The sequence below is a fragment of the Empedobacter sp. UBA6305 genome (assembly GCF_002440405.1).
Classification (GTDB): domain Bacteria; phylum Bacteroidota; class Bacteroidia; order Flavobacteriales; family Weeksellaceae; genus Empedobacter; species Empedobacter falsenii_B.
Genome location: NZ_DJTP01000020.1, coordinates 1 through 57,671, shown reverse-complemented (window position 1 = coordinate 57,671; position 57,671 = coordinate 1). Strand labels below are relative to the sequence as shown.

Here is a 57,671-nt window from a genome sequence, read left to right as displayed (position 1 = left end):
ATTAAGAGACCAGAATTAGATGCAATCTTAGTAGGGGATAGTATCGCTCGTCAAATTGAGAATCGTATTTCTTACCGTCGTGCTATTAAAATGGCAATTCAATCAGCAATGAGAATGAACGCAGAAGGAATCAAAGTTCAAATCTCTGGTCGTTTAAACGGTGCAGAGATGGCACGTTCTGAAACTTATAAAGATGGACGTATTCCTTTGTCTACATTCCGTGCAGACATTGATTACCACATTTCAGAAGCTCATACAACTTATGGTCGTTTAGGGATCAAAGTATGGATCATGAAAGGTGAGGTATATGGTAAGAGAGAATTATCTCCTTTAGTTGGATTACAGAAAAAACAAAAAAAGTCTGACAACAACAGAAAGGGAGGTGAAAGATCTAATAATAGAAAGCGATAATTTAGTTTAACAACTAACATAAAGAATTAAGTAGATATGTTATCACCGAGAAGAGTAAAGTTTAGAAAAACCCAAAAAGGTAAGATGAAAGGTGTTTCTCACAGAGGAACTCAATTAGCTTACGGGACTTTCGGGATCAAATCTTTAGACGAAGCGTTTATTACAGCACGTCAAATCGAGGCAGCTCGTATTGCTGCAACTCGTTTCATGAAGAGAGAGGGTCAATTATGGATTAAAATATTTCCAGATAAACCAATTACTAAGAAACCAGCAGAGGTACGTATGGGTAAAGGTAAAGGTGCACCAGAATATTGGGTAGCTCCTGTACAACCAGGTCGTATCTTATTCGAAGTAGGAGGTGTGCCAGTAGAGGTTGCAACTGAAGCATTGCGTTTAGCAGCTCAGAAGTTACCTGTTAAGACTAAGTTTATCGTTGCACGTGATTTCCAAAATTAATAATTTCAAAAATTAAGAAAAAATGAAAGCAGCAGATATTAGAAATCTAAGTGTTGAGGAGTTACAAGCTAAAATAGCTGAAGAACAAGCGAACTACGATCAATTAAAATTGACAAACGCTGTTTCTCCTGTAGCAAATCCAATCGGTATTAGAGACTTACGCAGAACAATTGCTCGTTTGAATACCGTGTTAAACGAAAAACAATCATAACAGTAATCTGTAACTGATGGAAAGAAAATTAAGAAAAGAAAGAGTAGGTTTAGTTACATCAAACAAAATGGAAAAAACCATTGTTGTAGCTGAAACTAAGAAGCAAAAGCACCCATTCTATGGGAAATTCGTTTTAAAAACGAAGAAATATACAGCGCACGACGAAAATAACGAGTGTAACGAAGGTGACACAGTGCGTATCATGGAGACTCGTCCTTTGTCTAAAAACAAAAGATGGAGATTAGTAGAAATCATTGAAAGAGCTAAATAAGATAAGTTATGTTACAACAAGAATCTAGATTAAAAGTTGCAGATAACACAGGAGCTCGTGAAGCATTAGTAATCCGCGTTTTAGGTGGTACTAAAAGAAGATACGCATCAGTAGGTGACAAAATCGTAGTTGCGATCAAAGAAGCTACACCTTCAGGAAACGTTAAAAAAGGTGCTGTATCAAAAGCTGTTGTAGTTAGAACTAAAAAAGAAGTTCGTAGAAAAGACGGTTCATATATCCGTTTCGACGATAATGCATGTGTATTATTGAACACTCAAGGAGAAATGCGTGGTACTCGTGTATTCGGTCCAGTTGCTCGTGAGTTACGTGATAAAGAATATATGAAAATTGTATCATTAGCCCCAGAGGTATTATAATAGAACAACATGGCAAAGTTAAAAATTAAAAAAGGAGACAAAGTAGTCGTTTTATCAGGATCTAACAAAGGTCAAACTGGTACTGTGTTACGCGTATTCCCTGACAAAGCTAAAGCTATCGTTGAAGGGGTTAATATTGCAAAAAAACGTGTAAAGCCAAGCGCACAAAATCCACAAGGTGGAGTTGTTGAAAAAGAAGCTCAAATCTATTTATGTAAATTGGCTTTAGTAGATCCAGAAACTGGGAAAGCAACGAAAGTAGCGATCAAAGAAGAAGGAGGGAAAAAAGTAAGAATTGCTAAAAAATCAGGAAAAGCTATCTAAGATGAGTACAACAACATACACACCTCGTCCGCAGGTTAAATATAAAGAAGAGATTGTAGCTGCTCTTAAAGAAGAGTTCGGATACAAATCTATTATGCAAGTTCCTAAATTAGAGAAAATTGTTTTATCTCAAGGTTTAGGTGCGGCTACAGCTGACAAAAAAATCGTTGATTACGCTATCGAAGAGTTAGAATTAATCACTGGTCAAAAAGCAGTAGGAACAATTTCTAAGAAAGATGAAGCAGCTTTCAAATTACGTAAAGGAATGCCAATTGGTGCTAAAGTAACTTTACGTGGTGAGAAAATGTACGAATTCTTAGATCGTTTAGTATCTGCAGCTTTACCACGTGTACGTGACTTTAGCGGTATTTCTTCTACAGGTTTCGACGGTAGAGGTAACTATAACTTAGGTATCAAAGAGCAAATTATCTTCCCAGAAATTAATATTGATAAAATCAAGAAAATTCAAGGTTTAGATATTACCTTTGTAACTTCAGCGAACACAGATAAAGAAGCAAAAGCTTTATTATCTAAATTCGGATTACCATTTACTAAAGAAAAATAAGAAGTCATGGCTAAAGAATCAATGAAAGCGCGTGAGCGCAAAAGAGAAGCATTAGTTGCTAAATATGCTGCGAAACGTCAAGCTTTATTAGAAGCTGGTGACTACGAAGCATTACAAAAATTACCTAAAAACGCTTCTCCTGTACGTTTACACAACCGTTGTAAATTAACAGGTCGTCCAAGAGGATACATGAGAACTTTCGGGATCTCTCGTGTAACTTTCCGCGAAATGGCGAACGAAGGGTTAATCCCAGGTGTTAAAAAAGCGTCTTGGTAATTTACCAATAGCTTTAGAAATATTAAATCCTTACTCTTTATTGAGTAAGGATTTTTTTGTTTTTGTAAGGTTTATATTTCTTTGATCAATTCCCTAAAATCAGCTATGTAATTTGGCTGAAGACAAAAATCTGAATTGTTGTAAATTTTATAATTTAAACCAGCATCTTTTGCTGAATTAATTCCGGTGAGTGAATCTTCGATAACTAAAACTTCTTCCTTTTGCTTTTCGCATAATGATAAAGCTTTTAAATAAGGTTCTGCATTTGGTTTGCCTTTTGAAACATCATCTGCTGAAATAGTGTGATCAAAATAGGAATGAAGTTTTAATTGTTGAAAAGCATACTTAATTTGTCTTCTAGAGGAATTGGAAACAAGAACAATTTGAATTTGATAGGCTTTTAAATGTTCCAACATCTCAGCAACGTGGTCATTTAATTGTACAAACTGATGAAAGTTTTCGACATAAAATTTTTCTGTCCAATCGATTATTTCCTCGTACAAATGATTTGTAAAGCGTTGCTGATTTTCTAACATCAATTGGATTGCTTCATTTGTTGTGAAATTCATTCCGTCATTTTCTACCAAACATATCGTATCCAACCGATATATTTTAATGACTTCATCAAACATCAGCTCCCATAATTGTTGACTATTTACGATTACCCCATCAAAATCAAAAAAGATGGCATTTATTTTCTTTCCCATGTGATATTTTCATAAGATGCATTCCAAAACTGAAATTCTAATTCGCTTGCTTTGACAAAAGCTTCTAGCATTTGTTCTTTTATTTTTTCAGTTGCTCCTTCTGCAATCTTATCAACATAACTTTTCGCTTTTTTTACACCTTCACCAAATTCATCTCCACTATAGGTCTCAATCCATTTTTGATATGGATTATTTTCTTTTGTTTGATTTTTGATGATTTCATCACCAACTTCTTTATAAATCCAAAAGCAAGGCAAAACAGCAGCTAATGCAATTTCAATAGGTTCGAATGCAGCTGTACTTTTTAAGAAATGTGAATAATGGTGACAAACAGGTTGTGTTTCGATGATGATGTTTTGCGATAATCCAAAATCCTCAAAATAGGATTCGTGTAAAGCACGTTCAACAATTAATGCATTTTTTCCGAATTCGAAAAAGTCAATGGCTTGTTGATTGTCTTCAGATTTTGATCCAATGGCAGCTAATACTCGCCCAAAATGTTCCAAATATTTTGCATCTTGTAACATGTAAAACTGAAATTTCTCTATTGGTAATGACCCATTTTGCAATTCAATTATAAAAGGCATATTTAGAATATCATTGTAAATAGGCGCGATGGTTTCCCAAGCTTTAGTTGTGAATGTCATAGGTTTTTAATTTTTGTGGATTAAATAAATGATTAAGAGGTCCATTTCCTTTTCCAATTGTTAGGTCTTTACTTCCTAATATTGCTTGTTCAACATATTCTTGTGCTAGTTGTACACTTTGTGTGAGTGAAACCCCCAAAGCTAAATTACACGCAATTGCAGAAGATAGTGTGCAGCCTGAACCATGCGTATTTTTTGTCTCTATTTTTTGAGAGGTATAACTTTGTACAGGTTGTTCTTTTTGAAATAAATAACTGATAATTTTTTCTTGCTGAAGATGTCCGCCTTTTAATAAAAGATTCTGACAACCTAAATTTAAAATCGTTTCTCCATAAGAAAGCATCAATTCAGCAGAATCAATTTTATGATTTACCAAAATACTTGCTTCATCAAGATTTGGCGTGATAAGCGTGGCCAAAGGAAAAAGCTTTTCTATGCAAGCTTCAAGTGTTTCTTCTTTGATTAACCGATGTCCACTTGTCGCAACCATGACAGGGTCATAAACAATCGGTCTATTGTAATTTTTTAATTCCTCTGAAATGATATGAACCAATTCAACACTATGAACCATTCCAATTTTTATTGCATCAGGATAAATATCCTCTAATATGGATTGAATTTGTTCACGAATTGCTTGTGCAGGAATTTCGTAAATATTTTGTACGCCTTGTGTATTTTGAACAGGCAAGGCTGTCAATACATTTGTTGCATAACAGCCATGAGCGGAAATTGTTTTGGTATCAGCTTGTATGCCAGCGCCACCGCTTCCGTCAAATCCGGCAATTGTTAAGACACTATATGCTTTTTGGATGGTATTCATTTTCGTTAATAATTTGTTTTAAAATTTGGGCAGATTTTTTTGGATTTTTGCTTCCGCAAATTGCAGAAACAATTGCAACACTATCTGCACCGGCTTGTATGATTTTAGCAATATTACTTTCATTAATTCCGCCAATTGCAATCAATGGTTTTGATGTTTTAGTTTTCAAAAATTTTAATCCTTCAAAACCCCATTCAGTAATCGTATTGGTTTTTGTTGGAGTCGAAAATATTGGACTTACCCCTAAATGATGTACATATTTCATTTCATCATCATTCAACTGTTTGATAATTTCTAAAGACCAACCAATATTTTTTAGAGCTTGTGCATTTTTGTGAATTTCAGAAGGTAATATATCTGACTGCCCGACATGTATTCCCCAAGGATTAACAGCGGTTGCGACTTCTAATGAATCGTTAATAATCAAAGGGATATTGTAGTGGTCCGTAATTTTTTTTAATATTGTAGCTTTTGAAATATACTCGCTGACAGTGCAATTTTTTTCCCGAAGCTGAATGATATCAACCCCACCTATAATTGCTTGCTCTGCAACATCTAACCAATGAAGATGCGTACAATCTTTTTCAGAAATGACTAAATACAAAGGATAAGGAAAAGTTGGATTAATCTTCATAAACTGAGATTTTCAAATTTGTTTGAATTTCTTCTGCAGATATATGGTATAACGTGTCATACAAATTCATTTGTAAGGTTCCTGGGCCATTACTTTTTTTCTGTGCCAATTCACCTGCTAAACTAAATATGGCCATGCCGCTAACCGTTTCGAGGAAAGGATTTTTATTAAGGCCAATAAAAGCACCGATGCTAGCTGTTGCTGAACAACCTAAACCAGTAACTTTAGTCATCAATTCATGACCATTTTTAATTTCAATTATCGGATTGTTGGATACAATAAAATCTGAAGCACCTGAAATGCAAACAACAGATCCAATTTTCTGGTTTAAATTGTGTGCTGCTTTTATCGCTTGATTACTTTGATGTGTACTGTCGACTCCTTTTCCCTGAACAGCTTCGAAGGTATCTAAAGCTAAAATTTCTGAAGCATTTCCTCTTATGACAGTAGGATGATAGCGAAGCAGTTCTTTTATAAGTTCATTTCTGAAAGTTGAAATTCCAGCTCCAACAGGGTCTAATACCCAAGGTTTATTCAGTTGATCTGCTTTTTTTGCTGCAATTAGCATGCTTTCTGCCCAATAATCATCAAGAGTTCCGATATTGATGACTAATGCATTTGAGATTTTGACGATATTTTCCACTTCTTTGTGTGCATGTATCATAACAGGCGATGCTCCAATTGCCAAAAGAGCATTTGCAGTATTGTTCATCACCACAAAATTGGTGATGTTGTGAACAAGCGGATTTTTTGTCCGGACAGCATGTAAATTTTGAATAATTAGATTTTCCATTAATTGATAATTTTTTAGATGAAACAATTAATGGCTAAAGAGGATTTTCTTTGAAAATAAAGCGTTGCAAATATTAAATAATTGCATAGATATTGCTTTTCCCTACGTCGGTGTTAACCGTATCAGGTTCAAAGGGACTCTCTCAATTCTTTTCAGAATACCCCTAAAGCCAAATCAAATTTATATAAATTGTTTTGACTTTCAGCTATTTTTTAAGAATAAAAATAGAAGATTACATCAAGAATTAATTGTTGAGATCGATTAAAAAGATAAATAAATATAAAGATTGAGTTTCATGTTTTGTCTTAATCCCTAGTTATAAAACGATTAAAAATAAATTATTTAGATTAATAGTTTGTAATTAAAAAATATGCAATATATTTGCAACCCAAATGCATAGTGCATTTTGGTAAAAGTTTAATTTTAAAAGTAGTGCTTACGCGCTATACTATAGAATTATTTATGTATACAGATCCAATTTCAGATTTTCTAACTCGCGTTAGAAATGCAATGATGGCAGGACACAAAGTAGTGGAAATTCCTGCATCTAAAATTAAAAAAGAGATCACTAAGATCTTATTTGAACAAGGTTACATCTTGAACTACAAATTCGAAGGACAAGATCAACCTCAAGGAACAATTAAAATCGCTTTAAAGTACGACAAAGTTACTAAAGAGCCAGCTATCCGTAAAATCAAAAGAGCTTCAACTCCAGGTTTACGTCAATACGCAGGATCTAAAGAATTACCTCGTGTATTAAACGGTTTAGGTGTTGCTATCATCTCAACTTCTAAAGGTGTGATGACAGATAAACAAGCTCGTCAAGAGAATGTAGGTGGTGAAGTTTTATGTTTTGTTTATTAATCTTTTAAAAAATTAAGAAATTATGTCAAGAATAGGACACGCACATATCAACATCCCTGCAGCAGCAACTGTTGAATTTAAAGATAACGTAGTTACTGTAAAAGGTAACAACATTACAATGACAAGAGAGTTAAAAGAAGGATTTGATTTAACAATCGAAGACGGAGTTTTAACTGTAGTTCGTCCAAACGATTCTAAAGATAACAAAGCTTTACATGGTTTATACCGTTCATTAATCAATAACATGATTACTGGTGTAACAGAAGGTTTTAAAAAACAATTAGAATTAGTTGGTGTTGGTTATAGAGCATCTAACAACGGACAAAAATTAGATTTGTCATTAGGTTTCTCTCACAATATCGTTATTGAATTACCTGTTGAAATTAAAGTTGAAACTTTAACAGAAAAAGGTAAAAATCCTATTATTACATTATCATCTCATGATAATCAATTATTAGGAATGATTGTAGCGAAAATTCGTTCTTACCGTAAGCCAGAGCCTTACAAAGGAAAAGGAATTAAATTCGTAGGAGAAATTATTAGAAGAAAAGCAGGTAAATCTGCATAAAAATCATTGAAAAATGGCATTATCTAAAGTAGAAAAAAGACAAAAAATAAAAAGACGCGTGCGTCGAAATATTTTTGGAACAGAAACTAAACCTCGTTTATCAGTTTACCGTTCTAACAAAGAAATTTACGCTCAAATTATTGACGATAACAATGGAGTAACTTTAGCTTCTGCATCATCTCGTGAAAAAGGTGTTGCTGTAGAAGGTACAAAATCTGAAGTTTCTGTATCAGTTGGTAAAGCATTAGCTGCTAAAGCTATTGCAAAAGGAATTGAAACTGTAGTTTTTGATCGTAACGGTTTCGTATATCATGGTAGAATCAAAGCTTTAGCAGATGGTGCTAGAGAAGGTGGATTAAAATTCTAAAAAAGAGAAAGAAATTATGTTAGGATTTAAAAACGTAGAAAGAGTAAAACCAACAGGTTTAGATTTAAAAGATCGTTTAGTTGGAGTACAACGTGTTACTAAAGTAACAAAAGGAGGTAGAGCATTTGGTTTCTCTGCAATCGTAGTAGTAGGTGACGGAAACGGAGTAGTAGGTTACGGATTAGGGAAATCTAAAGACGTAGCTTCTGCAATCGCTAAAGCTATCGAAGACGCTAAGAAAAACTTAGTACGTATCCCGTTATTTAACAACACAATTCCTCACGAACAAGAAGCTCGTTTCGGTGGTGCGCAAGTATTCATCCGTCCAGCATCTAAAGGTACAGGGGTAATTGCAGGTGGTACAGTACGTGCGGTATTAGAATCAGTTGGTGTACATGATGTATTATCAAAATCAAAAGGTTCTTCTAACCCTCATAACGCAGTAAAAGCTACATTCCGCGCTTTATTAAGCTTACGTTCTGTAGAGACTATTGCTCGTCAAAGAGGTATTTCTGTAACTAAAGTATTCAACGGTTAAAAAAAAGTAAAATGAGCAAAGTAAGAGTAAAACAAACACGTAGTGCAATCAACCGTGATAAATCTCAAAAAGCTACATTAGTTGCTTTAGGTTTAAAAAAGTTGAATCAAGTTGTTGAGCACGAATCAACTCCTCAAATTGAAGGAATGATCCGTAAAATCTCACACTTAGTAGTAGTAGAAAGAGCTTAATCGCTTTTAACCTTTTAAAAATTATTAAAAATGAATTTAAGTAATTTAAAACCAGCTGCTGGTTCAGTACAAAATAAATTCCGTAAAGGTAGAGGTGAAGGTAGTGGAAACGGTTTGACAGCAGGTCGTGGACACAAAGGTGCTAAATCTCGTTCTGGTTATTCAAGAAAAATCGGTTTCGAAGGTGGACAAATGCCTTTACAAAGACGTTTACCTAAATTTGGTTTCAAAAACATCAACAGAGTTGAGTACACAGGAATCAATTTAGATACAATTCAACAATTAGTTGATAACAACAAAATTACAGATACTTTAAATAAAGAAACATTAGTTCAGTTAGGATTAGCTCACAAAAATGACTTAGTGAAAATTTTAGGTCGTGGAGAGTTAAAAGCAACTGTTAATGTTACTGCTGATAAATTCACTCAAACAGCTCAAGAAGCTATTGTGAATGCAGGAGGTAAAGTAGAATTAGTTAACGCTTAAGAATATATTTTATAGATGAAAGGGTTTATACAGACCATAAAAAATATCTGGAGCATAAAAGAATTGAAGGATAAGTTACTTGTAACTATCCTTCTATTGTTGGTTTATAGATTCGGTTCTCATATTCCACTTCCAGGTGTCGATATTAACGAGGTTAATCGTTTTGTTGCAGACCAAGAAAATGCAAATTCAGGAATTTTAGGATTATTAAACTCTTTTACCGGAGGTTCTTTTAAGAGAGCTTCCGTATTTGCGTTAGGAATTATGCCTTATATCTCTGCTTCGATTGTTATACAATTGATGGGATTAGCAGTACCTTACATCCAAAAACTACAAAAAGAAGGAGAAAGCGGACGTAACAAAGTAAACCAAATTACGAGATGGTTAACAATCGGGATTTGTTTGGTGCAAGCACCAGCATACCTTACATTAGTAACTTCTCAAATTTTACCTTACGATCCAACTTCATCATATGCTATCTATGTAATTCCTCCAACCAACTTTTGGTTCTGGTTCCCTTCAACAATCATTTTGATTACAGGGACAATCTTTGCCATGTGGATGGGAGAAAAAATTACTGACAAAGGTATAGGTAACGGTATTTCAATCTTAATTATGGTTGGTATCCTAGCCGACTTACCAAAAGCAATATTTAATGCATTTGAAGTTGACCCTTCAAACGGTATTTTCTTCTTGATAGAAATGTTAGGGTTAATCCTAGTTATTGCAATGTGTATTATGATTGTTGCAGCGGTGCGTAAAGTACCAGTACAATATGTAAGAAGAGCGCAAACTTCAAGTAGTTCATATATGAGATCAGTTACAGACTCTGTACGTTCATATATTCCACTTAAAGTAAATGCAGCAGGTGTAATGCCTATTATCTTCGCACAAGCAATTATGTTTTTACCAGGAACATTGGCAAACTATTTCTTAGACGAAGGAAGTCCAGTAAAAGCATTCTTCGCGAAAATGGCAGATCCATTTACGTGGGAATACAATTTGATCTTCGGATTACTAATTATTATCTTCACATATTTCTATACTGCAATCACAATCCCAGTAAACCAAATGGCAGAAGATCTTAAACGTAACGGAGGAATCATCCCTGGAATCCGTCCTGGAAAAGAAACTGCAAATTTTTTAGACGAAATTTTATCAAAAATTACGTTACCTGGAGCAATTTTACTAACTTTGCTTGCTGTTTTGCCAGCGATTGTAAAATTATTAGGTGTAGAACAGAGCTTAGCAATGTTCTTTGGAGGTACATCAATGTTAATTATGGTGGGAGTTATCTTAGATACTGTACAACAAATTAATACATATTTATTAAATCACCGTTACGATGGTTTAATGTCTTCAGGTAGAACTTCAAGAGATATCTAATAAGATTTTATTAAAAAGATTTATGGCTAAACAAAAACATATTGAACAAGACGGTACGATTACAGAAGCATTATCAAATGCAATGTTCCGTGTCGAATTAGAAAATGGACATGTTGTAACATGTAACATATCTGGTAAAATGCGTATGCACTATATCAAATTATTACCAGGTGATAGAGTTAAAATAGAGATGTCTCCTTACGATTTAACGAAAGGTAGAATATCTTACAGATACTAAAAGAAATAATAACGACTGGTGATAGAGTTAATGTAGATACGTTAACTCTATCGGATTATAAATAAATTTACAAAGATGAAAATTAGAGCATCCATTAAAAAGAGAAGTGCTGACTGTAAAATTGTGCGTCGTAAAGGACGTTTGTATGTGATCAACAAAAAGAATCCTAAGTTTAAACAAAGACAAGGTTAATTATTTAGAATTATGGCAAGAATTTCAGGTGTAGATTTACCTAAAAACAAAAGAGGGGTAATCGGACTTACATACATTTACGGGATCGGAAGAAGCAGTGCTTCTAAAATCTTAGCTGAAAATAATATTTCAGAAGATACAAAAGTTAGCGAATGGACTGATGAAGAAATCAACGCAATCCGTGCATCGATCAATGAAACTTTCAAAGTAGAAGGTGAATTAAGATCAGAAATCCAATTAAACATTAAACGTTTAATGGATATCGGATGTCAAAGAGGTATTCGTCACAGATTAGGTTTACCATTACGTGGTCAAAGAACAAAAAATAACTCACGTACAAGAAAAGGTAAAAAGAAAACAGTTGCTAACAAGAAAAAAGCCACTAAATAATAAATAGGATCATGGCAAAAAATCAGAAAGTAGTAAAGAAAAGAAAAGTAGTTATTGAAGCTACTGGACAAGCTCATATTCAAGCATCGTTTAACAATGTTATCGTTACTTTAACAAACAAAAACGGTGAAGTTATCTCTTGGTCTTCAGCAGGTAAAATGGGATTCCGTGGATCTAAAAAGAACACTCCTTACGCTGCTCAAGTAGCTGCTCAAGATGCAACAACAGTTGCATACGAAGCAGGATTAAGAAGAGTAAAAGTATTCGTGAAAGGACCAGGTCAAGGTCGTGAATCTGCTATTAGAACAATTCATAACGGTGGTATCGAGGTTTCTGAAATCGTTGATGTTACTCCATTACCACACAATGGATGTCGTCCACCTAAAAAGAGAAGAGTATAATCATTTTTCTCAATTTAATTATTTAATATATTTAATAGTAACAAATCATGGCAAGATATACAGGACCAAAAACTAAAATTGCAAGAAAATTTGGACAACCAATTTTCGGTGACGATAAATCTTTTGAGAAAAAGAAATATCCTCCAGGGCAACACGGACCTAACAAAAGAAGAGCTAAAAAATCAGAATACGCTATTCAGTTAACTGAAAAACAAAAAGCAAAATATACTTACGGTATTTTAGAGCGTCAATTTGCTAACTTATACAAAAAAGCAAATGCTTCTAAAGGAATTACAGGTGAAGTATTATTACAATTATGTGAATCTCGTTTAGATAACGTAGTTTACCGTTTAGGTATCGCAAACTCACGTAGTGCTGCACGTCAATTAGTATCTCACAAACACGTAACTGTAAACGGAGAAATCGTGAACATCCCTTCTTACCAATTAAAAGCTGGTGATGTAATCGCTGTTAGAGAAAAATCTAAATCTTTAGCTGCAATCACAAACTCTTTACACGCACGTAGCGAGTACGATTGGTTAATTTGGAACGACGAACAAAAATCAGGAACTTTCACAAAAGCTCCAGAAAGAGTTCAAATTCCAGAAGATATTAAAGAGCAATTAATCGTCGAGTTATATTCTAAATAAACCTTAAAATCAGACTAATAAAATGACTATTTTAAATTTCATCAAACCTGACAAAGTAATCTTAGTAGAGTCTGACTCTAAATTCGGACAATTTGAGTTCCGTCCATTAGAGCCAGGATACGGGATTACAGTTGGAAATGCTCTACGTAGAGTGTTACTTTCTTCATTAGAAGGATATGCGATCACTTCAATCAAAATTGAAGGAGTTGAGCACGAATTTTCAACTATTCCAGGAGTAGTGGAAGATGTTACAGAGATCATTTTAAATCTGAAAAAGGTTCGTTTTAAGAAACAAATTGATGAATCAGATGCTGAAACTGTAACTGCTACTATCTCAGGGCAAGATCAATTAACAGCAGGTGATTTAGGGAAATTTATTTCTGGATTCCAAGTTTTAAACCCTGAATTAGTTATCGCTAACTTAGACGCTAAAGTAAACGTAACAATTACATTTACAATCGAAAAAGGTAGAGGATACGTACCAGCTGATGAGAATAAAAAGGCTTCTGCGCCAATCGGTACTATAGCAATTGACTCAATTTACACTCCAATTAAGAATGTAAAATACGCAATTGAAAACTATCGTGTAGAACAAAAAACTGACTACGAAAAATTAGTTTTTGAAATTACAACAGATGGTTCTATAACACCTCAAGATGCTTTAACTGAAGCAGCTAAAATCTTAATTCACCACTTTATGTTATTCTCAGATGAGAGAATAACATTAGAAGCGGAAGAAGTTGCATCTGGTGAAACTTATGATGAAGAAGCATTACATATGCGCCAATTATTGAAAACAAAATTGGTAGATATGGATTTATCAGTAAGAGCATTAAATTGTTTAAAAGCAGCTGAAGTTGAAACATTAGGCGAATTAGTTTCTTTCGCTAAGTCTGACTTAATGAAATTCAGAAACTTTGGTAAGAAATCTCTTACAGAGTTAGAAGAATTGGTGGACAGCAAAGGTCTTAACTTTGGAATGGACATCGTAAAATATAAGTTAGACGTAGAATAATTTTATTAAAAAATGAGACACGGAAAAAAATTTAACCATTTAGGTAGAACTGCCTCTCATAGAAGAGCTTTATTATCTAATTTAGCTATAGCGTTGATTACTCACAAGAGAATTAACACAACAGTAGCAAAGGCTAAAGCATTACAAACATATGTTGAGCCTTTATTGACAAAGTCTAAAACAGACGATACTAACAACCGTCGCGTTGTATTTTCATACTTACAAGATAAAGAAGCTGTAACTGAATTATTCAGAACTGTAGCTCCTAAAATTGCAAATCGCCCAGGAGGATACACTCGTATCATCAAAACTGGATTCCGTTTAGGTGACGGTGCTGATACTGCAATGATCGAGTTAGTAGATTTCAATGATATCTACACTAACGCGAAAGTAGAGAAAAAAGCAACTACACGTCGTAGTAAAAAAAGTACTAAAACAGAAGAAGCTGCACCAGCTGCTGAAACTGAAAGTACAGAAGAAGCATAATCTATTCGATTATATAGTAAAAAGCCTCCCAAATTGGGAGGCTTTTTTTGTATTTATTAATTATGACAATTTGTAATACTTTATAATTTTCTAGATTGACAATAAATTCTTTTCAATCATCTAATTTTCTAGATATGATTGTTTTAAAATCTTAATGTTAAAAAATCAACTAAAATCCTTATTTTTGGATTGATTTTGGCAATAAACCAATTATCAAACATAAAATTGATATGAAAAAATTACTATTCATGATGGCTGTCGCAATGGCAGTTGTTTCATGTAAAAAAGATGATAAAGTCGTAGGAAAAGATAAAGATGGAAAAGAATTAATTGTGAACGAAAAAGGTGATACAGTTGCCAAAATAGAAACAACAGATTCTTTGAAAATCGCTGAAACGCCTGCTGAAACAGAAGTTGTTGCAATAACAAAAGGTGCAGATGACAAATATGCATACAAATACAATTTGGAGATAGGAAAGACTTATCCAATGACGTTGGGAATTAAAACAACTCACACGGCTTCGGACGGGAAACAATCTCAAAAAATGTCAAGTGAAAGTAAAAAACAAATTGATTATACGGTAAAAGATTTCAAAGATGGTGTGTATACATTAGAAGTGAAATCTAAACAATATAGCGAGAAAATGACAGATCCTTCGGGAAAATCAATTTCGTATGACACAAATGCTGCAAAACCAGCGAACAAAGATATTGCGGTTTCTTGGTCGATTTACAAAGCTATGACAGGAAAAACGTATACAATGAAAGTTGATCAGAAAGGAAAAGTTGTAAGCGTTGATGGATTAGAAGGAATCAAAACTTCAATTCTTAACTCTGTGAAGAAACAAGTTTCAGCAGAAGAGTTTAAATTCTTTACACAGATTATCGACAATTCATTAAACAAACAAGCAATTTCTTCTCAATTTGAAGAAACGATGAATATTTTCCCTAACAAAACTTTAGCGCTTAAAGAATCTTGGAGCGATAGTCAAAAAATTGATCAAGGTCCAATGAAAGGAAATATTTCGATGAAAAGAACTTTAGCAAGTGTTGAGCCTGCAAATACGACAATTACTGTAAATGGAACGCAAAGTTTGAAAGGTAATGAGTCGCAACAAGGTGTTACAATGTCTGCGAATAGTAGTGCGAATGTAGATGGAAAAATTTTGTTGGACACTAAATCTGGTTGGATCAACAAAGTTAATTTAACGAAAAAGGAAACATTAAAACGTACAGTAGAAGCGCAAGGTCAAAAACAAACGATGACTGAGTCGGTTACAACTGTCACAACAGTTAACTAAAATGAAAACAATTATTTGGATTATAATTTTAAGTATTATTTTCTTAACTATTTTTAGATTTTTAAGAAAAGTATTTGCAGTGAAAAAAGTTTTTCAAGAAGCAATTAATCAGCAAAGAAATGCTTATAATCAGAACCAAAACTCAAATGATTCGTACAACGAATCGAAACCAAACACATCTTTCGACAAACCGAAATATAATATAGACGCCGAAACGGTGGATTACGAAATAATCGAAGAAAAAAAGGATGAAAAATAAAAAGAATTTACTCTACGTTCTTATCTCATTGCTGCTTTTTGCAGTGATTGCATTGGTGTATTGTTCACCAGTTTTATCGGGAAAATCTGTTATTCAACCTGATATTATCAACTACAGGGGTAGTGCGCAAGAAATGTTGACGTATCAAGACAAAACAGGAGAAAATGTCTATTGGTCTGATGCGATGTTTGGTGGAATGCCAACCTATCAAACTGGAGCAAAATATGATTTTGATATTATCAAAACGATAGATGGTGTTTTCAGATTTTTACCACGTCCAGCAGATTATATTTTCTTGTTATTTACAGGATTTTTTATTCTTGGCTTAACGCTTTTCAAAAAATGGCAATATGCTTTAGTTGGTGCAATTTTCTTTGCTTTTAGTTCGTATTATTTTGAGCTGATTGCAGCAGGGCATAACGGAAAGCTCCATACAATTGGTTATTTCGCGCCTTTTGTTGCCGGAATTCTTTTATTGTATCGTAAAAAATACATTGCAGGTTTTGTACTTACAACCTTGTTTATGGGATTGCAATTACAAGCCAATCACATTCAAATGACGTTCTATTTGTTTTTAGCGATGTTGGTTTTTGCAATTGTTCAATTTATTGATAGTTTAAAGAAAAAAGAATTACCAGATTTCTTAAAATCATCTGCATTAGTAGTTGTCGCTTTAATTATTGCAGCAGGATTGAATGCAAATCGATTATTGTCAACTTACGAATACAGTAAAGAAACAACTCGTGGAAAATCTGAGATGACCTTGTTGAAAAAGAATTCGAACGGATTAGATCACGATTATATCACACAATGGAGTTATGGAAAATTAGAAACATTAAATCTTTTTATTCCAAATTTGATGGGTGGTGGTTCGCAAACGAATCCAGAAGATTTAAAGAATTATACATCAGAATTACAAAATACTCAATATAGCCTTGGTGAAGACGAGTTCAATCAGCAAGTTTTTCAAGCTGTGGCAAGTCAACCGAGAAGTGCATATTGGGGAGATCAGCCAGGAACTTCCGGACCTGCATATCAGGGAGCTGTAGTCGTTTTCTTGTTTATTATCGGAATGTTTATGGTACGTGGAAAATACGCGACCTATAAAAAATGGTTAGTTGGAGCAACGATTCTAAGTTTCATTTTGGCTTGGGGTAAAAATTTACCATTCGTTACCAACTTATTCATTGATTATTTCCCGATGTATGATAAGTTCCGCGCTGTATCATCAATCTTGGTAATTGCCGAATTTACAATGCCTTTCTTAGCAATTTTGACTTTATATTATTTCTTTAATTCTGACGAATCAGATGAATTCAAAAAGAAAGTACTTTATATAGCTGGTGGTTCTACAGTCGGAATTCTAATTATTTTCTTCTTATTCGGTGGAATGATTTTTCCATTTACATCAGAGAATGAAAAATTAATGACTGAACAATTAATCGGACAAATTCAGCAAGCAAATCCAAATGCAATCGGACTTTGGGATGGATTAATAAAACGATTAGATGAAGCATTAATTCAAGATAGAATTTCTATGTTTAAAGCGGATACAGTTCGCACATTGATTTTTGTTTTGTTCACAATGGCTTTGTTGTTGGCTTATTTATTCAAGTTTATCAAAAAACCAATTATCGTCATTTTAGCGATTGGTGCATTGGCTTTTATTGACGGATTTACGGTGAATAAAAGATATTTGAACGAAGATAATTTTGTATCTAAATACATTGTTGATAATCCTTTCCCAACTGAAATGTCGCCTCGTTTACAAACTGAAGCAGAGAACAACAATAATGTAGCGCAAATTGCTTACAAAGTTCCATTGAATAATTTATTATTAAATATTTCAAAACAAGATAAATCACATTTCCGTGTGTACAATACGGTTTTGAGTACATTTAATGAAGCTGGAACTTCATATTTTGTTCCTTCAATTGGTGGTTATCATGCGGCGAAATTAGGAAAATACCAAGATGTTGTGGATATCTATTTTTCTCAAGATCCGCAATTGAAAAAATATGGAATCAAAGATGAAACAGGTTTGATTAATGTATTGAATATGATGAATACGAAATACATTATTCATGGAAGTCCAACGGAGCCGCAAGTACAGCAAAATCCTACAGCTTTGGGAAGTGTTTGGTTAGCCTCAAATATCAAATGGACAGAAAATGCAAATGATGAAATTTTAGCGATAAATTCTACTCCAATTAATAACACGGTAATTTTACGTAAAGATTTGGTTGAGAATAAAAACATGAATGTTTCGGCAGATACTAATGCGAAAATTGAATTGGTTGATTATTCACTAATGAAGATGACGTATAAATCTTCTTCTAATACAGATCAAATTGCTGTTTTCTCAGAAGTTTATTATCCGCACGGTTGGATTGCAACGGTTGATGGAAAAGAAGTTCCGATCGAAAAAGCGAATTATGTTTTGCGTGCAGTTCCTGTACAAAAAGGAAATCATACAATCGTGATGGAATTTAAACCACAAGTTATTTCTACTGGAAATATGATTGTGATAGTTTCGAATATTTTACTTTTAATCGTTGTAGCTGGAGGTATTTATTTGGGATATAAAAAATGTTCTATAAAAGAGAATTTAAACTTAGTCGCTGAAAAGGCTTAATTTTGGAATGAAAAAAATATTAATCATCACCTATTACTGGCCTCCTGCGGGAGGTCCTGGTGTTCAAAGATGGTTGAAATTCACAAAATATCTTCCTGAATTTGGATATGAAACCTATGTTTATATTCCAGAAAATCCTTCTTATCCAATTCTCGATGAAACTTTAGCCAAGGACATTAATCCAAAAGTTAAAATCATCAAGAATAAAATTTGGGAACCTTATCAGTTAGCAGAAAAACTGAATCCAAAGAATAAAGCTTATAAAGGTGGACATTTCGAAAAGAAAGAAAATCAATCTTTCATGTCGAGATTGTCAGTTTTTGTGCGTGGAAATTTCTTTATTCCAGATGCGCGCAAGTTTTGGGTAAATCCTTCTGCAGAATATTTAAAAGACTTTTTACAGAAAGAAAATATAGATACGATTGTAACTTCTGGTCCGCCTCATAGCTTACATTTAATCGGTTTGAAATTGAAAAAACAATTACCAAATCTCAAATGGTTGGCAGATTTTCGTGATCCATGGACTCAAATTAGTTATCACAAAGAATTGAAATTAACTTTTTGGGCTGCAAAAAAACACGAAGATTTAGAGCGTGAAGTAATGCAAAAAGCAGATGTTGTTTTAGCAACAAGTTATGCTGATGGAGAAAATTTCAAGAAGATTGGTGCAAAACATGTAGAAGTAATTACAAATGGTTTTGAAGAAGTAAAACAACAAACAGAAAAAGATCAAAATCACTTTCATTTGACGTATTCTGGAGGTTTGGAAATGCTTCGAAATCCTGTTGCATTGTGGAAAGCTTTAGCTGAATTAACTTCCGAAAATCAATCATTCAAAGAAGATTTAAAACTTAATTTTTATGGTTCTTTAGCTGATGACGTCAAACAAACAGTGATTGATGCAGGTTTAGAGAAAAACTTGGTTGCACATGGTTACGTTTCACATCAAGAGTCATTGAACGCTATTAATACAGCAAATGTTTTGATTTTGACCAACTTTGATAATGTTGCATCTAAAGGAATTATTCCTGGAAAGTTATTTGAATATATGGCGACTGGAAATCCTATTTTAGCAATTGGACCAGCTGAGGCTGATGTTCAAAAAATACTGCATAAAACGAAAGCTGGCGATTATTTTAGCCATCAAGATGTTACTGAAATAAAATCTTTCATCCTTTCTATTTATAACCAATGGTTAAGAAATCCTCTTCAAAAATTTGAAACAAACGAAGACGAAGTTCAACAATTCAACCGTAAAAACTTAACTAAAAAGTTGGTTGACGTGGTAAATAATTTAAAAATAAATTAATACTATATTTGTAGAATAAAAATATTTATAGTAATTTCATCATAATTAACAACCTTATAATGAAATTACTATACTATTTTATCATTTTTATTGGTTGCATTGTATATGCACAGCCACAAATAAAAACTGACGCGACATTCAATTCTTCTAATTACTCCCAAACAAATTTCGAGTTATCTGATTACAATATAACTTACGATTACAAAGTTGTTCGTAATATAAAAAACCCGGAAAAAGCGAAAGCTGGTTTAGCACTTCTACAAATTGGTAAACGTTACAATAAATTCGTCGATTACAATAGAATAGGATCAGATTCTATAGACGAAAAACATAGTCATTTGGGAACAGTTAATGCAAATGATATTAATATTAGTATGGCTCAACGTTTCAAATCTGCCTTTAGATATCAAATTATTATCGATAAAGAAAAAGATCAATTGACTTTTGCAGATAAAATTTATCACGATTCATTTTTTTACAAAGAAACGTTACCAAAATTAGATTGGAAACTACTGAATGACACCAAACAAATCTTGAATTATACTGCAAAAAAAGCGACTGTAAACTACGGTGGTAGAAAATGGACGGCTTGGTACACTGACGAAATCCCAATGAATGCTGGTCCGTATAAATTTTATGGTTTGCCTGGTCTTATTTTAGAGATTTATGATGATAAAGAACATTATCATTTTACAGCAAACGCTAGCAACCAAAATCCTAAACAAATCTATTTAGCACAAGGTGAAAAAACACCTATAAAAGTTAAGAAAACAGAATTCTATAAAGCTGAAAAAGATTATCATGAAAATGCAGCTGAAAGGTTAAAAGGAGTTGCACTTGACGAAAATAAGAAACCTATAACCAATTTTGGTGGAATGCCTTATAACCCTATTGAATTAGAATAAACCAAATATTAAATTATTTGTTTTTATATACTTAAGTTGCAAAAAGATTTGTGTATTATTATTATTATTATTATTATTATTATTATTGATGTAATTAACGTTAATGAGGCAATTGTAGGTTGCAAACTATGATTGATTATTAAAAAACTAAATTACTTAAAAAATGAAGAAAATGTTATTAGCAAGTGCTTTTGCACTTATCGGAACTTTTGCAATGGCAAATGAAACAGAAACTGAAGATAAACAAGATGTAACTTCAGTAGAATGCTGGGATGTATCTGTTGAAAGATGTGGAGTTGGATTTGTATATGAAGATTGTGGTCCTTTAGGAGATGTTATAGATTTTGCTGTAGAACTTTATGAAGAAATGGAAGTTTATTGTAATTAAATAATAAGAGGTATAGCATTAAACTTAGTTAATGCTATACTTTATAAATAGAGTTATGAAAAAAATATTCATATTATTTATTTTATCCTCTTTTTTTATTCAAGCACAAACATATAAAGTTGTATATGACGTGAAATTTGTAACTGATTCTGTAAAAAAAGAAGTAAAATATGAAGAAATGGATTTGTATATTGCAAAAGATAGTACAATTTATATAAGTCCAAAAAAGGTAAACTACGATAATTATCTTCAAGGATTAAATGCTAAAAATACTCAAGAATTTATAACAAATAACACACTAAATATAGCTGCTATAAAAGAAAAATACCCATCCCCAATCATTAATCATACTATAATAAGAAATAATGGAACAAATAAAATATTAAGTAAAGTAAATAGAAATATTTACCTATTAAATCAGCCTATTGAGGAAATAAATTGGAAAATAGAAAATGAGCAAAAAACTCAGCTGGATTTAATTATAAAAAAAGCAACAACAACATATTTAGGGCGAAAATGGACAGCTTGGTACACAGAAGAAATACCAAACAGTGTTGGTCCATACAAATTTGGAGGATTACCAGGGCTTATTTTAGAAATCTATGATGACAATAATTATTTCCATTTTTCTGCAATTGAGATTAATCAAAATAATACAAAACCTGATTTAACAAAAGATTTTACAAAATCAAAAAAAGTGAATTTAGAGGATTACAAAAAAATATATGAAAATAGGGGAGTTGAAATTATACAAAACTTAAAAAGTCTTAATATAACAAGCTCTAATATTTCACCAGCTGAAATGGAAAAAAAGATAGATAATAAATTAAAAAGCGAAAATGTTTTTTTAGAAAAAAGTAATCATATTAATTTTTGAAAGCCCAATTAACACTATTATTTGCTTTATTTTTTCACTTTATTTTTGCACAACTTACCATTTCTGGTGTTGTAAAAAATGAGGAAGGAAAACCTATATCTGGTGCTAACGTTACCATTTCTCCAAGTACTTCGGAAGAAACCTTGGCGTATTTTATTACAAAATCGGACGGTAAATATTCGATAAAAATAGATAATTCATCGCACGAAACTTATGAAATAAAAGTTCGTGCGATGAATTATGCTTTTACTTCAGATTTGGTAAACGAATCTTCCACAAACTTTGATTTCACTTTACAAGAAAAAGCTATCGAGTTAAAAGAAGTTAAATTAAAAGAATCTCCAATTCGCAAAAAAGGGGATACAATTGCGTATGATGTCAGTAATTTTAAAGATATTCAAGATCGCTCTATAGCAGATGTGATCAAAAAAATGCCTGGAATAGAAATAGAAGCTTCAGGTAGAATTTTATATCAAGGCGAACCAATCAATAAATATTACATCGAAGGAATGGATTTGTTGGGCGGAAAATATGCCTTAGCTAACGAAAATCTCTCAGCAGATGCAGTAGATAAAGTACAAATTTTAGAAAATCATCAGCCTATCAAGATTTTAGACAGTTTGGTTTATAGCTCTAAAGCAGCGTTAAATATTAAACTAAAAAGCAAAATTACCTATTCTGGTAAAGCAGAAGTTGGTCTTGGCGCTTCACCATTGTTGTATCAGGCGAATATTACACCAATGTTGTTCACAAAAAAGCAACAAATGATAGGTTCTTATCAAGGAAATAATCGTGGAAATGATGTTTCTCGTCAATTAAAAACCTTAAGTCTTGAAGATTTTTTAAATGACTCTGAAAAATTTTCGAACGAAAGTTGGTTATCAATTGCAGGTGTACAAACTCCCAATTTTGATGGCGAACGTTGGTTAGATAATGCAATAAATATTGGTTCTTGGAATCATCTTTTTAAATTAAAAAAAGAGCTAGATTTACGAATTAACTTGTCTTATCACAACGATTTTCAAAAGCGATTCGGAGAAACAAACACACAATATTTTTTACCAACAGGTGATATATTTCTCAACGAAATCAAAAAAAATTATTTGCAAATAGAAAGTCTTAATCTAAAAGCAACATTATCTCAAAATAGTTCTAAAAATTATCTTGAAAATGTCTTGGAATTTAAAGGAGACTGGAACAGTTCGAGAGGAGATCTCAATCAAAATAATAATTTTATTACACAACGATTAACACAACCAAATCGGCAGTTTACCAATCAGTTTAATACAATCAAGAAAGTTGGTAAACAATTAATTACGTTGCGTTCTGTTATTGCATACAGAAATTATAACGAGAATTTAAGTGTTTCTCCTGGAGTTTTTACTGATTTTATAAACAACGGAAATGATTATCAAAATGTGTTTCAACAAATTAATTTTGAGAAATTTTCGACAAATAATTTCGCTGAATTTTCAAAAGGAATAAAAGCTTTAACGCTACAATCAAAAATTGGAATTAAGTACACCAATCATACAATGAAAAGTGATTTGTTAGCAGATAATCAACCAATAAATTCTACTTTTACTAACAATACACGCTGGTCAACTTTAAATCCGTATGTAGAAAATAACTTTTCGTACAGAAAGAATCGACTTAATTTTTCTTTTGGAATTCCTTTTCAGTGGTATAATTTAGAGAATAATTCTTTCGGAAATAAAACTTCATACAATCGTTTTTACATCGAACCAAAATTTAATATAGGTTTAGAATTTTCAAAATTCTGGAAAGTATCAACCTCGCATAATTTCTCTAATGATTTGGGGAGTTTAACACGTTTGCACGAAGGATTTATATTGTATCGATACAATTCTATTCAACAAAATGACGGAAATTTTAACGAAGTAAAAAAATGGATTTCTTCTTTACGTTTCGAGTATAAAAATCCGATAAAATCTAGGTTTATCAATTTTGGATATTCGTACAATTGGTCAGAAAATAACTTAATCTACAATTACAGCTATAATGCGGATGCAAGTACAGTTTTAGAAGCTTTGAACTTAAAAAATCATCAAAAAACACATTCTGTTAATGCTAAAATAAGTCAATATTTTTCTAAAATTAAGACAACATTTAATTTAGCTGGAGGTTATAATTTTACAACCTACGATCAATTATTAAATGATGATTTAATCGAAATTCACAATACCATTTTAACTTCTAATTTTGATGCATCTTTCAGATTATTAAGTTGGATGACTTTTGAATATAAATACGGTTTAACAAATTATAAAAATAAGTTTTCAAAGGAATCTGAATCACGTTCAATCACCAATCAAATCCACCAAATAGGATTACATTTTTTTCCTGCAGATCAGCATTATATAAAACTTAATTTTGATTTGTATGTTAATGATGATTCAAGATTAAATCCAAATTCAACTTTCGGAGATTTAATGTATCGTTATTCATTAAAAAAGAAGAAAATAGATTTTGAATTGTCTGCTTATAATCTTTTTAATGAAAAATATTTTTCTCAAAACAGTTTTTCTTCCAATTATGAACAACGATTTATCTATAAGTTGAGACCAACTCAAGTTATGTTTACCACTCGATTTAATTTTTAATTTATCAACCTCATAATTATTAACTTCAAAATTGTATAACTCGATAATTTATTTTAATAAAATATCAAAATCTAACATCTGTCATAAGTGGGTTGAATATATTTTGCCTAAATTTATTTTGAAAAAATATAAACCACAGAGAAATGAATGACAATCGTAAGAAAGATGCATTGAATTACCATTCGATGGGTCAACCAGGAAAGATTGCAGTAGTGCCTACAAAACCTACGAATACGCAACGTGATTTATCGCTTGCTTATTCACCAGGTGTTGCGGAGCCTTGTTTAGAGATTGAAAAAGATCCAGAAAATGCTTATAAGTACACAGCAAAAGGAAATTTGGTTGCTGTAATTAGTAACGGAACAGCCGTTTTAGGTTTGGGAGACATAGGTGCAGTAGCTTCAAAACCGGTGATGGAAGGTAAAGGTCTTTTGTTCAAAATTTTTGCTGATATTGATGTTTTCGATATCGAATTGGATACAAAAAATGTTGATGAATTTATCAATACGGTAAAAGCTTTAGAGCCGACTTTTGGTGGAATCAATTTAGAGGATATCAAAGCGCCTGAATGTTTCGAAATTGAGAAACGTTTGAAAGCTGAAATGAATATTCCAGTTATGCACGACGATCAACACGGAACAGCTATTATTTCTGGTGCAGCGTTAATTAATGCATGTGAATTACAAGGAAAAGATATTTCTAAAGTCAAAATTGTAGTGAACGGAGCTGGTGCTGCGGCGATTTCGTGTACAGGAATGTATATTTCTGTTGGAGCAACGAAAGAGAATATCGTGATGTTGGATAGTAAAGGTGTTATTCGTTCTGATAGAGATAATCTTGATCCTTCTAAAGCAGAATGGGCAACTGATCGTGATATTTCGACATTGGCAGATGCTGTGAAAGATGCAGATGTTTTTATCGGTTTATCGGCGGCAGATGTTTTGTCAGCAGATATGTTGAATACAATGGCAGAAAATCCGATTGTGTTGGCAATGGCAAATCCAAATCCAGAGATAGCATACGATTTAGCAGTTGCGACGCGTCAAGATATTATTATGGGAACTGGGCGTTCTGATTATCCAAATCAGGTGAACAATGTACTTGGATTTCCGTATATTTTTAGAGGAGCGTTAGATGTTCGTTCGACGACAATTAATGAGGAAATGAAAATTGCTGCTGTTCGTGCAATTGCAGAATTGGCAAAAGAACCAGTTCCAGAAGTGGTAACGCAAGCTTACAATAATCATTCAATCAAATTCGGGAAAGATTATATTATTCCAAAACCTAATGATCCACGTTTGTTACCAGAGGTTTCGGCTGCAGTAGCAAAAGCAGCAATCGAAACAGGAGTTGCAAAAAATGTGATTACAGATTTCGAAGCATATAAATTGTCTTTGATTAAGCGAATCGGAAAAGAAAGTACGATTATGCGTAATTTGACACAAACGGCGAAATCAAATCCAAAACGTGTTGTTTTTGCTGAAGGGGATCGTTTCGAAATTCTTCGTGCAGCTCAAATTGTAAAGGAAGAAAAAATCGCTATTCCAATTATTTTAGGAAAGAAAAATAAAATTCAACAAATGATTAAAGATTATATGTTGGATTTGGAAGATGTTGAAATTGTTGATACAAACGCCGAAGAAGATTCGGATAGATACAATCAATTCGTTGATTTTATTTACTCGAAACGTCAACGAAAAGGAATCTCAAAATCTGACGCGAAAAAACTATTAAGAGATCGTAATTATTTTGGATCATGTATGGTTGAGTTTGGTTATGCAGATGCAATGATTTCGGGAATGACGAAAAATTATTCGCAAGCTATTCGTCCAGCTTTAGAATTAATTGGAGCGGAACAAGGACAAAAAGTTGCGAGTATGTATATGATGTTGACAGAAAAAGGACCTGTTTTCTTAGGTGATACAACGGTTAATTTAGATCCGACTTCAGAGGATTTGGTCAACATTACATTGCAATTTAACGAAACGATTAAGAAGTTTAAAATTGAACCGAAAATTGCATTATTGTCTTATTCAAACTTTGGATCTAATAAAGGAGAAACGGTTTCTAAAGTTCAGAATGCGGTAAATTATTTACATAAAAATCATCCAGAAATTATTGTTGATGGTGATATTCAGGCAAATTTCGCAGTGAATAAAGAGAAATTACAAAGTAATTTTCCGTTTTCTAAATTAGCAGGAACGCATGCGAATACGTTAGTTTTTCCAAATCTTGAATCAGCGAATATTTCGTATAAATTATTACAAGAATTAGGAAATATAGAAGCGGTTGGACCAATTTTGATCGGAATGAAAAAACCAATTCATTTGTTACAATTGGATAGTACTGTTCGCGAAATTGTGAATATGGTTACCATTGCTGTAATTGATGCACAACAACATCAGTAAAATATAAAATTTATAATACAAAAAATCCACTTAAAATCATTTAAGTGGATTTTTTGTATTATATGAAACCGAGATGATTTAAAAAATAAACTATTTATATTAATAAACATAAAAAAGCCTCGCAATGCGAGGCTTTCCTATTGATAAATGAAATTCTATTATTTAACTTCTTCGAAGTCTACGTCTTCAACACCATCATTTTTTGCTTGACCTTGATCAGCTCCTGGTTGCGCTTGTGCACCACCTTCTTGACCTTCGTTCATTGCAGCATAAATTTCTTGTGAAGCAGCATTCCAAGCTGTATTTAATTTTTCCATAGAAGCATCAATTGCAGCAACGTCTTGAGCAGCGTGAGCAGATTTAACCTCAGCTAAAGCTTCTTCAATTGGTTGTTTTTTGTCAGCAGGAATTTTATCTCCGTACTCAGTCAATTGTTTTTCCGTTTGGAAAATTAACGCGTCAGCAGCATTTACTTTTTCAATTTTGTTTTTTGCTTCTTCGTCTTTTGCAGCATTTTCTTGTGCTTCTTTTTTCATTCTTTCAATATCAGCATCAGATAATCCAGATGAAGCTTCAATTTTGATTGATTGCTCTTTTCCTGTTCCTTTATCTTTTGCAGATACACTTAAGATACCATTCGCATCAATATCAAATGTTACTTCGATTTGAGGAACACCTCTTTGTGCTGGTGGAATATCTACTAAGTCAAAACGTCCGATTTCTTTGTTATCGTTGAATAATGGACGCTCTCCTTGACCAATTCTTAATGTTACTGCTGGTTGATTGTCAACTGCAGTTGAGAAAACTTCAGATTTTTTAGTTGGAATTGTTGTATTCGCTTCAATTAATTTTGTGAATACTCCTCCTAAAGTTTCGATACCTAAAGATAATGGTGTAACGTCTAATAATAATACGTCTTTTACATCACCTGTTAAAACACCTCCTTGGATAGCTGCACCAATTGCAACAACCTCGTCTGGGTTAACTCCTTTAGATGGTTTTTTACCGAAGAATTTTTCTACTTCTTCTTGGATTTTTGGCATACGTGTAGATCCACCAACTAAGATAACTTCGTCGATATCGTTGATTGATAAACCTGCATCAGATAACGCTTTTTTACAAGGCTCCATAGAACGACGTACTAAATCTTCTGTTAACTGATCAAATTTAGAACGAGTTAAAGTTTCTACTAAGTGTTTTGGTCCTGTTTCGTTAGCTGTAACGTATGGTAAATTAATTTCTGTTTGAGCAGAAGAAGATAATTCGATTTTAGCTTTTTCAGCAGCTTCACGTAAACGTTGTAAAGCCATTGCGTCTTTTTTCAAATCTACACCTTCTTTCGCTTGGAATTCAGAAGCTAACCAATTGATGATTGCATCATCAAAATCATCACCTCCTAAGTGTGTATCACCGTTTGTAGATAACACTTCGAATACACCGTCACCTAATTCTAGGATAGATACGTCAAAAGTACCACCACCTAAATCGTAAACAACGATTTTTTTATCTGAGTTTGCTTTGTCTAATCCGTAAGCTAATGCAGCAGCAGTAGGCTCGTTGATAATACGTTCTACTTTAAGACCTGCAATTTCACCAGCTTCTTTAGTTGCTTGACGTTGAGCATCGTTAAAATAAGCTGGTACAGTAATTACCGCTCTTGATACTTCTTGTCCTAAATAATCTTCAGCAGTTTTTTTCATTTTTTGTAAAATCATTGCTGAGATTTCTTGTGGAGTATAGTTACGTCCATCAATATCAACTGCTGGCGTATCATTGTTTCCTTTTACAACTGAATAAGGAACACGACCGATTTCATCTGCATCATTATTAAATTTAGTTCCCATGAAACGTTTAATAGAATAAATCGTTTTCTTTGGGTTTGTTACAGCTTGACGTTTTGCTGAATCACCAACTTTAATTTCTCCTCCTTCTACGAATGCTACGATAGATGGAGTAGTTCTTTTACCTTCTGCATTTGGAATTACAACTGGCTCGCTACCTTCCATTACAGAAACACAAGAGTTCGTTGTACCTAAGTCGATTCCGATTATTTTGCTCATATTGTTTAGTTATTTTTTATATTATTAATGATTTATTTTAAACTTTTACACATCATCAAAAATGATGCTACACCAGAATAGTCAATCTTTGTGCCAACATAAAAAAAATGACATCCAATAGATTTTAGATGTCAGGTTGTCAGATTATGATTAATGATTTGATTATTTATCGATAAAAAAGTCAGTTTATTGGTTGATAAAATGTCAGCGTTAAGTTATATACTTAAACTCAAACTTTATCTCAGTCTTAGTCTCAATCTCAATATTACCCAATCTTACTTCCGTTTTCAACTTTTCGTTCGGGATTCAAGAGAATAACATCATTATTATTTCCATAAACGCCCATCACGAGACATTCGCTCATAAAAGTGGCAATTTGTTTTTTCGGAAAGTTAACCACAGCCATTATTTGTTTTCCAATCAATTCTTCTTTGTTATAAAGCGATGTAATTTGTGCCGAACTTTTCTTGATTCCTAACGGACCAAAATCAATTTCTAACTGATAAGCAGGATTTCTTGCTTTCGGAAAATTATTTGCACTGATAATTGTCCCAATTCTCATATCAACTTTCTCGAAATCTTGCCAAGAAATTGTTTCAGTATTATTTTCAGGTTTTGGTTCTTCTTTTAGTTTATTCTCTTTATCGTAAATCGTTTGCAGAATTTTTTCTAAATCAGTTTTTTCATTCGCATATTTCGTTTTCATGTTATCTGGCATTCGGTTATAATACGTCAACGCTTTTTCGCCAAATTGTTTGATGTAAAAATTAGTCAATGGAGGAACGTTTGGAAATTGTTTATGAAAAATCATTTCTGTATACGCTTGCCATTCGCGTTCTTCTCGCAATTCAATTTGATTTTCGCCCGAACGCTGAAAAACATGTACCATTTCGTGCATCAAAACATTGGAAAGTAATACTAAATCAAAATCAAGAATATTACGCGGAACACGAATTGTAATTCCTGTTTTTTCTTCACCTTCTGCAGTCAATAAAAAACCTTTTGGATCGATTTCTTCTCGAAACGTAAAACCTGTAAAAGCATTATGTTTTAATTTCAATTCATCTAAAATTTCGTACAATGCTTCAACGATTAAGTGATTATTTTTTAAATAATTTATTCTTTCCTTAAATTTTTCTGTAATCATAGCTTTTTGGCTTATTTATCAAATATATAATCTTATTTTTGATATGTTTTAAAAATGACTATGAAGAAATTAGTACTATTACTTGGCTTGATCTCGATAACAACAAATGCACAAGTACTTAATAACAAACAAGAGTTTACGCGACAAGATTCGCTTCGCGGAACGAATAATGAATTCCGAAATTGGTGGGATGTTAAAAAATATAAAGTAAGTGTAGAACCAGATTATCAGTCAAAATCGATAAAAGGAAAAACGACAATTACGTTTGATAAAATTGCTCCTCAACAATCAGATTTATTGCAGATAGATTTACAAGATCCGATGATGGTTTCGGCTGTAAAATTGAATGGAAAGAAAATTTCTGATTTCAAACGTGATGGAAATGTTTATTTTATTAATGTCGGAAAAAATATCAAGAATACGTCGAATCAATTAGAATTAGAATACAATGGAAATCCTCGTGTTGCGGTGAGAGCACCTTGGGATGGTGGTTGGATTTTTGCGAAAGATGAAAAAGGTCGCGATTGGATGTCTGTTGCCGTGCAAGGTTTGGGTGCAAGTGCTTGGTTTCCGAACAAAGATTATTTAGGCGATGAACCAGATAATGGAATGGAATTGGAAATTATCACACCAAAAAATTTGGTAGGAGTTGGTAATGGACGATTAGTTTCTAAAAAAGAGAAAAATGGTAAAACAACTTCTACATGGAAAGTTGTTAATCCAATCAATAATTATAATATCATTCCTTATATCGGACATTATGTCAATTTCAAAGATACTTTCGAAGGCGAAAAAGGTAAATTGGATTTAGATTATTATGTGTTAGATTATAATATAGATAAAGCAAAATCGCAGTTTGAACAAGCAAAATTGATGTTGAAAAGTTTTGAATATTGGTTTGGACCTTATGCTTTTTACGAAGATTCTTTCAAGATTGTAGAAGCTCCGCATTTAGGAATGGAGCATCAATCTGGAATTGCGTACGGAAATAAATTCGAGAATGGTTATTTAGGTCGTGATTTATCAGGTTCTGGCTGGGGATTGAAATGGGATTTTATCATCGTTCATGAAGCTGGTCACGAATGGTTTGGGAATAATATTACCGAAAAGGATGTGGCAGATATGTGGATTCACGAAGCGTTTACGGCTTATTCGGAAACTTTGTTCACAGAAACTTATTATGGAAAAGATGCGGCAAGCGAATATGTGCGTGGAACGAGAAAGGCAATCCAAAATGATATTCCAATTATCGGCGTGTATGGCGTAAACCAAGAGGGTAGTGGTGATATGTACTATAAAGGTGCAAATATGATTCACACGTTGAGAACTTGGATGAATAATGATGAAAAATTCAGACAAATGTTGCGTGGATTAAACAAAGAATTTTATCATCAAACTGTAACTACAGAGCAAATCGAAAATTATATTGCGAAGTTTTCTGGTTTAAATCTGAACGCTTTTTTCAATCAATATTTAAGAACAGTTAAAGTACCGACTTTAGAACTTAAACAAAATGGAAACAAAGTTGAATATCGCTATACAAACGTTGTGGATGGATTTGCAATGCCTTTACGTTTGAAAGATTCTGATTTCACCATCAATCCAACGACTAATTGGCAAACAATCAATAATTTAACAATTACAAAAGCGATTGATGTAACAATTAATCCAAATTATTATATCGATACGCATATTATATATTAAAACTGAATGAGAACTTGAAACGAGTTCAACATGACAAGGAAAGTCAACCTGAACTTGTTTCAGGTTCTCATCCAAAATGATTTATAAAATATTCCAAACAAATATCATCGGTTATTGAATGATGAAATTATAAATTTGTGACATGAAAAAATACATTGCATACGCAATCTTATCAGGATTATTATTAACAGCAGGTTGGCCATCGCACGGCTTTCCATTGTTATTATTTATAGGATTTGTACCCTTGATGTTGGCAGAACATCAAATCACGCAACGCGCAGAATTCAAGAAAAAAGGACGCAAAATTTTCGGACTTTCGTTTTTAGCTTTCTTTATTTGGAATGCGATTGTAATTTGGTGGTTGCATTATGCACAAGAAACGGACGCGAATGGAGATTTGCACAATTCGTGGAGCGCTTATTTGATTCCAGTTGTGGCGAATTCCTTGTTTATGTCAATTGTTTTTCAGTTGTATCATTTCGTTAAAACCAAAGCTGGTAATCTATATGGATTGGTTTTTCTTCCTGCGATTTGGATGAGTTTTGACAAACTAACCTTGAATTGGGAACTAACTTGGCCTTGGTTTAACCTTGGAAATGGTTTTGCAAAATATTACGAATGGGTGCAATGGTACGAGTACACAGGAACTTTTGGAGGAGCACTTTGGATTTGGTTAGTTAATATTACAGTATTCTATTATTTGACGGCTTATATTAATAAGAAAGAAATGAGATATCTAAACAAATTAGGTATTTACGCTGGATTATTAATCGCTGTTCCAATTGGTATTTCTTATATTATTTATGCGAATTACGAAGAAAAAGGAAAAGCGCTTGATGTGTTAGTTCTTCAGCCAGATCTTGATCCTTACAACGAAAAGTATATGAAAGATGGTTTGCAGATTTATGACGAATTGAAACAATTGGCATTGAAAAATATTCAACCAAAAACTCAATTTGTTGTTGCACCAGAAACTGCCGTACCTGGATCATCTGCCTTGATTTTTGATAATATGTATGATGATTTAATTATACAAGACATTCAGCAATGGACAAAAACCAAAAAAGATTTACATTTTGTAACAGGAGCATCTATCATGCGAATTTATCCAATGCAATCTTTAGCATCGGAAACAGCATCTGTTATGAGAGATGGAATTACGTGGTACGACGCTTATAACTCGGCTTTGCAGATAAGTGGAAACGATTCAATAGAAGTTTATCATAAGAGTAAATTAGTACCTGGAGTAGAAATTTTTCCATATCGAAACATTTTAATGCCAATTATTGGAGAATTTATGCTTAACTTTGGCGGCACAACAAAAACGTTGGGGATTCAACCTCATCGTTCTGTTTTCAAGAATAAAACAAACAACGCTACTGTTGCTCCGGTTATATGTTACGAATCTATTTACGGAGACTATACGACAGAATATGTGAGAGAAGGCGCAAATGTTATATTCACAATGACCAACGATTCTTGGTGGGGCTCTACCGATGGTCATCGTCAATTACTATTATATGGTAATTTGAGAGCTATTGAAAATAGACGCGCTATCGTTAGATCTGCAAATTCAGGTATTTCGGCTTTCGTTAATCAGCGAGGAGATATAATGAAGTCTTTACCATATGGAGAGCAGGGTGCCTTAAATGGTACAATTTTAATGAATAGTGAATTAACGTTTTATACAAAATATGGCGATGTAATCGCGAGGATAGCGCTGTTGGTAATGGGAATTATCTTGGCTTATACTCTTGCGCAGAAGTTGTTATATAAACAAAATAAGAAAAAAATATAAAATTAATAACCTAAAGAGTTGTATAAGTAATATATAATTTGTTACTTTGCACTCCGTTTAAAATAGGACAATACAAAATAAGATGTCAAAAATTTGTCAAATTACAGGTAAGAAGAGATTAGTGGGAAACAATGTTTCTCATGCTAATAATAAAACAAAACGCACTTTTGAAGTGAATTTGTTCAAAAAGAGATTTTTTATGCCAGAAACTGGTGAGTGGATTACATTAAGAGTTTCTGCACACGGTTTAAAAACAATCAACAAATTAGGAGTTGATGAGGCTGTTAAACGTGCACGTAAAGAAGGTTTAATCAAATAATTTAAGACACCATGGCAAAAAAAGGAAACAGAGTACAGGTTATTTTAGAATGTACAGAGCATAAAGAAAGTGGTATGCCAGGAATGTCTCGTTATATCACAACTAAAAACAAAAAAAATACTCCAGATCGTATTGAGTTGAAAAAATACAACGCAGTATTGAAAAAGTATACAATTCACAAGGAGATTAAATAATAAAATTTTAGACGATGGCAAAGAAAACGGTAGCAACCCTACAAACTGGGTCTAAAAAAATGACCAAAGTTATCAAAATGGTAAAATCTCCAAAATCTGGAGCTTACGTATTTGTTGAAAAAGTAGTTAACGCTGATGAAGCAGATTCTTTCTTCACGAAATAATCAAATCATCTCCTTAACAAAAAATATTTAAGGTTAATTGAGCTGCCTCGTTTTCAGGGCGGCTTTTTTATTTCCTTATATTTTATGTATCTTCGTACAAAATTTTAAGAAATTTAGCTTATTAATGAGTTGGTTCAAAAAGATATTAGGTAAAGAAAGCAAAGAAAAATTAGATGAAGGATTAGAAAAATCTAAAACTTCTCTATTCGATAAAATCAGTCGCGCTGTAGTAGGTAAATCTAAAGTAGACGATGAGGTTTTAGATGATTTAGAGGAAGTATTGATCTCTTCTGATGTCGGCGTTGAAACAACGATCAAAATTATTCGTCGAATAGAAGAACGCGTAGAGCGTGATAAATATGTTTCGACTTCTGAGTTAGATTTAATTCTTCGCGAAGAAATTGCAGGCTTACTTTCCGAGAATAATATCGAAGATACAAATGGTTTTTCGATTCCAAAGAAAGATGTGCCATATGTTATTATGGTGGTCGGAGTAAATGGAGTTGGAAAAACAACGACGATTGGTAAATTGGCTTCTCAGTTCAAATCTCAAGGACTTAAAGTAGTTCTTGGTGCGGCAGATACGTTTCGTGCGGCAGCTGTAGATCAGTTGGTAATTTGGTCGGATCGTGCAGGTGTACCAATTGTAAAACAAGCGATGGGTTCTGATCCTGCTTCGGTTGCATTTGATACCATTCAGTCGGCAGTTGCGCAAAATGCAGATGTTGTTTTGATTGACACAGCAGGACGTTTGCATAACAAAATTAACTTGATGAACGAGTTAACTAAAATAAAACGTGTGATGCAAAAGGTAATTCCTGATGCGCCTCACGAAGTTTTATTAGTGTTAGATGGTTCTACAGGTCAAAATGCTTTTGAACAAGCGAAACAATTTACACAAGCAACAGAAGTTTCTTCTTTAGCGGTTACAAAATTAGATGGAACAGCAAAAGGAGGAGTAGTAATTGGGATTTCAGATCAATTTCAGATTCCAGTTAAATATATTGGTGTTGGTGAAGGAATCAATGATTTACAAGCTTTCAATAAAATGGAGTTTGTCGATTCTTTTTTCAAACGAAATAATTAAGAAATTTAATTCCTATAAAAATATAAATCCTTCAAGTTTTTCTTGAAGGATTTTTTTATGATATAGTTTTAATAAATCACCTTAATATATTCTTTATAAAACTTTTTGTTTTTATTTTCTTTCTTCGAAATGGTTTTTAGAAACTCGTTTAAATATTCTCTAAAAGGAGAATCTTTCGCTAAAGCATCTTGTTTTTTGCTTGTCAAAATCTGAACAGTTCCATACATTTCTTCATCATTTTCTACACTCGATGCAATCAAAGTAAAAGTTTCATTTGATTCATTAATGATATTTTTATTTGACCAAACTAACAACGGTTGATTGTTTTCAGTGTACAAAACATTGTCCCATTTTCCTAACCAATCGTATAGCATTTTTTTCGTAACTAAAGGCGTTTGAAAACTTTCGACACGATATTCTGTCAACGAACGTTCGGCTTGCTCTTGCGCATATAATAAATTGAAACTTGTAAAAAGTGCGATAAAAAGAAATAATTTTTTCAAACTCAAAAATCTTGTTTAGCGTAAAGTTATCAAAAATAATTGCAATTCTTATGTAACTTATTTGTTCTTCATGCGTCATATAAATATACACTAACTCTTAATAGAAGAATTAACCATGAAGAAATTTTTTGTACTTGCTGTTACATTATCAGGAATTTTTGCTTTTGGACAAGATGAAAAGCAGGACTCAACCGACTATAATCCAATCGAAATAAAAGAAGTTTTAGTTCAATCGCAACGCAAAAAAATGTTTGCGGACAAAACAGTTTATACCTTCGATAAAGAAGCGTTGGAAAAAGCGCGTTACGCAAAAGATTTGTTAAATACGTTACCAGAATTACAAGTTGATCCAATTTCGAATACGATACAAAGTACAAAAGGTGGAACGACTTTGTTATTGATTAATGGAATTGAGGCAACAGATAATCAAATTCGTGCTGTGAAACCGCAAGATGTGGTGCGTGTTGAGTATTTTGATATTCCGCCAGCGCGTTATGCAAATCGTGCAGATCAAGTGGTGAATTTGATTACGCGTAATCCAGAAAATGGTTATGTATATGGTGCGGATCTCACTTCGGCGTTTACAACAGGTTTTATAAATGGTTCTGCTTATGCGAATTTTACGAAAGGAAAAAGTAACTTTGGATTAGAGTATAACATTTATCTGAGAGATTATAAAGATCGTACTTCGATGAATATTTATGATTATAACTTAAATAATATTCATTACAGAACAGAAAATCAGCGCAACGAATATTTTGGATATACGGATCAAACAATTGCATTGCGATATACCAATTCGGATTCGGATAAATATGCTTTTCAAGCAAAGTTGGATATGAATATCAGTTCGAGTTTTGCTTATGCGAATGGAACAAGTTTGTTCTATCAAAATAGTTTATTAAACAATCATTCAACCTATAAACATTCTAATTCTAATTATTCAAAACCAACATTAGATCTTTATTATTCGAGAAAATTAGGAAAGAAAGATGAGTTAAGTTTAAATGTAGTTGGATCGATGTATACAACGAAATCGATTGACGAAACGCGCGAATGGGAAACAATTTCTGGTGCTGAACAATATAATTATTTGACAAATTTAGAAGCTGATCAAAAAGGAATTGTAGGAGAAATAGCGTATACACATAGTTTCGAGAAAGGAAAATTAAATTCTGGTTATCGAATTTCGAATAATTCAATTGATAATAAATTAGAAAACTTAAATGGTCCTTCGAATAATAAAGTAAATTATTTAGAACAATATATCTATTCTGAATATTCTGGAAAAGCGAAAAAGTTGTCATATCGTTTGGGTGTTGGATTAACGAATGTTCATAACAAGAATGAAGATACAAACACAGATACGTGGACGTTTACACCAAAATTAGTATTGGGTTATGAATTAGCGAAGAATCAAAATTTACGTTTTTCGAGTTCATACAAACCAACCAGTCCTTGGAATTCGGCATTGAGTAAAAACGTGATTCAGGTTGTAGAAAACATTACACAAGAAGGAAATCCGTATTTAACCATTCAGAAATCGTTTGGAAATAATTTGATTTACTCTTTCAATTCAAAATATTTTGATTTAAATACAAATGCATTTTATCATTATACAAAAGATCCAATTAATCAATTGTATTTGCAAAATATCATAAATGGAAATGTAGAAGGATATAAATTAACCTACGAGAATGCTCAAAATTCGCAACGTTACGGTGTTCAAATTACAGGTTCTATCAAACCTTTTGGAACAGATATTTTAACTGTAAAAGTGAATGTAGCGCCAGCAACAGAACGTTTCAAAACGAAAGATGGTAGAATTTTGAAGAATGATTATATCGGAAATTATTTTGCATTATCATCTGTTTACAAAAACTTTCGTGTAGATTATCAATTTAATATTCCGTATTACACATTAGGCGGAGCTTTGTTGTACACACAAGAAAACATGAACCATGCTTTTGCAAGTTATAAATACAATAATTGGACTTTTTCTACTGGAATGTATTGGATTGGAATGCCGTCGACTTACAAGCAAAAAACGATGGATAAACAATATGTGGATTATTCTCGTGTAGGAAAAATTTGGAACAACAAATCGATGTTTGTCGTTGGTTTGAGTTTTGATTTTGCTACAGGTAAGAAAACAAGTATCAATCGAAAATTAGAAAATGAAACTGCAGGAGCAGCGACATTTTAATAAATAAACAAAAAGAGAATNNATTCTCTTTTTGTTTATTTATAATTTGACTGTGATGTTGAAACGAGTTCAACAAGACATATTAATTGTTTTTAATAAGTATAAATTTTAGCTTTCTAATATTTATAACTCCGCCAAAAATTTCAGCGTATCAATATTATCGGCATAATCAGTTAATTTCGGAAATTGAGTTTGCCCAAATTCAACATAATTCGAATTGTCTTTCATATCGTTTCCAACCACGCATTGTATTTGATTCTCATTTTCGATCAAATAATTTTTTACATCATTCACATCTTCATAAACTTCAAAATTTACAACTGCAATAGGAGAATGTAAAGCTGTATCTTTTTTCATTAGAACAAAATTATTGTCTAAAAATTCATCTTTTCCTAACAAAAATATTGCACGATTGTAATCGTAATTATTTGCATATTTAGGATGATTAATCACATCGCCCCATGAAAAAATAGCTTCGAATATTTTTGGTAATTGCGCTTCATCTTTTACATAAAGTTTCGTCACATTTCGGCAACCTAATCCAAAATAAATAAATATGTCGTTACCCAATTTTTTCAACTCTTCATCAGTTTCCGAACCATTTAATACAGCAACTGAAGTTCTATTTTTACGAATAATGTTAGGAACTTTACCAAAATATTGTTCAAAATAGCGTGCCGTATTATTACTTCCAGTTGCAATAACTGCATCAAAATTTTCTAATCGTTCAACAGTTTGAATAATCGATTTGAAATTTTCATCAATCGAATACAAATATTTTATCGCTAATTTGATTAATTTATCATCTTTAGACGAAGTTTTAATCAACGAATTATTTCCAGAAATAACAACAGAAAGTAAATCATGAAAACCAACCAAAGGTAAATTCCCAGCCATGATAATTCCGACATTTTTTTGCGTTTCAGCAAAAGGATAATCTTTCGACCAAGCCAATAAATTTTCTTCCGTTAAAGCTTCTGCCCAACTTTTCAAGGCTAACGTAATATTATCTTTTGTAAACCAATTGTTGTAGGCTTCTGCATCGCTCACTGCATATTCAGCTTCTTCTTTCCAATTCTCGAATTTTTCTGTCAGTTCTGTGTCTTTAATCGAATCATTATTTATAATAAAATTAAAAAACTGCCCCAATTCGTTAAATGCTGAAATCCTTTGTTCAAATGTCATTTTTTCTGAAAATTAAATGTAATTTTGTAGTTGCAAATGTAGGAAATAAAAAAACAGATACAATGGCTATAATTATTACAGATGAATGTATAAATTGTGGAGCTTGTGAGCCAGAATGTCCAAATAACGCGATTTATGAAGCTGCGGTAGATTGGAAATATTCTGATGGAACTTCTCTTAGCGGAACAATTGTAAACGTAGACGGCGCAACTTTTGACGCTGATGCGGTGCAAGATCCTGTGAGTGATGAGGTTTATTACATTGTTCCCGATAAATGTACTGAATGTAAAGGTTTCCACGAAGAACCACAATGTGCGGCAGTTTGTCCGGTGGATTGTTGTGTGCCTGATGATAACCACGTAGAAAGCGAAGAGCGCCTTTTGAGTAAAAAAGCGTTTATGCACTTAGAGTAAAATCGTCACAACTTTACATATAAAAACCTCTCAGAATTTGAGAGGTTTTTTTTGTTATTTATTTTTGAGTAAAATCCAGCCTTGTAATTTGTTTTTTGTTTCAGAATTTAGTTCATTCCATTCTAAATAATACCAATAAGTATCTGTTGGTAAGTTCATTCCGTTGGCTTGTTTTCCTTTCCAAATAAAATTATTTTCTCCATTGTCTTTGAATACAGTTTTTCCGAAACGATCAACGATTAAAACAGAAGATTTTTCTTTTAATTTAAGGAATGAAAAATCAATTTCGTCATTTTTTCCATCATTGTTTGGCGAGATGAAATTATAAAAATTGGGGATTTCAAATAATATCTCTTTAATACAACCTTCAGCAGTTTGTATTTCGATTTTATGTAAGCCTTTAGAAACATCAGTAAATGTGTTGGATGTCGTCCATTGTCCATTATCTATTCGGTATTTAATAGGTTGATTAGCATTAGTAACATTTACTGTAACTTCATTTTTTGTAATTTTTAATGATAGTTTAACTTTTTCACACGGATCAGGAGGTAGTAAAGTAGTAAATGAAATATTAGAACAAGATATTGCAGGACCAATATTATTAATTGCTATTACTCTTACATAATAAGTCATATTATAAGATAATGAAGTAGAAATAGTATATGTATCAACGTTACCTAAATTTATTTCCAAAATATCATTTCCATTTTGGGATGTTCCAATGATTAATTGATAGGAAGTGGCATTTGCGATTTTATTCCATTTAATTGTCGGATTTAATGAAACATTTGATTCTCCATTTGCAGGTAATGTTGCTGTTGTACAATTTGGAATGGTAGGTACATCCATTGTTTTAAATCTAAAAACAGGACAAGTTTCACGTTTCATTCCTATTAATGTATTTTCTGGGTGTATTTTTACATTATACCAAGTGTTGGGTGTTAAATCGTTTGCTATTTGAGAAAATGTAATAGTATTATTGCTTGGTGTGGAATTATCTAAAACATCAGTTTGAATTGTTGGATCACTCTGATTATCTTCTTGAATTATTAAATTATATTGATTAGCATTATTTATTTTTTCCCATTTAAGACTAGGTTTCAAAATAACATTTTCTTCATTATCATATGGAGATATAATATTTGGACAATCAGGAAAAAGTGTATTGATATCAAAAGTTAATTCATAAGCACCCATATCTACAGATAATCCATAATATCTATTTCTTTTGTCAATATCATGAAAAAGAGAAGTAGCACCTCCTGCGATTTGTTGAAATAAACGTTCACTTCCTGTATTGAAAGCTGGACTAGAAATTTGTAGAGTAAAATCAGAATTGTCATTTACAAATTTAGGATTTCCTCTAATGTTATTTGCGGTAGAGTAATCCTCTACAATATTATTTTGGATATCATTTGTAGCTGAATTATCATTTAATATTTCAGAAGAAATGTCTTTATTTAAGTTGCCTGTTCTCCCATTTATATAGAAAATACTATTATAGATGATATTTTTAGAATTTTGAGCATATACGATAGCAGAGTTAGAATTATTTACAATAGTTGCATTAGTAATCAGAAGATTTTTTTTGTTAAATATAGCACCAGCATAATTAGACGCTCTGTTATTATAGAATAAAGAGCTAATAATTTTAAAATCTGAATTACTTTCATTATAAATAGCTCCACCAATTATTGCTTTATTTCCAATGAAATGAATTCTATTTAGATAGTTTTTAGAGTTTGGTGTGCTATAAATAGCTCCACCATTTTTTCTACTTTCATTTTCTTTGAAATAAATAGCAGTTAAAGTTAGATTACTATTATTATTATAGATAGCTCCACCATTTTCTAAACTTATATTATTTTCAAAATTATAAACATCAGTACTCGAAGTATTATTACCAACAATTTGTTCAATTTTTACATTATCAAGATTTTTCAAATATAAAGCAGCACCATTTGAAGATGAAGAATTATTTTTAAAAGTGGTATTTTCTAAAGTTACTTTATTTACATTTTCTATATAAAAAGCACTACCATTATTTGTAGAATTGTTTATAGCCCTGTTGTCATTAAATTGGACAAAATCGGTTTTTATTTCATTTATATTATTTATATAAACTGAGCTTGTATTAGATAAATTGTTTTCTGCAAAAATAATATTTTCTAAATTCAATGTTAGATTAGGAGAATTAATAAAAGAAGCAGAAGAACCTTTTTCTGTTAATGATGTAGAATTAGCATTTTTAGAAGTGAAATTTTTTAATGTTACTTCTAAATTATTTTCAAACTTAAACAGCTTTGTTGCATTTTGACCATTAATAACCGATGTTGTTTCATTACCAGTTCTTTCTAACCAACCACCTGTTTCTGGATCAATTTCATATATATAACCACCTGTTATTTCAACTTTAAAAAAACCGCGAAAATCAATAACATTCCTAGCAGAGAAATTACCTTGATATAATTTTATTGAAATGTTTGTATTTCTATTAGTTATTGAATTTATGTTATTAGTTAAATTTTCATATGAGATAGCATTATTCCAATTAGCTCCAGAGCCATTTCCAGTAGAAGTTTCTTTTACGTGAATTTGACTATATAATAAAATAGGAATTGTAAAGGTTAGTAATAAGGTTAAAATAAATTTATATAGATTGTTCATTAAATTTTAATTCATATTAGTGTGAATTAAAAATAGGTAATTCTTTTATTTAAAACTAAAAAAAACTCAAGTTATTTACTTGAGGTTTTTTTAATTTTGGGCAATCCCTTCGGGCGGGCTTTTCGTTGCAATCTTTTTCTCAAACTTCGACTTCGTTTAGTTATCAAAAAAGGATTTCCACTTCAATCCCTATTGCATTTTATTAATTTCTAAACTCGAGCTTCGAAATTCGTTTTTTTAAGAATATCTTTTCTTTCTAATCCAAAATCCAATTCCAGCTAATAAAGCAATAATAGCAGTTGGAACAAGTAGATTAATCATTTGCCAAGTAGATTTTTCTTGTAAAACAGTTGTTTCGCTCAACAAAGGAATCTCTAATTTACGATTACGTAGAGCCAAGAAATCAGAATCACCTAATAAATAATCCATCGCATTCATTACAAATGTTTGGTTGGCGTATGTTTTCGGTTTTCCGTCTGGATTATCTGGACGAACCGAAAATTTATTTTCTCCTAATTGCATCGGAATTCCTCTCCACAAAGCATTTTTCAAAACATCTCCGTCCGAAATAACGATCATTTTTCCGTCAGTAGTTTTCGGTTTGAAATTCGGAAATTCTTTACGTTCGTAACGCGAAGCATAAGCCGAATTGAAATTACCTTCTAACAAAACTGCCATCGGAATTTTTCCCATTTTATATTCTTCAGGATTCTCGATTTCAACTTCGTTTAATTGAATATAATTTAAAGCAGGTTTCAAACTTGATTGTTCAGAAGAACTCAATAAAACCGTTTGCTTAATATTTGGATTTTTTAGTAATTCGATTGGATTTGCAAATTGGAATAAAACAGGATCGATTGAACTTGTAATTGGGTTTTCTTCTCCTTTAATTCCTAACTCAAAATAAGGCCAATTGTAATAATTGTAACTTGTATTTCCTGCCGTTTCACCATCAGCCAAAACAATTTGCGCCCCATTCATATCCTTTATAACAGCCGGATGAATGCGAACACCATAATTGAATAAGAAATCATTTAACTTCAAATCTCTTGGAAAAGCAACGATTTTTCCACTTCGGAAAATAGAATCCATTTCAGCATCGACAGTTTCCACAGCCATCATCATTTTTCCACCATTCATGATATATTGATCCAAAACCAATTTATCCATATCAGAAAAAGGTAATGTAGGTTTTGCGATAATTAACGCATCAAAACGTTTCAAACTATCCAAATCAGAAGGTTGTAAAGTAAACGATTTGTTTGCAATTGGATTAAGGTAGATCTCAACATCATATTTTTCTGACAAAGCAGAACCTAATCCTTGAATATTAGCTTCTGGTAATTCGTCATGATGAACGATAAAACCAACTCTTTTGCGCTCAAAATTGGTTGCTTTCTGAATTTTTTCGGCAAATAAATATTCTAATTTTTCTGTTGAAGCCAACGCTAATTTATCAAATGGAGTAGAAGGGTCATTGACCAAAACCTCCATATAAGTCGATTTGTCGCCGTAAGTTAATTTTGCGTACGGATAAACATTCAAAATTCCTTTGTCGGTTTTAATCGGAACTGGAGTCAATTTATTTTGCTCTAATTCGGCTTGTCCTAAATCGACAGGATCAATAAAAGAATAAGAAATATTGCTATTTTTTTCGCGAAGTTCGTCTAATAAAAACTGAATTTCGTTTTTCAAAATTCTGTAATCGCCCGTTAAATCTCCACCCAAAAGAATTTCAATTTTAAGCGGTTGTTTTACATTTTCTACTAACTTTTCTGTTGTAGAAGTTAACGTAAAACGTTTGTCTTTCGTCATGTCAATTCGTGTGTAAACAAATTGAGCGATGATAAAAAGCGCGATAAATGCGATGAAAGTAATTAGATGTTTTTTGTTTAATTTTTTCATGGCACTATTTTTTATTTTCAAGATTAACGATTGAAATTTGATTTAAAATTCCAATCAAAATCAAAAAGTAAAGTAAATCTCGTGTGTCAATAATTCCTTTCAAAAACTGGTTGTAATGTGTAAAACTTCCAATTTTTTGAACATAGAAATCCATCGAACCAAGTAAATTATAAGACGCTAAACTTTCGAATCCATAAAAAATAATGAAGCAAAAGAAAACCGCCAAAACATAAGCCATTACTTGATTCTTGGTAATAGAAGAGGTAAATAAACCAATTGCGGCGAATAAGTTTCCTAAAAAGAAAAGTCCTAAATAGCCAGAAAAAATTGTTCCGTAATCTAATTCTTGTTCAGGCATCAAAAATTCTTGCAACGTAATGATGAACAAGAAAGTTGAAAGCAGACAAAAAACGACAACTGAAACGACTGCTAAATATTTGCCCCAAATAATTTGGTTATTTTTTATAGGTAGTGTAAATAACCACAATAATGTGCCGTTTGCTTGCTCTTCCGCGATTAATTTCATCGTTAAAGCTGGAATCATGAATAGAAAAATCCAAGGTCCGACAAAGAAAAAACTATTTAAAGTTGCATTTCCCGTATTGAAAACATTGAATTCGTTATCAAAAAACCAAAGGAACAAAACCGAAACGATAACAAATGTCGCGGTTGCTAAATAGGCGGTGAAGCCTAAATAAAAATTGGAAAACTCTTTTTTGAAGATCGTCCACATGTTATTTTTTATTATTACGATTAATTAAACGTACAATAAGCATAAGTAGTATACCACAACCAAAGAAACTGACAATTGACCAATACCAATCTCGACCAAAATCTGTTTTTTGAATCACAGCAAACACGATAACAAATAATAAAATTGTTGCCAATTCGTTCATCATTCGCAGTTGAACAGAAGTGTATTTGAAAACTTTATTTTGAATTTGTTTCAACGTTCGCCAGCACCAAAAATGATAAATTAATAAAACACTTATCATTCCCAATTTACTTTTCATCCAAGGCATATGCAGCAAACCTTGATTTTTGTAAAGCATATTCAATCCCATTGTAATCAAAATAACCAAAGCAGGAGCGGTAATTACATTCCATAATTTTTTCTCCATGTAGGTATATTGATCCTGCAAAATTGATTTTTTTGGTTCTTCCATTTGTTGCGTTTCTGTATGATAAATCATTAAACGAACAATGTAAAATAAACCAGCAAAGTAACTTACCACGAAGATAACGTGTATTGCTTTGTATATTAAATAATTATAAGTCATATAGTTATTGTAAACTCTCTAATACTAAATTTTCTCAGCGTTAATTTTCAAATTCAATTGTAATTGTATCGTTTTTCTTCAATCCCATTAACTGATTCGCACCTCCTGATATCGTTGGATTACTTTTGTATAAAGTAACTTCTAAGAATCCTGCCGAATTAAACAAACACAATGTTCGCCCAAAAGCTTGCACTTCTTTGTTAAAATCTTGTACAACTTCGTTGTAATGCTCATAAATAACAGTAATATCGGTCATCGAGAAATCTTTTTGACGAAGCAAAATTTTATATTTTCTGTCTTGTGCAATTTCATCGAAAAAATCTTTTGAAATATTACTTACAACATTCCCAAAATGATCAATATAAATCACATTTCCTATGATATATTTATCATCGCGATAAATTGGTTTCAACTCATTCAATTGTTTCATTTCTGTACGTTTGTTCCCTAAAAGAGCCGGAACTCCGCCACGCGCCAAGTGACATGCAACTGGCACAAAACAATTTTTCATTGGAAATAGACTGTCTATTCCTTCTGGATAAGCAGTGATTTCGTAAATTTCTTCTGGTTGATTTTTTTGACAAATCAAGGATAAAATTCCATTATCTGCACAAATAAAATAATGATGATTGATTAATGCACAAATTGGCTTTTGATAAGGCGTACTTAAGGCATTAATCCCAATAATATGTATAGTTCCTTCAGGAAATTCTTCGTAAGAATTACGAATGATATAGGCAGCTTCAGATAAATCATAAGGATTAACATGATGCGAAATATCTACAATTGTAACATCGGCCAATTCCTTTAGAATTGCGCCTTTAACGCTAGAAACAAAGTAATCTTTGACTCCAAAATCCGATGTTAATGTAATAATTGCCACTATTCTCTAATAATTAGCAAATATATTGTTTATTATTCTTTATTTTTGTGTAAGTGAACCAAAAAAACAATCTCATTTGACAGAAATTAATATTGAATTAGCCGAAATTAATGCTCAAGATTTTTATGGTGCTAATAATGAACATCTAAAAAGAATCAAAGAATATTATCCAAAATTAAAGATTGTTGCTCGCGGAAGAGAGTTGACAGTATTTGGAAATGAAGATGTTCTGAAAGTATTTGACCAAAAAATGCAAAGAGTAATTCAGCATATTCACAAATACAATCGACTATCTGATCGCGAACTCGAAATCATTATGACCGAAGATAATAATGAAATGCTTCAAATGAAAAAAGAAGACGAAATTATTGTACACGGTGTAAATGGTAAAATCATCAAACCTCAAACGCCTAATCAACAAAAGCTGGTACAAACTGTTTACAACAAAGATATGGTCTTTGCAATTGGACCTGCTGGTACGGGAAAAACCTATACGGCTGTTGCATTGGCGGTACAAGCGTTGAAGAACAAAGAAGTTCGCCGAATTATTATGACGCGTCCTGCTGTAGAAGCTGGAGAAAATTTAGGTTTTTTACCAGGTGATATGAAAGATAAATTAGATCCATATTTACAACCTTTGTACGATGCGTTGAAAGATATGATTCCGTTCGAGAAGCTTTCGTCTTATACAGAAAAAGGAGTGATAGAAGTTGCGCCTTTAGCATTTATGCGTGGTCGAACGTTGGACGGAGCTTTTGTAATTCTTGATGAAGCACAAAATACAACGTATGCCCAGATGAAAATGTTTTTGACGCGTATGGGAAAAAATTCTAAATTTATTATCACAGGAGATCCTGGTCAGGTCGATTTACCACCAAAACAAAAATCTGGTTTACGTGAAGCGATTAATATATTGAAAGATGTAAAAGATATCGGATTTATTTATTTGGATGATAAAGATGTTGTTCGACACAAGATTGTTCGCGAAGTCTTGAAAGCTTACAAAGTGAGTGAAGATAAAGAGCGAGAGAAAATAGATATAAAAAAGTAAATCAAAAAGCCAATTGTTTCTAAGAGCAATTGGCTTTTCGATTTAATATTTATGGCAGAATATTAAATTTATTCTTTTAGTGGATTAGTTTTTAAAGTAAAACCTAAAATGTTAAACGCTAATCCTATTGGCAAAATCATTCCTGCAATTAAGCTCATTCTATTAGAATCAGAAAATTCTAAGATTAATAAAATTGAAGTTAATATTAAAACTAATCCCGTTATATATAATATGTTTTTCATTTTATTATAAATTGTAATTCAATCAAATATAATGATTTATTTCTAATTTTTGTAAAAAATATTCAATTCTAAAATCAAGTAAATGTCATTCCAACAAAAGGGGAAATCTAAAATAAACTTATAACTAACAACTCAACACTTAAAACTTTTTCACATCAACCAACCTTTTTGTAATTTGTTGCATCTAACTTACAAATCAAACAATATGAAAAAGTTATTTTCTTTTTTCTTCGTTTTTGTTGGAATGTTTTTTTCTACAAAAATAAATGCGCAAGATATTCGAATCGGATTTCCGCGTATCGAAATCGGTGAACGCCCAGACGAAAATTCTGTGAGTTTGCAATCGATGGATGTACAAATTGAGATTTTTGGAAATTTAGCCAAAACGACAACAACTTTAGTTTTTATGAATTCGTCAAGTCGAAATCTCGAAGGGAATTTAGTTTTTCCTTTGCCCGAAAACACGACGGTTAATGGATATGCAATTGATATTAATGGAAAATTGCGAAATGCAGTTCCCGTTACAAAAGCGCGTGCGGTTGAGGTTTTTGAAAGTATTCAGAAGCAAAATGTCGATCCTGGAATTATCGAAAAAGTAGAAGGAAATAATTTCCGAACTCGAATTTCTCCGATTCCAGCAAAAGGTTCGCGTACGATTCAGTTGTCATATTACCAAGAATTGAAATTGGATAAATCGTCGTATCAATATCATTTGCCATTAGATTCTTCGAAGAAGATTGCGAAGTTTAATTTGACAACAAAAGTGTACAATGCTGCTGAAAAACCGCAATTAATTGAAACGCCAGATGGCTCGTTCAATTTTTCTGAAAATAGTAATATATATGAAGCAAATTTGTCGAAAACAGATTTTACACCTAAAAAATCATTAATTATTAATCTTCCAAAATCGCCGAATAATGTAGAATCTTTTGTTCAGAAAAATGTAGATGGTTCGGTTTATTTTTATGCGAATTTATTGGTTGATGCAAAATCTCAACCAAAAGTTTGGTCAAAAAATATCGGAATAATTTGGGATAATTCGTTAAGTGGTTTGAAACGAAATCATCAAAAAGAATTAGAATTTTTAGATAAAATTATTTCTCAACAAAAAAATCTAAATATTGAAGTTTCGTTGTTGAATATTTCTTTGGAAAAATCGAGATTGTTTCAAATTAAAAATGGTGATTGGTCTGAATTGAAAAAATATTTGGAAAATGTGACATATGATGGAGGAACAAATTATGCAAAAATTCTTCCAACAAATCTGAAAGCAGACGAATATCTTTTGTTTTCTGATGGAATTTCATCTTTTGGCTCGAATATTTTTAATATCGATAAATCTTTCTATACAATTGCGTCTTCGCCGACTTCTAATTATGGTGTTTTGAAAATGATTGCGCAAAAAGCTGGTGGAAAATTTATCAATCTAAATGAAAATTCTGTAGAAAATGCGTTCAAACAAATCAATGAAAGTTCGGTTCAATTCTTAGGAATTATCAATAATACAGCAGGAGAAGTTTATCCAATTTCGACAAATGATGTGAACAATGGAATTTCGATTGCGGGAATTTCTCAGTATCCAAATGCAAAATTAACGATGATGTTTGGACGAAATGGAAAAGTGGAATTCAACAAAGAATTGGATTTGAGTAAATCAACTCAAAATCTTGAAATTAGTAAAATTTGGGCGCAAAGCAAAGTGAATTATTTGGAATTGAATCCAGAGCAAAATAAAACTGAAATTGAAGAAATTGGGAAACAATTTTCGATTGTAACATCGAATACAAGTTTGATTGTTTTGGAAAATGTTTCGGATTATGTAAAGTATAAAATCAATCCACCAGCGGAATTGCAAAATGAATTTAATAAATTATCGAAACAAGGTTTTGAACAAAAAGAAACTCGAAAAGCTGATTTGTTGAAAAATGCAATTGTGAAAGCAAAGGAATTGAAAGAGTGGTGGAAGAAAGATTTTAAATATGTAAAACCAAAATATCCAAAGCCTGTTACGGATTCTATAACTTATTTAGAAGAGACTGCGCAAGTGAATATGGTAATGCCAGAACCAAGAGCTATGGCTGCAATGGAAGTTAGAACTGAAGGAAGTCCAACTACAACATCTAATATGAGAATTAGAGGAGCGTCAAGTTTGAATAATTCTGTTGATAAAAAAATGAAGGATGAATCATCAGCTTCGGTTCCAGAAATTAAAATAGTCAATGTAAAATCGGATAAACAATACATGAAGTTGATAGAAGCGTCTAAAAATCCATATCAAACTTATTTAGATTTGAGAAAAGATTATGCCGAAACACCTGCGTATTATTTTGATGTGGCAACATTTTTCTTTCAGAAAAAAGAAAAAGAAACTGGTCTTAAAATTTTAAGCTCGATTGCAGATTTAGGTTTGGAAGATGCTGAATTGTATAAAATGTTAGCGTACAAATTGAAAGAAATTGAGGAGTATCAAACAGAATTATTTATCACGAAAAAAGTATTAGATTGGCGACCTTTTGATGCGCAAAGTTATAGAGATTATGCGTTGTCGTTACAAGATAATGAGCAATATCAATCGGCTTTAGAGCATTTATATAAAGTATTGACCAACGATTATTTGATAGAAATTGCTAATCGTGATCGAGATATTACGGAGATTATTGTTCCTGAAGTTAATAATTTGATTTCGCTTCATCGAAAAGAATTGAATTTATCGAAAATTAATAAAGATATCATTGTTGATATTCCGGTTGATATTCGTGTGGTGATGAATTGGAATAAAGATATGACCGATATTGATTTGTGGGTGACGGATCCAAATGGCGAGAAATGTTTTTACGGACATCGTACAACTGCGATTGGTGGACGAATGAGTGAGGATGTGACGCAAGGTTTCGGACCAGAACAATTTATGTTAAAAAAAGCGATCAAAGGAAAATATAAAATAGAAACGAATTTTTTCGGAGAAAGACAAATGAGTATTTCAGGGCCAACAACTATTTCGGCAGAGATTTACTTGATGTATAGCTCAGGAAAACAAGTGAAGAAAATGATTACTTTCCAGAATAACAAGCCAAATTCTGGCGGCGAAGGAATTTTGGTTGGTGAATTTGAATTTTAGTAAATGGAAAAGGAATCTTGAAAGAGATTCCTTTTTTTTGCATAACGCATAATTCATCATTCATCATTAATAATTAAACTCACATCCACTGATTTCGATCCAAACTTCTATACTGAATAGCTTCACTAATATGTTTTGAAAGAATAGTTTCAGAATTATCTAAATCTGCAATTGTTCGTCCAACCCTAATAATTCGATCATACGCACGAGCAGAAAGATTTAATTTTTCCATAACAACTTTGATTAAATGCTTCGAATGATCATCTAAATCACAAAAAGTATCCAACTCTTTTGGTCCCATTTGCGAGTTGTAATGGACTTTTGTATTTTCAAATCGTTTGGTCTGGATATTTCTTGCATTAATGACACGTTCACGAATCACAGCACTTTTTTCGCCACGACGTTCTTGCGACAAATCATCAAACGGAACAGGATTCACTTCGATATGTAAATCAATTCGGTCCAAAAATGGTCCAGAAATTTTATTCATATAACGTTGCATTTCCGCTAAAGAGGAAGTGTTGTTTGGATCATCCATAAAATAACCGCTCGGACTTGGATTCATAGAAGCTACTAACATAAAACTCGCAGGATAATTCACAGTGAATTTTGCCCTCGAAATTGTGACTTCTCGATCTTCCAAAGGTTGACGCATAACTTCTAAAACAGTTCGCTTAAATTCGGGTAATTCATCCAAAAACAAAACACCATTATGCGCCAAAGAAATTTCTCCAGGTTGTGGATAAGAACCACCGCCGACTAAGGCGACATCCGATATAGAATGATGTGGACTAGAAAAAGGACGACTTACAATTAATGATTTGTTAGATAATTTTCCAGCAACGCTATGAATTTTTGTTGTTTCGAGCGCTTCTTGTACGGTCATTTTCGGAAGAATTGAAGCAATTCGTTTGGCTAACATTGTTTTTCCACTTCCTGGAGGACCGATCAAAATAATGTTATGTCCTCCTGCAGCAGCGATTTCCATCGCACGTTTTACATTTTCTTGACCTTTTACATCAGCAAAATCGAAAGGATAATTATTCATTTCACTAAAAAAATAATCATCTAAATTAACTTGATGAGGTTGTAAAATGATTTCTTCGTTAAAATAATCAACAACTTCTCTGATGTTATTAACCGCAAAAACATCGATTCCTTCTACAACAGCTGCTTCGTCTGCATTTTGTTTGGGTAAAATAATTCCTTCGAAACCTTCTTCTTTTGCTTGTATTGCAATCGGCAATGCACCTTTTATAGGTCGAAGTGAACCATCTAGCGATAATTCGCCCATCATTATAAATTTATGGAGTTGTTCAGAATTTACTTGCTCCGAAGCTGCTAAAATTCCAATTGCGATTGGTAAATCATAGGCAGAACCTTCTTTTTGTAAATCTGCTGGCGCCATATTAATCGTGATTTTTTTACCAGGTAATTTCAAATTAGAATTTTTTAGTGCAGCATTTATCCTAAAATTACTTTCTTTTATTGCGCTATCGGGCAAACCAACCAAATGATACCCGACACCTTGATCAATATTAACTTCCACAATAATTGTTTTTGCGGAAACTCCGAAAATAGCACTTGCAAAAATTTTCACTAACATAAAATATTTTTTTATAAATTTACTTCCTTTTTCTATTGAATAAAATAGCTGAGAGGATTTAAGTATTTAATAATTAATTAAATAATACACTTTGGTGTAAATTCTATATGAAAAAAGAAAAATATTCTTTTGAATTTGAACGATTCGAGAGTAAATCTGAGCTTGCAGCAGAACAAAAAAAAGTAGTAGAAGAGGCTTATGATATTTCGTTGAATGCATATGCGCCTTATTCTAATTTCAATGTTGGTGCATCTGTTCAATTAGAAAATGGAGAAATTTTTTCGAGTTCAAATCAAGAAAATGCTTCGTATCCAGTCGGAACTTGTGCCGAAAGAGGTTTATTGGCTTATGTAAATGCAAACTTCCCAAATATTAAGATTGAAAAATTGGCTGTTTCTACGCCAAATGTCAATTATCCATTGCCTCCATGCGGGATGTGTCGACAATATATTTTAGAGATTGAAAAGAAACAATCGCAACCAATCGAAATTATTTTATCTGGAAAAGAAGGTGATGTTTTGGTGATAAATTCTGCTAAAGATTTGCTTCCATTACATTTTACTGACGAATTTTTAGGGTAGCAATTTTGTACACTAAATAGATTAGTTTAAATTTGTTCCAACGGAATTGTGCAATTATGGAAAAATTAACGCAAGAAACGTACCTACAATGGTATCGTGATATGACTTTTTGGCGTCGCTTCGAAGATAAGTGTCGTTCATTATATTTAAAGCAAAAAATTAGAGGTTTCTTACATTTATACAATGGTCAAGAAGCTTTACCAGCCGGTTTTATTCATGCAATGAAACCTGGTGTAGATCATGTGATTACTGCTTATCGTTGTCACGTTTGGCCTATGGCTTTGGGTGTAGACCCAAAACGTATTTTGGCTGAATTATGTGGTAAAGAAACAGGAACTTCTCATGGTTTAGGAGGATCTATGCACGTTTTCAGTAAAGAGCATAATTTTTATGGTGGACACGGAATCGTTGGTGGGCAAATTCCATTAGGAGCAGGAATCGCTTTTGGTGATAAATTCTTTAATCGCGATGGTGTTACAATCTGTTTAATGGGAGATGGCGCAACTCGTCAAGGTACATTACATGAAACATTTAACATGGCGATGAACTGGAAATTACCAGTTGTTTTTGTTTGCGAAAACAATCAATACGCTATGGGAACTTCTGTTTCTCGTACTGCTAACCACGAAGATATTTGGAAATTAGGTTTAGGATACGAAATGCCTTGTATGCCTGTAGATGGTATGGATCCTGTAAAAGTTGCAGAAGCAGCTTACGAAGCTATTGAAAGAGCGCGTCGTGGAGATGGACCAACTTTCTTAGATGTACGTACATATCGTTATAGAGGTCACTCTATGTCTGATGCTGAGCCTTATCGTACAAAAGAAGAGGTGGAAGAGTACAAACAAGAAGATCCAATCTTGAATGTTGAGAATCATATCTTAGTAAACAATTGGGCAACTAAAGAACAATTAGATGCAATTATTGATGAAGTAAAAGTGATGGTAGAAGAATGTGCAGAATTTGCAGAAAACTCTAACTATCCAGAAGAACACGTAATGTATGATTATATCTATTCAGAAGAAAATTATCCATTCTTAGATAAAATCGAAAACAACTAAAAACCATGGCAGAAATTATTACAATGCCTCGCTTAAGCGATACAATGGAAGAAGGAACTGTTGTAAAATGGCACAAAAATGTAGGAGATAAAATTGCTGAGGGTGATATCTTAGCAGAAATCGAAACAGATAAAGCAATCCAAGAATTCGAATCAGAATTTGATGGAGTATTATTATATCAAGGTGTTGCAGAAGGAGTGTCAACAAATGTTGATGAAGTTTTAGCAATCATCGGAAATGAAGGAGAAGATATTTCAGGTTTAATCGGGGGTGGAGCAAAAGTTACGACTGAAGTTAAAGAAGAAAAATCAACTCCCAGCGAAACAAAAACAGAAGAAGCAAAACCTGTTGCAGAAATTCCTGCAAATGTGGAAGTAATTACAATGCCTCGTCTTTCTGATACAATGGAAGAAGGAACTGTAGTTGTTTGGCACAAAAATGTTGGAGATCAAGTTGCGGAAGGTGATATTTTAGCAGAAATTGAAACAGATAAAGCAGTGCAAGAATTCGAATCAGAATTTGATGGTGTTTTATTATATCAAGGAGCTAAAGTGAACGAGCCTGCACCAGTAGATTCTGTTTTAGCAATTATTGGTGAAGCTGGTACTGACGTTTCTGCAATTGTAGCAAACGGAGGTAAAGTTGCTGCACCAGCAGTTTCTACAGAAGTTGTTGATGACGAAAAACCAGTAGTTGTACAATTAGATGTAAATAATAAGGTTGAAGAAACTTCTTCTTCTGATCGTATTTTTGCATCGCCATTAGCAAAAACAATTGCAAAAGATAAAGGAATTAATTTAGCAGAGGTGAAAGGTTCTGGTGATAATGGACGTATCGTGAAAAAAGATATCGAAAATTATCAACCATCTGCTCAACCAAAAGCGGAAGCAAAATCTGAATCAGTTAAACCAGCTCAAACTTTTGTTTCTGGAGAAGATAAAGTGATTCCAAATTCTCAAATGAGAAAAGTTATCGCTAAACGTTTGGCTGAATCTAAATTTACAGCTCCTCATTATTACTTAAATGTAGAGTTGGATATGGATAATGCGATTGCTGCGCGCAAACAATTAAACTCAGTGCCTGATACGAAAATTTCATTCAACGATATGATTGTGAAAGCATGTGCAATGGCTTTACGCAAACATCCAGCTGTTAATTCTACTTGGACAGATACAGAAATTATTCAACATGGAGATATCAATATCGGTGTGGCAGTTGCTGTAGAAGATGGTTTATTGGTTCCTGTTGTTAAAAATACAGATCAAAAATCATTTGCTCAAATTTCTGCTGAGGTCAAAGATTATGCAGGTCGTGCAAGAGATCGCAAATTAAAAGCAGATGAAATGGAAAAATCAACATTCTCTGTTTCAAACTTAGGTATGTTTGGAATCGAATCATTCACATCGATTATCAATCAACCAAACTCTTGTATCCTATCAGTTGGTTCAATTATTCAAAAACCAGTTGTAAAAGACGGACAAGTTGTAGTTGGTAACACAATGAAATTATCTTTAGCTTGTGATCACAGAACAGTAGACGGAGCAACAGGTGCACAATTCTTACAAACATTAAGAATGTACATCGAAAATCCTGTTACAATGTTAGTGTAAGCTAAGATTTAATATATTTTTTTAAAGACCATTCATCGAATGGTCTTTTTTTTGTTATAGATTTTATGAATTTGTATCTTTAATCTCTAAAGTAATTAATTTAATGAAGCAACTAAAATTCTACTTTAATATTTTAAAACAGACAATTGTTGAATTTGGTGAGGACCGAATTATGAAATTGAGCGCTTCGTTAACTTATTACGCATTGTTTTCACTTTCACCATTAATTCTGATTGTAATTTCCAGTGCAAGTTTATTCTTTAAGAAAGATGCTATCGAAAACCGAATGTTTTATGAGCTTAAAAATATTGTTGGTCCAGATGTCGCTTTAGCTGTACAAAATTTTGTTACAAATTCTACCATTTCAGGAGATAGTTCGCTTGCTTTATATATAGGTATCGGAATTTTGATTTTTGGTTCTACAACAATGTTCACCGATATGCAAGATAGTCTCAATCTTATTTGGCGTGTCGAAGCAGTTCCTCGTAGAGCTTGGTTGAAATTTGTAATAAATAGAGGGCTTTCATTTTTGATTATCCTTTCATTAGGAATAGTTTTAATAGCAACAGTAATATTAAATAGTATATTAATGAGTTTTGGAGAAGAAATTTTCAGTCTTTTCGAACTCGATACCATTATGACGAAGACCACAGTTATTCTTCTTAATAATACATTGAGTATTTCAATCTCGATTTTGATATTTTATATTCTCTTCAAGATTCTTCCCGATGCACGTATCAAAGCAAAACAAGCTTTTGTAGGAGCGTTTTTTACGGCGATTCTATTCTTTATTGCAAAATATTTAATTGGTATTTATATCGCAAACTCCAAATATTCTACCATTTTTGGATCGGCAGGTTCGTTGGTTATTCTTTTGTTGTGGATTTATTATGTTGCAACAATTCTATATTTCGGCGCAAAATTCACAAAAGTATTTGCCGAAGCCAAAGGTTACCCTATTATTCCAAAACGAAATGCGAAGCTCAGAAAAGTATCGTTTATTGATTATCAACTCGATAAAAAAGATTATGAAAGTATAGATTAGTTACTAATTTATTTCGCTTCTCGAAACCTCTCCCGAGCCCATAACCCAAAAGTAGCCGCTGCCTATTTGTTTGATTCAGCAAATATTCACCGCCTAATCATTTCATACAGTGAAAATACAAAACTCGAGTGTAATGATTCACCATTTTTTTTCAACTCGAACTGTCAACAAAATTAAAACTCTTGAAAAACAATTGTACTTTTCGTCAGTTCGAGTGAAAATCTCTGATTTTAGTATCGGGAACTTAGACGAATTGCTGTCAACTTTCAACCGTCCAAAAAAAGTATTGTATACACTCTACTGCCACTATGTTGCCTTCATCCTGCCTTAAAGTAGGGAGTAAGCTGCAATTACGAATTGAGGATATGGCTGATTTTTTACAAAACTTAAATCAAAATTATGATTAAAAATATTAGTTTTACCCGTTGTGCATTTTGATTACTAAATAATAAAGTTGTTCATTTGATTGAAAATCAGTAAATTGTTTTAAGCACAAAACATTTACAATGAACAACTTACTTACAAATTATGAAAGAATATTATAAGTTCTACGAAAATATCCACAGATACACTTTTAATTTATCAACGTAGAAGACCTAAACTTTTTGATTTATAACTCATAAATCTTGTCTTAACAGCTAAATTTATGGGTATTGATAGTGAAAATCATTTATTTCGAAATCTTCCTAAAGCGCTAAGTTGTAAAATTGAGCGTAGTATTTANNAAAATTGTTTTATCGTTGATATTATGCCGTTGGAAGTTTGTGAAATAACAAGAATTAATCACTCTAAATTTTGCAAAGAGCATCAGTTTTGTGCACCAAATAGAGGTTTTAGTGCTTCTCAGCAATTGTCTTTTTATGGCTATAAAC

The 57,671-nt window shown here is 32.4% G+C and carries 61 protein-coding genes, 1 pseudogene and 1 riboswitch (1 of these 63 running past the window's edge); of the genes and pseudogenes, 46 read left to right on the top strand and 16 right to left on the bottom strand.

What is annotated here, in order from left to right:
- The 8 genes in view from rpsC to rpsN are tightly spaced (at most 36 nt apart) and all read left to right on the top strand, a layout consistent with a single transcriptional unit that may run on beyond the window.
- On the top strand, positions 1-411 hold the 3' portion of the coding sequence (gene rpsC / locus B3M86_RS05390; protein WP_019974200.1) for a 30S ribosomal protein S3. The gene continues 312 nt to the left of window position 1, outside the view; 411 of the gene's 723 nt are visible here — the last part of the coding sequence; its start codon lies beyond the left edge, outside the window; its stop codon occupies positions 409-411.
- 36 nt (positions 412-447) lie between these two features.
- Complete coding sequence (gene rplP / locus B3M86_RS05385; protein WP_038335490.1) at positions 448-867, top strand: 50S ribosomal protein L16; 420 nt, start codon at positions 448-450, stop codon at positions 865-867.
- A 22-nt stretch (positions 868-889) separates the two neighbouring features.
- On the top strand, positions 890-1,078 hold the full coding sequence (gene rpmC, locus B3M86_RS05380) for a 50S ribosomal protein L29 (protein ID WP_038335494.1): 189 nt from the start codon (positions 890-892) through the stop codon (positions 1,076-1,078).
- Positions 1,079-1,094: 16 nt separating this feature from the next.
- Positions 1,095-1,349: a 30S ribosomal protein S17 gene (gene rpsQ, locus B3M86_RS05375; RefSeq protein ID WP_019974197.1), complete on the top strand. Its 255-nt coding sequence runs from the start codon at positions 1,095-1,097 to the stop codon at positions 1,347-1,349.
- An 8-nt stretch (positions 1,350-1,357) separates the two neighbouring features.
- Positions 1,358-1,726, top strand: a complete 369-nt coding sequence (gene rplN / locus B3M86_RS05370; RefSeq protein ID WP_019974196.1) for a 50S ribosomal protein L14 — start codon at positions 1,358-1,360, stop codon at positions 1,724-1,726.
- Positions 1,727-1,735: 9 nt separating this feature from the next.
- A complete protein-coding gene (gene rplX / locus B3M86_RS05365) occupies positions 1,736-2,050 on the top strand; it encodes a 50S ribosomal protein L24 (RefSeq protein ID WP_038335509.1) in 315 nt (104 codons plus the stop codon).
- Between the two features lies 1 nt (position 2,051).
- Positions 2,052-2,615 carry a 50S ribosomal protein L5 gene (gene rplE, locus B3M86_RS05360; RefSeq protein WP_038335516.1) on the top strand — a complete coding sequence of 188 codons (564 nt, stop codon included), beginning with the start codon at positions 2,052-2,054 and terminating at the stop codon, positions 2,613-2,615.
- Positions 2,616-2,621: 6 nt separating this feature from the next.
- Positions 2,622-2,891 (top strand): 30S ribosomal protein S14, encoded by a 270-nt coding sequence (gene rpsN, locus B3M86_RS05355; protein ID WP_019974193.1) that lies wholly within the window; start codon positions 2,622-2,624, stop codon positions 2,889-2,891.
- A gap of 71 nt (positions 2,892-2,962) precedes the next feature.
- On the opposite strand, the gene B3M86_RS05350 is transcribed toward rpsN, so the two are convergent.
- From B3M86_RS05350 to thiM, 5 genes are read right to left on the bottom strand one after another with little or no spacing between them, the layout of a single operon-like run.
- A complete protein-coding gene (locus B3M86_RS05350) occupies positions 2,963-3,598 on the bottom strand; it encodes an HAD family hydrolase (protein WP_291075706.1) in 636 nt (211 codons plus the stop codon).
- Positions 3,583-4,245 carry a thiaminase II gene (gene tenA, locus B3M86_RS05345; RefSeq protein ID WP_038335522.1) on the bottom strand — a complete coding sequence of 221 codons (663 nt, stop codon included), beginning with the start codon at positions 4,243-4,245 and terminating at the stop codon, positions 3,583-3,585. The genes B3M86_RS05350 and tenA overlap by 16 nt, the downstream gene beginning before the upstream one ends.
- Positions 4,229-5,065: a bifunctional hydroxymethylpyrimidine kinase/phosphomethylpyrimidine kinase gene (gene thiD, locus B3M86_RS05340; protein WP_038335524.1), complete on the bottom strand. Its 837-nt coding sequence runs from the start codon at positions 5,063-5,065 to the stop codon at positions 4,229-4,231. The genes tenA and thiD overlap by 17 nt, the downstream gene beginning before the upstream one ends.
- Positions 5,040-5,699: a thiamine phosphate synthase gene (gene thiE / locus B3M86_RS05335; protein WP_038335526.1), complete on the bottom strand. Its 660-nt coding sequence runs from the start codon at positions 5,697-5,699 to the stop codon at positions 5,040-5,042. The genes thiD and thiE overlap by 26 nt, the downstream gene beginning before the upstream one ends.
- A complete protein-coding gene (gene thiM, locus B3M86_RS05330; RefSeq protein ID WP_221853935.1) occupies positions 5,689-6,492 on the bottom strand; it encodes a hydroxyethylthiazole kinase in 804 nt (267 codons plus the stop codon). Before thiM ends, thiE begins: the two co-directional genes overlap by 11 nt.
- A gap of 82 nt (positions 6,493-6,574) precedes the next feature.
- Positions 6,575-6,667, bottom strand: a riboswitch (TPP riboswitch).
- Positions 6,668-6,954: 287 nt separating this feature from the next.
- Between thiM and rpsH the strand changes: the two genes are divergently transcribed.
- From rpsH to B3M86_RS05215, 23 genes are all read left to right on the top strand, one after another.
- Positions 6,955-7,356 carry a 30S ribosomal protein S8 gene (rpsH, locus tag B3M86_RS05325; protein ID WP_019974187.1) on the top strand — a complete coding sequence of 134 codons (402 nt, stop codon included), beginning with the start codon at positions 6,955-6,957 and terminating at the stop codon, positions 7,354-7,356.
- Between the two features lie 22 nt (positions 7,357-7,378).
- Positions 7,379-7,924 carry a 50S ribosomal protein L6 gene (rplF, locus tag B3M86_RS05320; protein WP_219034155.1) on the top strand — a complete coding sequence of 182 codons (546 nt, stop codon included), beginning with the start codon at positions 7,379-7,381 and terminating at the stop codon, positions 7,922-7,924.
- Between the two features lie 13 nt (positions 7,925-7,937).
- Positions 7,938-8,291, top strand: a complete 354-nt coding sequence (rplR, locus tag B3M86_RS05315) for a 50S ribosomal protein L18 (protein ID WP_114999013.1) — start codon at positions 7,938-7,940, stop codon at positions 8,289-8,291.
- A gap of 16 nt (positions 8,292-8,307) precedes the next feature.
- On the top strand, positions 8,308-8,829 hold the full coding sequence (gene rpsE / locus B3M86_RS05310; RefSeq protein ID WP_114999014.1) for a 30S ribosomal protein S5: 522 nt from the start codon (positions 8,308-8,310) through the stop codon (positions 8,827-8,829).
- An 11-nt stretch (positions 8,830-8,840) separates the two neighbouring features.
- Complete coding sequence (gene rpmD, locus B3M86_RS05305) at positions 8,841-9,020, top strand: 50S ribosomal protein L30 (protein ID WP_038335538.1); 180 nt, start codon at positions 8,841-8,843, stop codon at positions 9,018-9,020.
- A gap of 30 nt (positions 9,021-9,050) precedes the next feature.
- The gene (rplO, locus tag B3M86_RS05300) at positions 9,051-9,506 is read left to right on the top strand and encodes a 50S ribosomal protein L15 (RefSeq protein WP_114999016.1); all 456 of its coding nucleotides are present in this window, start codon (positions 9,051-9,053) and stop codon (positions 9,504-9,506) included.
- Positions 9,507-9,521: 15 nt separating this feature from the next.
- Positions 9,522-10,892, top strand: a complete 1,371-nt coding sequence (secY, locus tag B3M86_RS05295) for a preprotein translocase subunit SecY (RefSeq protein WP_038335544.1) — start codon at positions 9,522-9,524, stop codon at positions 10,890-10,892.
- Between the two features lie 22 nt (positions 10,893-10,914).
- Positions 10,915-11,130, top strand: a complete 216-nt coding sequence (gene infA, locus B3M86_RS05290) for a translation initiation factor IF-1 (protein WP_019974180.1) — start codon at positions 10,915-10,917, stop codon at positions 11,128-11,130.
- A 75-nt stretch (positions 11,131-11,205) separates the two neighbouring features.
- Positions 11,206-11,322: a type B 50S ribosomal protein L36 gene (ykgO, locus tag B3M86_RS05285; RefSeq protein WP_013598490.1), complete on the top strand. Its 117-nt coding sequence runs from the start codon at positions 11,206-11,208 to the stop codon at positions 11,320-11,322.
- 12 nt (positions 11,323-11,334) lie between these two features.
- Positions 11,335-11,712, top strand: coding sequence for a 30S ribosomal protein S13 (gene rpsM / locus B3M86_RS05280; RefSeq protein ID WP_038335547.1), 378 nt, complete (start codon positions 11,335-11,337; stop codon positions 11,710-11,712).
- 11 nt (positions 11,713-11,723) lie between these two features.
- Complete coding sequence (gene rpsK, locus B3M86_RS05275) at positions 11,724-12,113, top strand: 30S ribosomal protein S11 (protein WP_019974178.1); 390 nt, start codon at positions 11,724-11,726, stop codon at positions 12,111-12,113.
- A 47-nt stretch (positions 12,114-12,160) separates the two neighbouring features.
- Entirely contained in the window at positions 12,161-12,763 is a 603-nt protein-coding gene (gene rpsD, locus B3M86_RS05270; protein WP_038335550.1) for a 30S ribosomal protein S4, read from the top strand.
- A gap of 22 nt (positions 12,764-12,785) precedes the next feature.
- Positions 12,786-13,778 carry a DNA-directed RNA polymerase subunit alpha gene (locus tag B3M86_RS05265; RefSeq protein ID WP_038335552.1) on the top strand — a complete coding sequence of 331 codons (993 nt, stop codon included), beginning with the start codon at positions 12,786-12,788 and terminating at the stop codon, positions 13,776-13,778.
- Between the two features lie 12 nt (positions 13,779-13,790).
- On the top strand, positions 13,791-14,264 hold the full coding sequence (rplQ, locus tag B3M86_RS05260; RefSeq protein ID WP_038335555.1) for a 50S ribosomal protein L17: 474 nt from the start codon (positions 13,791-13,793) through the stop codon (positions 14,262-14,264).
- Positions 14,265-14,494: 230 nt separating this feature from the next.
- Positions 14,495-15,565: a DUF6263 family protein gene (locus tag B3M86_RS05255; protein WP_286495357.1), complete on the top strand. Its 1,071-nt coding sequence runs from the start codon at positions 14,495-14,497 to the stop codon at positions 15,563-15,565.
- Between the two features lies 1 nt (position 15,566).
- A complete protein-coding gene (locus B3M86_RS05250; RefSeq protein WP_286495358.1) occupies positions 15,567-15,824 on the top strand; it encodes a hypothetical protein in 258 nt (85 codons plus the stop codon).
- A complete protein-coding gene (locus B3M86_RS05245) occupies positions 15,814-18,459 on the top strand; it encodes a YfhO family protein (RefSeq protein ID WP_286495359.1) in 2,646 nt (881 codons plus the stop codon). The genes B3M86_RS05250 and B3M86_RS05245 overlap by 11 nt, the downstream gene beginning before the upstream one ends.
- 7 nt (positions 18,460-18,466) lie before the next feature.
- Positions 18,467-19,768, top strand: coding sequence for a glycosyl transferase family 1 (locus tag B3M86_RS05240; RefSeq protein WP_286495360.1), 1,302 nt, complete (start codon positions 18,467-18,469; stop codon positions 19,766-19,768).
- Between the two features lie 59 nt (positions 19,769-19,827).
- The gene (locus B3M86_RS05235) at positions 19,828-20,673 is read left to right on the top strand and encodes a GLPGLI family protein (protein WP_286474889.1); all 846 of its coding nucleotides are present in this window, start codon (positions 19,828-19,830) and stop codon (positions 20,671-20,673) included.
- A gap of 172 nt (positions 20,674-20,845) precedes the next feature.
- Positions 20,846-21,061: a hypothetical protein gene (locus B3M86_RS05230; protein WP_291078979.1), complete on the top strand. Its 216-nt coding sequence runs from the start codon at positions 20,846-20,848 to the stop codon at positions 21,059-21,061.
- A gap of 55 nt (positions 21,062-21,116) precedes the next feature.
- Positions 21,117-21,938 carry a GLPGLI family protein gene (locus tag B3M86_RS05225; protein WP_185144170.1) on the top strand — a complete coding sequence of 274 codons (822 nt, stop codon included), beginning with the start codon at positions 21,117-21,119 and terminating at the stop codon, positions 21,936-21,938.
- Positions 21,935-24,562, top strand: coding sequence for a carboxypeptidase regulatory-like domain-containing protein (locus B3M86_RS05220; RefSeq protein ID WP_291075704.1), 2,628 nt, complete (start codon positions 21,935-21,937; stop codon positions 24,560-24,562). Before B3M86_RS05225 ends, B3M86_RS05220 begins: the two co-directional genes overlap by 4 nt.
- Before the next feature lie 143 nt (positions 24,563-24,705).
- Positions 24,706-26,970 (top strand): NADP-dependent malic enzyme, encoded by a 2,265-nt coding sequence (locus B3M86_RS05215; protein WP_038335569.1) that lies wholly within the window; start codon positions 24,706-24,708, stop codon positions 26,968-26,970.
- Between the two features lie 158 nt (positions 26,971-27,128).
- Here B3M86_RS05215 and dnaK read toward each other — a convergent pair whose 3' ends face one another.
- Both dnaK and B3M86_RS05205 read right to left on the bottom strand, forming a co-directional pair.
- Complete coding sequence (gene dnaK / locus B3M86_RS05210) at positions 27,129-29,030, bottom strand: molecular chaperone DnaK (protein ID WP_219034149.1); 1,902 nt, start codon at positions 29,028-29,030, stop codon at positions 27,129-27,131.
- A gap of 265 nt (positions 29,031-29,295) precedes the next feature.
- Positions 29,296-29,622: a tRNA-binding protein gene (locus B3M86_RS05205; RefSeq protein ID WP_286483038.1), complete on the bottom strand. Its 327-nt coding sequence runs from the start codon at positions 29,620-29,622 to the stop codon at positions 29,296-29,298.
- Positions 29,623-30,237: 615 nt separating this feature from the next.
- Here B3M86_RS05205 and B3M86_RS05200 point away from each other — a divergent pair.
- The 6 genes from B3M86_RS05200 to ftsY all read left to right on the top strand — a co-directional run bounded on the left by B3M86_RS05200 (position 30,238) and on the right by ftsY (position 35,443).
- Positions 30,238-31,881 (top strand): M1 family metallopeptidase, encoded by a 1,644-nt coding sequence (locus tag B3M86_RS05200; protein ID WP_291075701.1) that lies wholly within the window; start codon positions 30,238-30,240, stop codon positions 31,879-31,881.
- A gap of 142 nt (positions 31,882-32,023) precedes the next feature.
- Positions 32,024-33,679, top strand: a complete 1,656-nt coding sequence (gene lnt, locus B3M86_RS05195; protein ID WP_038337063.1) for an apolipoprotein N-acyltransferase — start codon at positions 32,024-32,026, stop codon at positions 33,677-33,679.
- Positions 33,680-33,761: 82 nt separating this feature from the next.
- Positions 33,762-33,998 carry a 50S ribosomal protein L28 gene (gene rpmB, locus B3M86_RS05190; RefSeq protein ID WP_038337064.1) on the top strand — a complete coding sequence of 79 codons (237 nt, stop codon included), beginning with the start codon at positions 33,762-33,764 and terminating at the stop codon, positions 33,996-33,998.
- Positions 33,999-34,009: 11 nt separating this feature from the next.
- Positions 34,010-34,192, top strand: a complete 183-nt coding sequence (gene rpmG, locus B3M86_RS05185) for a 50S ribosomal protein L33 (protein WP_038337065.1) — start codon at positions 34,010-34,012, stop codon at positions 34,190-34,192.
- 14 nt (positions 34,193-34,206) lie between these two features.
- Positions 34,207-34,356, top strand: a complete 150-nt coding sequence (locus tag B3M86_RS05180; RefSeq protein WP_084106961.1) for a DUF4295 domain-containing protein — start codon at positions 34,207-34,209, stop codon at positions 34,354-34,356.
- 124 nt (positions 34,357-34,480) lie between these two features.
- Entirely contained in the window at positions 34,481-35,443 is a 963-nt protein-coding gene (gene ftsY / locus B3M86_RS05175; protein ID WP_219034146.1) for a signal recognition particle-docking protein FtsY, read from the top strand.
- A gap of 68 nt (positions 35,444-35,511) precedes the next feature.
- On the opposite strand, the gene B3M86_RS05170 is transcribed toward ftsY, so the two are convergent.
- Positions 35,512-35,946: a hypothetical protein gene (locus B3M86_RS05170; protein WP_147279960.1), complete on the bottom strand. Its 435-nt coding sequence runs from the start codon at positions 35,944-35,946 to the stop codon at positions 35,512-35,514.
- 115 nt (positions 35,947-36,061) lie between these two features.
- Here B3M86_RS05170 and B3M86_RS05165 point away from each other — a divergent pair, with 115 nt between their 5' ends.
- Positions 36,062-38,152: an outer membrane beta-barrel protein gene (locus B3M86_RS05165; protein ID WP_286495366.1), complete on the top strand. Its 2,091-nt coding sequence runs from the start codon at positions 36,062-36,064 to the stop codon at positions 38,150-38,152.
- Between the two features lie 123 nt (positions 38,153-38,275).
- Here B3M86_RS05165 and B3M86_RS05160 read toward each other — a convergent pair whose 3' ends face one another.
- Positions 38,276-39,337, bottom strand: a complete 1,062-nt coding sequence (locus tag B3M86_RS05160) for an acyl-CoA reductase (protein WP_286495367.1) — start codon at positions 39,335-39,337, stop codon at positions 38,276-38,278.
- Between the two features lie 62 nt (positions 39,338-39,399).
- On the opposite strand from B3M86_RS05160, the gene B3M86_RS05155 reads away from it, so the two are divergent.
- Complete coding sequence (locus B3M86_RS05155; protein ID WP_114999046.1) at positions 39,400-39,750, top strand: 4Fe-4S dicluster domain-containing protein; 351 nt, start codon at positions 39,400-39,402, stop codon at positions 39,748-39,750.
- 54 nt (positions 39,751-39,804) lie between these two features.
- Here the strand turns inward: B3M86_RS05155 and B3M86_RS05150 are convergent, their stop codons facing one another.
- From B3M86_RS05150 to B3M86_RS05130, 5 genes are all read right to left on the bottom strand, one after another.
- On the bottom strand, positions 39,805-42,417 hold the full coding sequence (locus B3M86_RS05150) for a gliding motility-associated C-terminal domain-containing protein (protein ID WP_286495368.1): 2,613 nt from the start codon (positions 42,415-42,417) through the stop codon (positions 39,805-39,807).
- 237 nt (positions 42,418-42,654) lie between these two features.
- Entirely contained in the window at positions 42,655-44,322 is a 1,668-nt protein-coding gene (gene gldG / locus B3M86_RS05145; protein ID WP_244958008.1) for a gliding motility-associated ABC transporter substrate-binding protein GldG, read from the bottom strand.
- Between the two features lie 4 nt (positions 44,323-44,326).
- Positions 44,327-45,055: an ABC transporter permease subunit gene (locus tag B3M86_RS05140; RefSeq protein ID WP_180905923.1), complete on the bottom strand. Its 729-nt coding sequence runs from the start codon at positions 45,053-45,055 to the stop codon at positions 44,327-44,329.
- Between the two features lies 1 nt (position 45,056).
- On the bottom strand, positions 45,057-45,602 hold the full coding sequence (locus tag B3M86_RS05135; RefSeq protein WP_038337072.1) for a CopD family protein: 546 nt from the start codon (positions 45,600-45,602) through the stop codon (positions 45,057-45,059).
- Between the two features lie 40 nt (positions 45,603-45,642).
- Positions 45,643-46,485, bottom strand: coding sequence for an SAM hydrolase/SAM-dependent halogenase family protein (locus B3M86_RS05130; protein ID WP_135835240.1), 843 nt, complete (start codon positions 46,483-46,485; stop codon positions 45,643-45,645).
- Positions 46,486-46,561: 76 nt separating this feature from the next.
- Between B3M86_RS05130 and B3M86_RS05125 the strand changes: the two genes are divergently transcribed.
- Positions 46,562-47,536: a PhoH family protein gene (locus tag B3M86_RS05125; protein WP_038337083.1), complete on the top strand. Its 975-nt coding sequence runs from the start codon at positions 46,562-46,564 to the stop codon at positions 47,534-47,536.
- 68 nt (positions 47,537-47,604) lie between these two features.
- Here B3M86_RS05125 and B3M86_RS05120 read toward each other — a convergent pair whose 3' ends face one another.
- Entirely contained in the window at positions 47,605-47,778 is a 174-nt protein-coding gene (locus B3M86_RS05120) for a hypothetical protein (protein ID WP_180905924.1), read from the bottom strand.
- A 205-nt stretch (positions 47,779-47,983) separates the two neighbouring features.
- On the opposite strand from B3M86_RS05120, the gene B3M86_RS05115 reads away from it, so the two are divergent.
- A complete protein-coding gene (locus B3M86_RS05115) occupies positions 47,984-50,896 on the top strand; it encodes a VIT domain-containing protein (RefSeq protein ID WP_291075697.1) in 2,913 nt (970 codons plus the stop codon).
- A gap of 79 nt (positions 50,897-50,975) precedes the next feature.
- Here the strand turns inward: B3M86_RS05115 and B3M86_RS05110 are convergent, their stop codons facing one another.
- On the bottom strand, positions 50,976-52,502 hold the full coding sequence (locus B3M86_RS05110; protein WP_291075695.1) for a YifB family Mg chelatase-like AAA ATPase: 1,527 nt from the start codon (positions 52,500-52,502) through the stop codon (positions 50,976-50,978).
- Positions 52,503-52,609: 107 nt separating this feature from the next.
- Here B3M86_RS05110 and B3M86_RS05105 point away from each other — a divergent pair, with 107 nt between their 5' ends.
- From B3M86_RS05105 to B3M86_RS13940, 5 genes and pseudogenes are all read left to right on the top strand, one after another.
- Positions 52,610-53,083, top strand: coding sequence for a cytidine deaminase (locus tag B3M86_RS05105; protein WP_038337075.1), 474 nt, complete (start codon positions 52,610-52,612; stop codon positions 53,081-53,083).
- Positions 53,084-53,139: 56 nt separating this feature from the next.
- Positions 53,140-54,144: a pyruvate dehydrogenase (acetyl-transferring) E1 component subunit alpha gene (gene pdhA / locus B3M86_RS05100; protein WP_125349669.1), complete on the top strand. Its 1,005-nt coding sequence runs from the start codon at positions 53,140-53,142 to the stop codon at positions 54,142-54,144.
- A gap of 5 nt (positions 54,145-54,149) precedes the next feature.
- Positions 54,150-55,754, top strand: a complete 1,605-nt coding sequence (locus B3M86_RS05095; protein WP_125349668.1) for a pyruvate dehydrogenase complex dihydrolipoamide acetyltransferase — start codon at positions 54,150-54,152, stop codon at positions 55,752-55,754.
- A 103-nt stretch (positions 55,755-55,857) separates the two neighbouring features.
- Positions 55,858-56,799, top strand: coding sequence for a YihY/virulence factor BrkB family protein (locus B3M86_RS05090; protein WP_038337079.1), 942 nt, complete (start codon positions 55,858-55,860; stop codon positions 56,797-56,799).
- A 506-nt stretch (positions 56,800-57,305) separates the two neighbouring features.
- Positions 57,306-57,671, top strand: a pseudogene (locus tag B3M86_RS13940) (IS982 family transposase); the annotation flags it as partial.

Coding starts and splice junctions, on each gene's coding strand:
- rplP (WP_038335490.1), top strand. CDS start 448: ATGTTATCACCGAGAAGAGTAAAGTTTAGAAAAACCCAAAAAGGTAAG.
- rpmC (WP_038335494.1), top strand. CDS start 890: ATGAAAGCAGCAGATATTAGAAATCTAAGTGTTGAGGAGTTACAAGCT.
- rpsQ (WP_019974197.1), top strand. CDS start 1,095: ATGGAAAGAAAATTAAGAAAAGAAAGAGTAGGTTTAGTTACATCAAAC.
- rplN (WP_019974196.1), top strand. CDS start 1,358: ATGTTACAACAAGAATCTAGATTAAAAGTTGCAGATAACACAGGAGCT.
- rplX (WP_038335509.1), top strand. CDS start 1,736: ATGGCAAAGTTAAAAATTAAAAAAGGAGACAAAGTAGTCGTTTTATCA.
- rplE (WP_038335516.1), top strand. CDS start 2,052: ATGAGTACAACAACATACACACCTCGTCCGCAGGTTAAATATAAAGAA.
- rpsN (WP_019974193.1), top strand. CDS start 2,622: ATGGCTAAAGAATCAATGAAAGCGCGTGAGCGCAAAAGAGAAGCATTA.
- B3M86_RS05350 (WP_291075706.1), bottom strand. CDS start 3,598: ATGGGAAAGAAAATAAATGCCATCTTTTTTGATTTTGATGGGGTAATC.
- tenA (WP_038335522.1), bottom strand. CDS start 4,245: ATGACATTCACAACTAAAGCTTGGGAAACCATCGCGCCTATTTACAAT.
- thiD (WP_038335524.1), bottom strand. CDS start 5,065: ATGAATACCATCCAAAAAGCATATAGTGTCTTAACAATTGCCGGATTT.
- thiE (WP_038335526.1), bottom strand. CDS start 5,699: ATGAAGATTAATCCAACTTTTCCTTATCCTTTGTATTTAGTCATTTCT.
- thiM (WP_221853935.1), bottom strand. CDS start 6,492: ATGGAAAATCTAATTATTCAAAATTTACATGCTGTCCGGACAAAAAAT.
- rpsH (WP_019974187.1), top strand. CDS start 6,955: ATGTATACAGATCCAATTTCAGATTTTCTAACTCGCGTTAGAAATGCA.
- rplF (WP_219034155.1), top strand. CDS start 7,379: ATGTCAAGAATAGGACACGCACATATCAACATCCCTGCAGCAGCAACT.
- rplR (WP_114999013.1), top strand. CDS start 7,938: ATGGCATTATCTAAAGTAGAAAAAAGACAAAAAATAAAAAGACGCGTG.
- rpsE (WP_114999014.1), top strand. CDS start 8,308: ATGTTAGGATTTAAAAACGTAGAAAGAGTAAAACCAACAGGTTTAGAT.
- rpmD (WP_038335538.1), top strand. CDS start 8,841: ATGAGCAAAGTAAGAGTAAAACAAACACGTAGTGCAATCAACCGTGAT.
- rplO (WP_114999016.1), top strand. CDS start 9,051: ATGAATTTAAGTAATTTAAAACCAGCTGCTGGTTCAGTACAAAATAAA.
- secY (WP_038335544.1), top strand. CDS start 9,522: ATGAAAGGGTTTATACAGACCATAAAAAATATCTGGAGCATAAAAGAA.
- infA (WP_019974180.1), top strand. CDS start 10,915: ATGGCTAAACAAAAACATATTGAACAAGACGGTACGATTACAGAAGCA.
- ykgO (WP_013598490.1), top strand. CDS start 11,206: ATGAAAATTAGAGCATCCATTAAAAAGAGAAGTGCTGACTGTAAAATT.
- rpsM (WP_038335547.1), top strand. CDS start 11,335: ATGGCAAGAATTTCAGGTGTAGATTTACCTAAAAACAAAAGAGGGGTA.
- rpsK (WP_019974178.1), top strand. CDS start 11,724: ATGGCAAAAAATCAGAAAGTAGTAAAGAAAAGAAAAGTAGTTATTGAA.
- rpsD (WP_038335550.1), top strand. CDS start 12,161: ATGGCAAGATATACAGGACCAAAAACTAAAATTGCAAGAAAATTTGGA.
- B3M86_RS05265 (WP_038335552.1), top strand. CDS start 12,786: ATGACTATTTTAAATTTCATCAAACCTGACAAAGTAATCTTAGTAGAG.
- rplQ (WP_038335555.1), top strand. CDS start 13,791: ATGAGACACGGAAAAAAATTTAACCATTTAGGTAGAACTGCCTCTCAT.
- B3M86_RS05255 (WP_286495357.1), top strand. CDS start 14,495: ATGAAAAAATTACTATTCATGATGGCTGTCGCAATGGCAGTTGTTTCA.
- B3M86_RS05250 (WP_286495358.1), top strand. CDS start 15,567: ATGAAAACAATTATTTGGATTATAATTTTAAGTATTATTTTCTTAACT.
- B3M86_RS05245 (WP_286495359.1), top strand. CDS start 15,814: ATGAAAAATAAAAAGAATTTACTCTACGTTCTTATCTCATTGCTGCTT.
- B3M86_RS05240 (WP_286495360.1), top strand. CDS start 18,467: ATGAAAAAAATATTAATCATCACCTATTACTGGCCTCCTGCGGGAGGT.
- B3M86_RS05235 (WP_286474889.1), top strand. CDS start 19,828: ATGAAATTACTATACTATTTTATCATTTTTATTGGTTGCATTGTATAT.
- B3M86_RS05230 (WP_291078979.1), top strand. CDS start 20,846: ATGTTATTAGCAAGTGCTTTTGCACTTATCGGAACTTTTGCAATGGCA.
- B3M86_RS05225 (WP_185144170.1), top strand. CDS start 21,117: ATGAAAAAAATATTCATATTATTTATTTTATCCTCTTTTTTTATTCAA.
- B3M86_RS05215 (WP_038335569.1), top strand. CDS start 24,706: ATGAATGACAATCGTAAGAAAGATGCATTGAATTACCATTCGATGGGT.
- dnaK (WP_219034149.1), bottom strand. CDS start 29,030: ATGAGCAAAATAATCGGAATCGACTTAGGTACAACGAACTCTTGTGTT.
- B3M86_RS05200 (WP_291075701.1), top strand. CDS start 30,238: ATGAAGAAATTAGTACTATTACTTGGCTTGATCTCGATAACAACAAAT.
- lnt (WP_038337063.1), top strand. CDS start 32,024: ATGAAAAAATACATTGCATACGCAATCTTATCAGGATTATTATTAACA.
- rpmB (WP_038337064.1), top strand. CDS start 33,762: ATGTCAAAAATTTGTCAAATTACAGGTAAGAAGAGATTAGTGGGAAAC.
- rpmG (WP_038337065.1), top strand. CDS start 34,010: ATGGCAAAAAAAGGAAACAGAGTACAGGTTATTTTAGAATGTACAGAG.
- B3M86_RS05180 (WP_084106961.1), top strand. CDS start 34,207: ATGGCAAAGAAAACGGTAGCAACCCTACAAACTGGGTCTAAAAAAATG.
- ftsY (WP_219034146.1), top strand. CDS start 34,481: ATGAGTTGGTTCAAAAAGATATTAGGTAAAGAAAGCAAAGAAAAATTA.
- B3M86_RS05165 (WP_286495366.1), top strand. CDS start 36,062: ATGAAGAAATTTTTTGTACTTGCTGTTACATTATCAGGAATTTTTGCT.
- B3M86_RS05160 (WP_286495367.1), bottom strand. CDS start 39,337: ATGACATTTGAACAAAGGATTTCAGCATTTAACGAATTGGGGCAGTTT.
- B3M86_RS05155 (WP_114999046.1), top strand. CDS start 39,400: ATGGCTATAATTATTACAGATGAATGTATAAATTGTGGAGCTTGTGAG.
- B3M86_RS05150 (WP_286495368.1), bottom strand. CDS start 42,417: ATGAACAATCTATATAAATTTATTTTAACCTTATTACTAACCTTTACA.
- gldG (WP_244958008.1), bottom strand. CDS start 44,322: ATGAAAAAATTAAACAAAAAACATCTAATTACTTTCATCGCATTTATC.
- B3M86_RS05140 (WP_180905923.1), bottom strand. CDS start 45,055: ATGTGGACGATCTTCAAAAAAGAGTTTTCCAATTTTTATTTAGGCTTC.
- B3M86_RS05135 (WP_038337072.1), bottom strand. CDS start 45,602: ATGACTTATAATTATTTAATATACAAAGCAATACACGTTATCTTCGTG.
- B3M86_RS05120 (WP_180905924.1), bottom strand. CDS start 47,778: ATGAAAAACATATTATATATAACGGGATTAGTTTTAATATTAACTTCA.
- B3M86_RS05115 (WP_291075697.1), top strand. CDS start 47,984: ATGAAAAAGTTATTTTCTTTTTTCTTCGTTTTTGTTGGAATGTTTTTT.
- B3M86_RS05110 (WP_291075695.1), bottom strand. CDS start 52,502: ATGTTAGTGAAAATTTTTGCAAGTGCTATTTTCGGAGTTTCCGCAAAA.
- B3M86_RS05105 (WP_038337075.1), top strand. CDS start 52,610: ATGAAAAAAGAAAAATATTCTTTTGAATTTGAACGATTCGAGAGTAAA.
- pdhA (WP_125349669.1), top strand. CDS start 53,140: ATGGAAAAATTAACGCAAGAAACGTACCTACAATGGTATCGTGATATG.
- B3M86_RS05095 (WP_125349668.1), top strand. CDS start 54,150: ATGGCAGAAATTATTACAATGCCTCGCTTAAGCGATACAATGGAAGAA.
- B3M86_RS05090 (WP_038337079.1), top strand. CDS start 55,858: ATGAAGCAACTAAAATTCTACTTTAATATTTTAAAACAGACAATTGTT.